Origin of the sequence: Kocuria rhizosphaericola (assembly GCF_044462205.1) — a bacterium.
In the GTDB taxonomy this organism is placed as follows: domain Bacteria; phylum Actinomycetota; class Actinomycetes; order Actinomycetales; family Micrococcaceae; genus Kocuria; species Kocuria rhizosphaericola.
The window spans coordinates 1-57671 of the sequence record NZ_JBISWK010000170.1; the positions used below are offsets into that span (position 1 = coordinate 1).

A 57671-nucleotide genomic window follows, 5' to 3' on the forward strand; every position below is an offset into this window, starting at 1 on the left:
GGCCGGCACCGGCTCAGCGCGGCCCCAGGCCCAGCGGGCGCCCGGCGAGCCCGCGCGGGCGGGCGCCCAGCGCGTCGGCGACCGAGCGGAGCGCGACCGCGGCGGGCGAGCCCGGCGCCGACCACACGACCGGACGGCCCGCGTCCCCGCCCTCGCGCAGGGCGACGTCGAGGGGCACGGCGCCGAGCAGCGGCACGTCGTACTCCAGCCGGCGGGTCAGGGAGTCCGAGATCCGGGTGCCTCCGCCGGCGCCGAAGAGCTCGAGCACGCTGCCGTCCGGCATCGGCATGCCCGCCATGTTCTCGACCACCCCGGCCACCTTCTGGCCGGTCTGCACCGCGAGGGCCCCGGAGCGCTCGGCGACCTCGACGGCCGCCTGCTGGGGCGTGGAGACCACGAGCACCTCCGCCGAGGGCAGCAGCTGCGCCACGGAGATCGCGATGTCGCCCGTGCCCGGCGGGAGGTCGAGGAACAGGTGGTCCAGGTCCCCGAAGTGCACGTCCGTGAGGAACTGCTCGACGGCGCGGTGGAGCATAGGCCCGCGCCATGCCACCGGCTGGTCCGGGTCCACGAACATCCCGATCGAGATGACCTTGATCACCCCGGCGCGCCCGGAGTCCTCCCGCGCCTCCTCGGGGACCTCCACGACGGGGGGCAGGATCATGTCCCCGACCTGGGTGGGCGCCCGGTCGATGCCGAGCAGCCCGGGGACGGAGAAGCCGTGGACGTCCGCGTCCACGATGCCCACCGACCGGCCCCGCGCGGCCAGCGCCGCGGCGAGGTTGACGGTGACCGTCGACTTGCCGACCCCGCCCTTGCCACTGGTCACGGCGTGCACCCGCGTCAGGGAGGACGGGTCGTTGAAGGGCACGGTCCGGGTGTGGCCCACCCGGTCCTTGAGGGCGGTGCGCTGCTCGGGGGTCATGACCCCGATCCGCACGTCCACGGAGCGCACCCCGTCCACGGTCCCCACGGCGTCCCGGACGTCCTGCTCGATGGTGGAACGGAGGGGGCAGCCGCTGATCGTGAGCAGCACGTGCACGGCGGCGTGGCCGGCGTCGTCGAGCGCGGCGGAGCGGATCATCCCCAGCTCGGTCACGGGCCGGCGCAGCTCGGGGTCGAGCACCCGGTCGAGCGCCGCGCGCAGCGCGGGGTCGAGTGCCTCGGGGGTCAGGACGTCGTCGGGGCGGGGCTCAGGCACGGGGGATCCCTCGGGTCTCGGAGGTGGCGGGGCGGTCGGGGTTCCTGCTCCTGCGGCGGGCGGCCCTCCTCGGCGGGGAGCCGGGCTCGTCGGTGTCCGGGGCGTCGTCCTGGGACTCCAGGATCTCCTCGAGCACCGAGCGCAGCTCCGAGCGCACGAAGTCGCGGGTGGCGACCTCGCGCAGCGCGATCCGCAGGGACGCGATCTCCCGGGTCAGGTACTCGGTGTCGGCGAGGTTCTGCTGCGCCCGGCGGCGGTCCTCCTCCTGGGTCACCCGGTCCCGGTCGTCCTGCCGGTTCTGCGCCAGCAGCAGCAGGGGCGCCGCGTACGAGGCCTGCAGCGAGAGCATCAGCGTGAGCAGCGTGAAGTTGAGGTCCTTGGAGTCGAACTGCAGCTCCCGCGGGGCGATGGTGTTCCAGCCCAGCCACAGGGCCACGAACACGGTCATCCACAGCAGGAACTGCGGGGTGCCCATGAAGCGGGCGAAGCCCTCGGTCATCCGCCCGAAGGCGTCGGGGTTCGGCCGGAACCGGTCCAGCAGCCCGGGCCGGTGCTCGCGTGGCTGGTCGAGGGCGTTGACGCGGGTGCTGACGCGGGTGCGCCGGGGCTCGCGCTCACTCATACCGCTTGCCCACCTTCCGGATCGGGGTGCCGTCGTCGGCGGTGCGCCAGTCGTCGGGCAGCAGGGCGTCGAGGACGTCGTCGATCGTGATCGCCCCGACCACCCGGTCGTGGTCGTTGACCACCGGGATGATGGTGAGGTCGTAGGTCGCGAGCTCGCGGGCGACGTCCTGCAGGGAGGCGAGGTCGGAGACCGGCTCGAGCGAGCGGTCGATGAGGTTGCCCACGGCCTCGGGCGGGGGATAGCGCAGGAGCTTCTGGGTGTGCACCATGCCCAGGTACTTGCCGGTGGGCGTCTCCAGCGGCGGGCGGGAGACGATCACGGCCGCCGCGACGGCGGGGCTGAGCTCCTCCTGGCGGATGTGCGCGAGCGCCTCGGCCACCGTGGCCTCCGGAGGCAGGATGATCGGCACGGGGGTCATGAGCGAGCCGGCCGTGCCCTCCTCGTACTCCAGCAGACGCCGGACGTCCTCGGCGTCCTCGGGCTGCATGAGCGCGAGCAGCCCCTCGGCCTGGGCGTCGGGCAGCTCGTTGAGCAGGTCGGCGGCGTCGTCGGGCTCCATCTCCTCGAGCACCGTGGCCGCGCGGTCCGGCTCCATGTTGGTGAGGATGTAGACCTGGTCCTCCTCCGGGAGCTCCTCGAGGACGTCGGCGAGCCGGTCGTCCTGGAGCTCGTGCGCGATCTCGAGCATGCGCTTGGCCGACATGTCGTGGAGCTCGTCGGCGAGGTCGGCGGGCTGCTGCTCCTCGTGGGAGGCGACCCACTGGGTGGCCGGCTGATGGCCCGCGGCGGAGGGGTCGCCCGCGTCCTCCCAGTCGATGATCAGCGTCTCGTTGCGCCGGCGCATCAGCCCCCCGCCCGTGCCGGTGCGGCGGACGAAGAGCTGGGTGATCAGCCAGTCCCCGGTGTTGCGCTTGCGCTCCATCGCCATGTCCTCGACCGTGGCCGAGCCGGAGCCGTCGCGCAGCACCACGGTGCGGTCGAAGACCTCGCCGACGGCCAGGGTCTCCGCTCCGCGCTGCTCGAAGCGGCGCAGGTTCACGAGACCCGTGCTGATGATCTTCTCCGCGTCGATGCTGGTCACCCGGGTCATGGGCACGAACACCCGCTTCTTGCCGAGGACCTCCACCACGAGGCCGACCACGAGGGGGCGCTGGGAGGAGCGCCCGTACCGTGAGCTGCCGCGCATGAGCACGACGACGTCGCGCAGCCGCCCCAGACGGTCCCCCAGGGGGTCGAACACGTCGAGGCCGATCAGGCGCGCGATGAAGATCTTGTCGATGTTGCTGCTCACCGTACAAGACTACCCACCGGGTCCACGGGGCCGGGCGCGGGGCCGGGGACCCGGTGCGGCGCGCGGAGGAGTGGACGGATGGGGGAGAATGGGGGCATGAGCTCGCCACGGTCCCTGCCCCCCGCCAGTCCCGCCGTCCGCGGTCTGCCCCGCGGGGAGGTGATCGGACGCTACGGCACGTACGCCGACGCGCAGAAGGCGGTGGACCACCTCGCCGACGAGCAGTTCGAGGTGGACCGGATCGCGATCGTGGGCAACGACCTGAAGTCCGTGGAGCAGGTGACCGGCCGGCTCAGCTACCCGAAGGTCGCAGGCCAGGGCGCGCTCAACGGCATGGTCTTCGGGGCCTTCCTCGGGATGATCCTGTCGCTGCTGGGCGGGGAGCAGTGGGTGTCCACGCTGCTGGTGTCGGTGCTGATGGGCGGGGCCTTCTGGATGCTGCTCGCCACCGTCACCTATGCCATGCAGCGCGGGAAGCGGGACTTCACCTCGACCAACCAGATCGTCGCCACCTCCTACGACGTCGTGGCCGCCCCCGAGGTGGCACAGCGCGCCCAGCAGGTGCTGCAGGGGCTGCACGGACTGCAGAGCCTGCCGCGGACGGCTCCCGGGTCGCGACCCGTTCCGCAGCAGGGCCCGCAGCACGGTCCGCAACAGGACCGGTCCCTGGGGCGGCCCCCGGCCGGCGCCCCGTGGCAGCGGCCCTCCTACGGCGCCCCCGGGGAGCGGGCACCGGGTCCGGCGGGCCCCGCTCCGGCGGCCCCGCCGGAGGGCCAGGGCGAGCGGGCCGCCGCGCCCGGCCCCTCCGCGACGTTCCAGGACCTGCCCGACGGCCGGCCCCAGTACGGCATCCGGCTCCCCGCAGGGGAGCCGGCCGGGGAGGCCGGCAGGCAGGAGCCTGCCGGGCAGGAGCCCGCCGGGCAGGGCACCCGCGACCCGGACGCAGGCTCGCAGGATCCTGCCGGGCGGGACACGCCCGCCGGCGGGAGCACGTCCGCCGACACCTCCCGCTGACGACCTCCCGCCGGGCGGGAGGCCGTCTGCGGACGACCTCTCGCCGGCGAGGCCGCTTGCGGACGACCGCGGGCGGAGGGCTCAGCTCGGGTCGACGCCCTCACGGGCGTGCCACAGCCCGGTCATCCACGCCTCGACCTCGTCCGGGGTGCGGGGCAGCCCGGAGGACAGGTTGACATTGCCGTCCTCGGTGATCAGGACGTCGTCCTCGATCCGCACGCCGATCCCGCGGTACTCCTCCGGCACCGCGAGGTCCTCCTCCTTGAAGTAGAGGCCGGGCTCGATGGTGAACACCATCCCGGGCTCGATGACCCCGTCCACGTAGAGCTCCCGCTTGGCCTGCGCGCAGTCGTGCACGTCGAGGCCCAGGTGGTGGCTCGTGCCGTGCGGCATCCACCGCCGGTGGTGCTGGCCCTCCGCGGAGAGCGAGACCTCGGCGGGCACAGGAAGCAGCCCCCAGCTCTCCAGCCGCCGGGCGAGGACCTCCATGGCCGCGGCGTGCACGTCCCGGAACCGGTTGCCGGGCACCGCGGCGTCGAACGCGGCGTCGGCGGCGTCGAGGACCGCCTCGTAGATCCGCCGCTGGACCTCGGTGTAGCGCCCGTTCACGGGCAGGGTGCGGGTGATGTCCGCGGTGTAGAGGGAGTCGGCCTCCACCCCCGCGTCCACGAGGATCAGCTCCCCGGGGATGACCCTCCCGGTGTTGCGGATCCAGTGCAGGACCGTGGCGTTGTTGCCGCACGCGGCGATGGTGTCGTAGCCCAAATCGTTGCCGTCCGTGCGGGCCCGGGCGAAGAAGGCCCCCTCGACCATCCGCTCGCCGCGGTGGCGGTGCCCCGCGGCCGCGGGCAGCACGTGCACGATGTCGGTGAAGCCGGCGATGGTCGCGTCCACGGCCTCGCGCAGCTGCCCGACCTCGTGGGCGTCCTTGACGAGCCGCAGCTCCGAGAGCGCCTCGGCGAGCTCGCCGTCGAGGGCGTCCGAGGACTCGAGGTCCACCCCGGTGTTGATCCGCGAGGTGTCGACCAGGGCGTCGACGTTCAGGTCCACCTCGCGCACGAGCCGGATCCGCACGCCGCCCAGCGCGGAGGGCCCGGCGTTCTTCGTGACCGCGTCCTCGAGGCCCCCGAGGTCGCGCGTCCGCAGCCCGTATGCGGTCCCCAGCTCCTCGAGGGTGGGGCGGGGCCCGACCCAGAACTCGCCGTTCTTGGCGTCGGCGTAGAACTCCTTCGAATCCCGGCCGGCCATGGGGTGGAAGTACAGGGTGGCCTCGTGGTGGCCCCCGTCGTCGCCCGCGCCCTCCTCGACGGGTTCGAGGACCAGCACGGCGTCGGGCTCGTGGTCCACGCCCAGCCCCGTGAGGTGCGCGAACGCGGAGTGCGGCCGGAAGCGGTAGTCGGTGTCGTTGGAACGGACCTTGAGCGGCCCGGCGGGGAGCACGAGCCGCTCGCCGGGGAACCGCTCGGAGATCCGCCTCCGCCGCTCGGCGGCGTAGTCCGCGACCGCGGCCCGCTCCACGTCGGCGGGCTCCGCCTCGGCCCACTGGGACGCCATGAACTGCTGGAACGCGGCGGAGTCGGGGCGCTGGGACCGGTTCTCGACCCGGTCCGAGAGCGGCTGCGCGGCGTCCTGGGGTGTGGTGCTGTGCTCTGTCATGATTCCTTTCCTCGCGTCGTCCGTCTCATCGTGCCACGGGAGGCGGCGGGCCGTCCGGCCCGGGCCGGTATCGTGGAGCGGGTGAAGATCGACCTGCACACCCACTCGTCCGACTCCGACGGCACGGAGAGCCCGGCGGACGTCGCCCGCGCGGCGCACGCGGCGGGCCTGGACGTGTTCGCCCTCACCGACCACGACACCACGTCCGGGTGGCGGGCGGCCGGGGACGCCGCCGTGGCGCTGGGGGTCGCCTTCGTCCCGGGCATGGAGATCTCCTGCACCACCGAGGACGGGATCTCGGTGCACCTGCTGAGCTACCTGCACGACCCGGAGGAGCCGGGGCTGCTCGCCGAGGTCGAGTCCTCCCGCTGCTCCCGGCGCACCCGCGCCGAGCGCATGGTCGAGCTGCTGTCCGCGGACTACCCGATCGACTGGGACGTGGTCCTGGACCACGTGCACGAGGGCGCGACCGTGGGCCGCCCGCACATCGCCGACGCGCTGGTCAGCGTCGGGGTCGTGGAGAACCGCACCGCGGCCTTCGCCTCGGTGCTGCACAGCCGCTCCCGCTACTACGTCCCCCACTACGCGCCCGACCCGGTGCACGCGGTGCGCCTCGTGCGGGCCGCCGGGGGCGTTCCCGTGTTCGCCCATCCCCTCGCCGCGGCCCGCGGGAGGGTGGTCGGCCCGGAGGTCTTCGAGGCCATGATCGACGCCGGCCTCGGCGGGCTCGAGGTCGCGCACCGGGACAACCCCGACGACGCCCGGGCCCGGCTGGTCCGGATGGCCTCCGAGCACGACCTCGTGGTCACGGGCTCGAGCGACTACCACGGGGCCGGCAAGCCCAACCGGCTGGGCGAGAACCTGACGTCCGTCCAGTCGCTCGTGCGGATCGAGGAGCAGGCCGCCTCCGGCGTCCCCGTGCGCTACCCCTGAGCGTTCCGCCGCCGCTCCTACCACCGCCCGCGCGGTCCACAGGACCGCCGCACCCCCGGGAACCGGTGAGATTGCTCACCCGCCGCACCGGCCCGGCGGGCCCGCTCCGCCCCGCCATGACGGGCTCCAGCGACCGATCGAGGGGTCGCGGGCGCCCCGAGCCGGTCCGCGACGGTGTGTTACGTTCGGCCCGGCCGCTCCCGGAGGTGCGTCGACGCAGCAGCGCCCCCGCGCGGCACCCTCCTGACCAGCCGGCGGCCGGTGCTTCGCGGTGTCCGCCGTCCCGACGAAAGGACCTGCATGCCGCCCGCCGACATCGATCCGCCCTTCGGCCTCATCCTCACCATCGGTCTCCTCGTCCTCTTCTACGGGGGGACCTTTCTCATGTCCGTGCGCATCGGGCACAAGAAGGAGAACGCGGACAGCTACATGACGGCCGGGCACGGGGTCGGCTTCGGCGTCTCCGCGGCGTCCATGACCGCGACCTGGATCTGGGCGTCCTCGATGTACGCCTCGGTCACCTCCGGCTACACCTACGGGATCTCCGGGCCCATCCACTACGGGCTCTGGGGCGCGCTGATGATCCTGTTCATCTACCCGTTCGGCCGGCGGATCCGCAGCGTCGCCCCGCACGCCCACACCCTGGCCGAGGTCATGTACGCCCGGCACGGCCGCTCGAGCCAGCTCATGCTGGCCGGCTCCAACGTGGTGGGCAGCGTCATCAGCCTGATGTCCAACTTCATCGCCGGCGGCGCGCTCATCTCGATGCTCTCTCCGTTCAGCTTCGTGCAGGGCGTCGTCGCCATCGCCGCCGGCGTGCTGCTGTACACCCTGTGGTCCGGGTTCCGGGCCTCGGTGCTGACCGACTTCGCCCAGGTCGTGGCCATGCTCGGCGCGGTCGTGGTCATCGTCCCGGCGCTCTTCTTCCTCCTGGGCGGGCCGTCGCTGTTCACCGAGGGCGCCCAGAACCTGACGCCCGAGCAGGGCAACTTCTTCTCCGGCGACGCGTTCCTCAACCAGGGCGCACCGTACATCGCGGCCGTGCTGGCCTACGCGATCGGCAACCAGACCATCGCCCAGCGTCTCTTCGCCGTGCGCGAGGACCTCATCAAGCCGACCTTCATCACCGCGACGATCGGCTACGGCGCGACCATCATCGGCATCGGCATGATCGGGGTGCTCGCCCTCTACGCCGGGATCGAGCCCGTCGGGGGAGACACCAACAACCTGCTCCCGCAGGTGGCCGCCGGCTACCTGCCGGGCGTCCTGCTGGCCGTGTTCTTCGTCATGATCATCGGCTCGCTCTCCTCGACCGCCGACTCGGACCTCTCCGCCCTCTCCTCGATCACCATGGCGGACGTCTACGGCCAGGGCGTGCGCAGCAGGGGCCGGAAGGCCGACCCGAGGACGATGCTGCTCGTCGGCCGGCTGACCATGCTGGTGGCCACCGCCGTGGCCGTCGTGTTCGCGAGCCTGCAGCTGAACATCCTCGACCTGCTCGTGTTCGTGGGGGCGCTCTGGGGCGCACTGGTGTTCCCCGTCATCGCGAGCTTCTACTGGGGCAAGGTCACCAACAGGGCGTTCACCGTCTCGGTGCTGGCGGCCCTCGCCGTGTTCCTGCCCGTGCGCTTCGGGGCCGTCCCGGCCACCGGGCCGCTGCCGCTGCTCGTGGAGGTCCTGGCCGTGGTCGGCGTGGGCGTGGTGCTGGGCCTCATGGTCTTCGGCTTCCTGGGCACCCGCCCCGCCCTGGTCGTCGGCCTGCTGGCGGCCCTCGCCTCGGCACCCTTCGTGCTGGGCTTCCTGCGCGACTACGAGGCGCTCACGGGCTCCCTCGTCGCCTACGCGGTGAGCACGGTGGTGTGCTGGGCGATGTCCGTGCGCCACCGTGACGACTTCGACTTCGACTCGATCCGGCGGCGCACCGGCGACTTCACCGACGAAGCCGCCGCCGGGACCCCCGCCGAGACCGCCCTCACCGGCGCCCGCGGCGCGCTCTGATCCCCGACGACCCCGAAAGGACCCCCATGTCCCCGCTCGCCCTCACCGTCTACGTCCTCGTCTGGCCTCTCCTGGTGGCCGGCACCCTGGCCGTGATCTGCACCGCCTTCGGCAAGGAGGCCGCCGAGGCCAGGCGCGACGGGCACGAGCTCATCTGAGCCGGTCCCCGCGCAGGACGACGTCAGGCCCGGACCGCCGCGGCGGTCCGGGCCTGACATCCATTCCCGGGAGGATCCCGCGCTCAGTCCCACACGGTAGCCCCCGGCAGGCGGGCGCGCATGACCTCGATCGCCTCCGGGTTGCGGTCCACGCACACGAACCGCCGCTCCAGCTGCCCGGCGGCGGCGCCGAGCGTCCCCGAGCCGGCGAAGAAGTCCAGCACCCAGTCCCCGCGGGCTGAGCTGGCGGCGACCATCCGCCGCACGAGACCCACGGGCTTCTGCGTGGGGTAGCCGGTCTTCTCGCGGCCGGTGGGGGAGACGATGGTGTGCCACCACACGTCCGTGGGCAGCTTGCCCAGCCGGACCTTCTCCGGGGTCACCAGGCCGGGGGCCATGTACGGCTCCCGGTCCACCTCCGCGCTGTCGAACAGGTAGCGCTCGGGGTCCTTGACGTACACCAGGACGTTGTCGTGCTTGGCGGGCCAGCGACGCCGGGAGCGCCCGCCGTAGTCGTAGGCCCAGATGATCTCGTTGAGGAAGCACTCCCGCCCGAAGATCGCGTCCAGCATGACCTTCGCGTAGTGCACCTCCCGGTAGTCCAGGTGCAGGTACAGCGTCCCGTCCTCGGCGAGCACCCGCCACGCCTCCCGCAGGCGCGGCTCCAGGAACCCCCAGTAGTCGGCGAACGCGTCGTCGTAGCTGCGCAGGGCCCCCAGCACGGTCGTGTAGGAGCGGCCGGCGAAGCCGGTGCGATCGCCCTCGCCGGCGGCGGCCGGGGTCACGGTGGACTCCCGCCGGCGCTGGGTGCGGCCCGTGTTGAAGGGCGGATCCACATAGATCATGCGGAAGGCCCCGTCGGGCAGCCGCCGCAGGAGATCCAGGTTCTCCGCGGCGACCACCGCGTCGGGGCCCTCGGCATCGAAGGCGAAGAGGCTCACTCGCCGGCGGTGCCGCTCTGCTCCTGCCGGGCTCCGCCGCCCTGCCCGCCGCCGCGGCGGCGCCGGCGACGCCGGGTGGTGCCGTCCGAGGATCGCTCCACCGAGGTCTCGCGGGTGGTCTCGCGGGCGGTCTCGCGGGGCGCCTCGCTCGGCGGGGCGGACGTGGCGGCGTCGTCGCGGCGGCCGCGGCCCTCGCCGCGGCCGGGACCGCGACCCTCTCCGCGACCTTCTCCGCGACGTTCGCCGCGTCCTTCACCGCGGCCGGCGCCGCGGCCCTCGCCGCGGCGGGAGTCGCCGCGCTCGCGCGAACGCCCGTCCCGGCCCTCGCCGCGCGGACCGCTCTTGCGCCCGCCGGGCTCGCCGAGGTCCTCGAGCACCTCGGCGCCGAGCCCCTCGTGCGTGCGCTTGGACCGGGGGAGACGGCCCCTGGTGCCCTTCGGGATGCTCAGCTCCTCGTACAGGTGCTCGGAGGACGAGTAGGTCTCGCGGGGCTCGGGGATGCCGAGCTCCAGGGCCTTGTCGATCAGCCGCCAGCGCGGGATGTCGTCCCAGTCCACGAAGGTCACGGCGGTGCCCTTGTTGCCGGCGCGGCCGGTGCGGCCGGTGCGGTGCAGGTAGGTCTTCTCGTCCTCGGGGCACTGGAAGTTGATGACGTGCGTGACGTCCTCCACGTCGATGCCGCGGGCGGCGACGTCCGTGGCCACGAGCACGTCGACCTTGTTGTTGCGGAACGCGCGCAGCGCCTGCTCGCGCGCGCCCTGGCCCAGGTCGCCGTGCAGCGGGGCGGCGGCGAAGCCGCGGGTGATCAGCTCGTCCGCGAGCTTTGCCGCGGCCCGCTTGGTCTTGGTGAACACGATCGTGCGCCCCCGGCCCTCCGCCTGCAGGATCCGCGCCACGACCTCGTCCTTGTCGAGGTGGTGCGCCCGGTAGACCACCTGACGGATGTCCTTCTTGGTGGCGCCCTCGTCCGGCGCGGCGGCCCGGATGTGCATGGGCTTGGTCATGTAGCGGCGGGCCATGGCCACCACGGGCCCGGGCATCGTCGCCGAGAAGAGCATGGTCTGGCGGACCTCGGGCACGGCCGAGAGCAGCTTCTCGACGTCGGGCAGGAACCCGAGGTCGAGCATCTCGTCGGCCTCGTCGAGCACCACGGCCCGCACCGCGGAGAGGTCGAGGTGGCGCTGCCGGTTGAGGTCGATGAGGCGGCCGGGGGTGCCGACCACGACCTCGACGCCCGCCTGCAGCTCCTCGATCTGGGGCTCGTAGGCGCGGCCGCCGTAGATGGTCGCCACCCGGGCGTTGCGGGTCCGCGCGGCGGTCGCCAGGTCGTGGCCGACCTGGACGGCGAGCTCGCGCGTGGGCACCACGATGAGCGCCTGCGGGGCACCGGACTTCTTCAGCTGGTCCCACCCCGCGTCGCCGCGGCCCACGACGCGCTGGACCACGGGGATGCCGAAGCCGAGGGTCTTGCCCGTGCCGGTCTTGGCCTGGCCGATGATGTCCTGACCGGACAGCGCCACCGGCAGGGTCATGGCCTGGATGGGGAAGGGGTGGACGATGCCCTCAGCCGCGAGGGAGTCCACGATGTCCTGGCGCACCCCGAACTCGGCGAAGTCCTGCGGCAGCGGCTCGGGGTGCTCGGTGGTCTCGACGACCACCTCGGGGGTGCCGTCGACGGCGGTCTCGTCGCCGGGCGCGGCGGCGTCCGGTGCGGTGTCGGTGATGTAGTCGGTCACGGTCGGGTTCCTTCGTTCGGGCACGCCCGCTGAAGGGAGGGGACCGGGGTCCGGCCTCCGGGCCGCCGTGCTGGCGGCCGCCGGGGGCGTGCGTTGGGTGGAAGCCGATCGTGAGCGTGCGCCGCCTCGACCGGGCGGGCCACGGGAGCGTGGCGCCCGGATCCGGTCCTGCGCGAGGCCGCCGTGCGGGGCCTGTTCGCGGGGAGCGGGGGCGAGTAGGTGTCTGTCGTTCGTGGGATCGCGGGTACGACCGGTCATCCAGTGCGCTTAACAGTGTAGCCCGACGACCGCGCACGTTCCGTGCGGTCGCCGGGCCGGGTCCGCCGTGGCCGGCGGAGGGGGGGTATCGGCCGGGGTCTCAGTCGTCCTTCGTGAAGGGCATGAAGCCCACGGGCCGCTTCTGCTCGGCGCCGACGGCGGCGTAGCCGATGACGCCGGCGGGGACGACCGTCACGTTGCCCTTGGTGTCGGTCAGGGTCAGCGGGGTCCCGGAGGTCATGGCGGTGGTGATCAGCTCCACGGCCTCCGGCGCCTCGAGGGCCGACTCGACGACGATCTCCCGGGCGACGTGCTGAACACCGATCTTGATTTCCATGGTTCCTCCTGGACAGGGCTGCGGGCTGCGTCCCGGTCAGTCTAGGAGGGAGCTACTGCCAGTCCTCGTCGATGATCGAGATTCCGCCCCAAGCTAAACGGAAGATCTGGCGCTGGGCCTCCGCCCGCCCGCCGGTGCCCGGGTTGCGGATCCAGTGCACCGCGGCGGTCTGCGCCATGCCGGTGAGGGAGCGGGAGACGAGCACGGCGTGCGCATGGCTCAGCCCCGCGTTGGGCCCGAGCACCCCGGCGATCGAGTCCGCCACGGCCAGGTGGAAGTTCTCGAAGCGCTCCGCGACCTCCGGGTCCGCCAGCAGGTCCGACTCGAAGATCAGCCGGTGGGCCTCCGGGTTGGCCTCCACGAAGCCGAAGTAGACGTCCAGCATGGACTCCACCCGTTCGCGGTTGACGTCGCTGCCCTGCAGGGCCGAGACGAGCCCGAGGGAGAGCTCCTGGAGGTAGTGGTCCACGAGGGCGAGGTAGAGCTCACGCTTGCCGGGGAAGTGCTGGTAGAGGACGGGCTTGCTCACCTGGGCGGCGTCGGCGATGTCGTCCATGGACGACCCGTGGTAGCCGTTCGAGGAGAACACGGTCAGCGCCGTCTCGAGCAGCTGCCGCCGGCGGGCCTCGCGCGGGAGGCGCGCGGGGCGGCCTCTCCTGGTCTCAGTCATGAACCGTTCCTCCTCAACCGGCCGGCGGTGCCGGCCGAACGAATGCCGCCCTACCCCGCTGCCTGGGGGCGGCGGGTGACCTCCGGCGGCGCCGCGGCCGCGGGAGGCGCGGTCCGCTCCGCGGCGGGCGCGGGGACCTCGATCCCGTACAGCGCCGCGAGGCCGGTGATGTACTCGTCCTGCCGGCCCTGCGCGGCGAGCTCGCGGGCGCGAACGGTGGGGGTGTGCAGGAGGGACCGCACCATGCGGCGCATCGCGAGCTCGATCTGCTCCTGCGCGGCGGTGCACCCGTGGTGGGAGGTGACCTTCTCGAGCTCGGCGTCCAGGACGGCCATGGTGTGCTTGCGCAGGGCCACGATGGCAGCGTCCATGTCGCGCGCGTCCTGGCTTGCCGCGAACTCCTGGGCGGCGCGCTCGACGATCCCGCTCGCGGCGTCGACGGACTCCCGGGTCTCGTCGGGGGCGGCCACGCGCACCGACTCCAGGGTGATGAGCTCCACGCCGGGCAGGTCCGCCACGGCGGGGTCGAAGTCCCGGGTGAGAGCGAGGTCGACCACGGTGCGGGGCCCGGCGGGGAGCGAGGCGGCGCCCATGGGGGCGGAGCCGCCGCTGCAGCCGATGACGACGTCGGCGCGCTCCAGGGCCGCGGCCAGCTCCTCGGCCCCCACCGGCGTGCCGCCGCGGTTCTCCGTGAACTGCCCGGCCCGGCCCGACGCCGAGTACACCTCGATGTCCGCGCAGCCACGGTCGCGGAGGGCGGCCATGGTCGCACCCGCGTAGGCGCCCGTGCCGAACACCAGGGCCCGGCGCGAGGGCCAGGTGCCGGTCGTGACGTCGTCGGCGAGGTCCAGGGCCACGGAGACGATGGAACGGCCCCGCTCGCCGAGGGCGGTCTGCGTGCCCACCTGGCGGGCGGTGCGGGCGGCGGCCTCGAACAGCCGCAGGAGCGTGCCGGAGACCGTCCCGGCCTGCTGGGCGTCGTTGAGGGCACGCCGGACCTGTCCGGTGATCTCGCGCTCGCCCACCACGGCGGACTCCAGGCCGGAGACCACGGTGAACAGGTGGCGCGCGGCGCCGGAGTCGGTGAAGGCCCGCAGGGAACCGGCCACGAACTCGGGGTCGAGCCCGGCACGCGAGCCGATCTGCTCGGCGAGCTCGGCCCGCAGCCGGTCCAGCGCCGCCCCGGAGGGGGCGCCCGGCACGTCCTCGAGCTCGCCGTAGATCTCGAGCCGGTTGCACGTCGAGAGGGTCACGGCGCCCCGGAGGGGGCCGCTGCGGACCATCTCCTCGGACAGCCCGAGCGCACCGGTGCTGAGACGCGCAACGGTGTTCAGATCGACGTTCTGGTGTGAGGCGACGAGTGCGAAGAGGACCACAGTGCATTCATACTAGACGGTCACCGCGGATCCGCGCCTCGGTGACGTCCGAGAGACCGCTCACGTCCGTCACCGTGGGCCGTGCCGGTCCGGGTGACGCTGCGTCGGTAAACGACGTCGGTGTTCCTTGGCACAATGGGAGCACTATGCCTACCACCCCTGAGACGGCGAGCACGCCGGACACGTCGACCGCAGCCGTTCCCGGGCACTCCACGGGCGGCACCCACCCCTCGGCGGCCTTCCGGCGCCTGACCGGATCGCTCGGGGCGCTGCCGCAGGGCCATCCGCTGCGCACCGCCGGCACCCTGGACGCCCCGCTGCTGCAGGCCCTCACGGGCCGCGCGCCCGACCGCCGCCCGGTGTGGTTCATGCGGCAGGCGGGGCGGTCGCTGCCGGAGTACCGGTCCCTGCGCCAGGGCACCGCGATGCTCGACGCCTGCCTGGACCCCGCGATGGCCGCCGAGATCACGCTCCAGCCGGTGCGCCGGCACGACGTCGACGCCGCCATCTTCTTCTCCGACATCGTGGTGCCCATGCGCGTGGCCGGGGTGGACGTCGAGATCGTCCCGGGCCGCGGGCCCGTGCTGGAGCGTCCCGTGCGCACGGCCGCCGACGTCGCCGCCCTCCCCGAGCTCGACGAGGCGGCCCTCGACCCCATCCGGGAGGCCGTCGCCCGCACCGTCGCGGAGCTCGGCACGACCCCGCTGGTCGGCTTCGCCGGGGCGCCGTTCACCGTGGCCGCCTACATGGTCGAGGGCGGGCCCTCCCGGGACCACCTGCTGCCGCGCACGATGATGCACGCCGATCCGGGCACGTGGCGGGCGCTCGCCGAGTGGGCGGCCCGGACGTCCGGCGCGTTCCTGCGCGCCCAGGTCGAGGCCGGGGCCTCGGCCGTGCAGCTCTTCGACTCCTGGGCGGGGTCCCTGTCCCTGGCCGACTACACCGGCCACGTCCTGGAGCACTCGGCGGCCGCGCTGCGCGCCGTCGAGGACCTCGCCGTGCCCCGCGTCCACTTCGGGACGGGCACGGGCGAGCTCCTCGTCGCGATGCGGGACGCCGGCGCGGACGCGGTGGGCGTGGACTACCGGATCCCCCTGGCCGAGGCCAACCGGCGGCTCGGCGGCTCCACCGTGCTGCAGGGCAACATCGACCCGGCCCTGCTCGCCGCGCCCTGGCCCGTGCTCGCCGAGCACGTGCGCGAGGTGCTGCGCGGCGGGGCCTCGGCCCCGGGGCACGTCGTCAACCTGGGCCACGGCGTCCCGCCGGGGACCGACCCGCAGGTGCTCACCGACCTCGTGTCCCTCGTCCACGGCCAGCCGCTGGAGCAGTCCCCGGGCGGTGGCCGGCCGTGAGCGCGGAGCCGGACGGCACGCCCGCCCGGCGGACCCCGCCCCGCTCCGCCCTCGTGGTGGGCGGAGGGGTCTCCGGGCTCGTGGCCGCGCGCGACCTGGCCGCCCGCGGTCTGCGCGTCACGCTGGTCGAGGCCGAGGACCACCTCGGCGGAGCCGTGGGCGCCCACCAGGTGGCGGGCCTCGTGCTGGACTCCGGCGCCGAGTCCTTCGCGACCCGCTCCCGCGCGGTCCCCGATCTGCTGGAGGAGCTCGGGCTCGGCGGGCGCGTGGTGCACCCCAACCGTTCCGGCTCGTGGCTGTTCCTGCCGGAGGGCGCCGTGCCCGCGCCCGACTCCGGGATCCTGGGCATCCCCGCGGACCCCACCGCCCCCCGGCTGCGCGCGGCCCTCGGCCGGGCCGGCATGCTGCGCGCCGGTCTCGACCGCAGGCTGCCGGCATTCGTCGGCATGACCGAGCGCTCCCTCGGCGGCCTCGTCCGGGCCCGGATGGGGGATCGGGTGGTCGACCGGCTCGTGGCGCCGTTCGCCACGGGCGTCCACTCCGCCCACCCCGACGACCTCGACGTCGACGCCGTGGCCCCCGGACTGCGCCGGGCCCTGCGCGAGCACGGCTCCCTCGGCGCCGCGGCGGGCGCGCTGCGCCGCGCCGCGCCCGCGGGGGCGAACGTGGCGGGGCTGCGCGGCGGCATGAACGCCCTGTCCGAGACGCTCGTGCACGACCTCGAGCGGGCGGGCGTGAAGCTCGTCACCGGCTACGACGTCATCGCCCTCGACCGCGACCCCCGGCGCGAGGGCTGGATGGTCATCCAGCGCCAGCCGCGCCACGGCCACAAGACCGCCGTGGCGCGGGGCGAGCTGCTCGTGATGGCCACCGACGGCACGACCGCGGTCCGTCTCCTCGCCGGCCACGAGGACGGGCTCCAGCGCTTCGCCCCCCAGGCCGGGCCGCAGGTGGCCCTGGCCACGCTCGTGGTCGAGGAACCGCGCCTCGACGGCGCACCCCGGGGCACCGGCCTGCTCGTGAGCGAGGACGCCCGCGGCGTGCGCGCCAAGGCCCTCACCCACGCCAGCGCCAAGTGGGACTGGGTGCGGGAGGCCGCCGGACCCGGACGGCACGTGCTGCGGCTCTCCTACGGCCGCGCCCAGACCGACGCCGACGCCGTCCCGCCGGAGGTGGCCCTGCCCGACGACCAGCTCATCCGCCTGGCGCTCTCCGACGCCTCGACCCTCATGGGGATGCCCCTGCGCCCCGGCCAGCTCGTCGGCGCGGACATCGTGCGCTGGCGCTCCGCGCTGCCCCGCGCCGGCGTCGGGCACGCCCGGCGCGTCGCCGACTTCCGGCGGGCGCTCGCCGTGCTGCCCGACGCCGTCGCCGTCGGCGGGTGGCTCGCGGGCACGGGCCTCGCCTCCGTCGTCGCCGACACCCGATCCCAGGTCCGCGCCCTGCTCGCCGAGGCGGGCGTCGCGGACCGCGCCGCGCCGGCCGCCCCCGGGCCGGTACGGACCCCACCGACCAGCACCCGACGAAAGGACTGACGCCTTGTCCCACGACACCAGCTCCCAGGAGAACGGCGGCCGGCCGGCCGCCGGCCCCGAGCCGACGGAGGACGGGGGCGCCGAGCAGCTGCACTGGGCCGTCTGGTCCGTGTTCGCCCGCCCCGCCGGCGGCGCCGAGGCCCGCACGGCCGGCGACGACGCCTCGGCGGCCGCCGAGTTCGACGGCGTGGTCGAGCAGCTCGCGGCCGAGGGCGTGACGCTGCGCGGCGTCTACGACGTCTCGGGGATGCGCGAGGACGCCGACGTCCTCACGTGGTTGCACGGCGACGACCCGCAGGTGCTCCAGTCCGCGGTCCGCCGGCTGCGCCGCACGGAGCTGCTGGCGGACACCGGGCAGGTCTGGAACGCGATGGGGGTCCACCGGGACGCCGAGTTCACCCGGAACCACTCGCCGTCCTTCGCCCGCGGCCTCGCGCCGGAGGACTGGGTCTGCGTCTACCCGTTCGTGCGCTCCTACGAGTGGTACTACATGAATCCCCAGCGCCGCGCCGAGATGCTGCGCAACCACGGCATGGCCGCGCGCGACTACCCGCAGGTCCTCGCCAACACCATCGCGTGCTTCGGGCTCAACGACTACGAGTGGCTGCTCGCGCTGGAGGCCCCCGAGCTGGTGGACCTCGTCGACGTCATGCGGGCCTTCCGCAACACGGAGGCCCGGCTGCACGTGCGCGAGGAGACGCCGTTCTACACGGGCCGCCGGATCGGCGCCGAGGAGCTCGCGGAGGTGCTCCGGTGAGCGGGGAGAACGCCCTGTCGCGGGCCCGGGCGCACGCCCCCGAGCACTACGACGCCGTCGTCCTCTCGTCCTTCGGAGGACCCGAGGGGCAGGACGACGTCCTGCCGTTCCTGCGCAACGTCACGCGGGGCCGCGGCATCCCCGACGAGCGGCTCGAGGAGGTCGCCACCCACTACCGGGCCAACGGCGGCGTGAGCCCCATCAACGCCCAGAACCGGGCGCTGCGCTCCGCCCTCGAGGCCGAGCTGCTCGGCCGGGGCCTGAGCGTGCCCGTGCTGTGGGCCAACCGCAACTGGGCGCCCTACGTGACGGACGTGCTGCGGGAGTGCCACGCCCGCGGGATGCGCAGGCTCCTGGTGCTCGCCACCAGCGCCTACTCCAGCTACTCCGGCTGCCGCCAGTACCGCGAGGACTACGGCGTGGCGCTCGAGGAGCTCGGCCTCACGGGCGAGATGCAGGTCGACAAGGTCCACCAGTACTACGACTCCGATGGCTTCGTGCAGCCCTTCGTCGAGGGCCTCCGGGAGGGCCTCGCGCAGGTGCGCGGGCGGCTCGGCGCCGACGGCGGCAGGATCGCGGTCCTGTTCTGCACCCACTCCATCCCCACGACCGACGCCGAGGCCTCCGGGCCGGCGCGGATGGACTTCGAGGAGAACTCCGCCTACGTCGCCCAGCACCTGGCCGTGGCGCGGACCGTGCTGGAGCGCGTGGGGCCCGAGGAGCTCGGGGACCACACCTGGGACCTCGTCTACCAGTCCCGCTCCGGACCCCCGCAGGTGCCGTGGCTCGAGCCCGACGTCAACGACGCGCTCGAGGAGGTCGCCGCGCGCGGCGTCGCCGGCGTGGTCCTCGTGCCGCTGGGCTTCGTCTCCGACCACATGGAGGTCAAGTGGGACCTCGACACCGAGGCCCTCGAGACCTGCGAGCGGCTCGGCCTGCCGGCCGTGCGAACCCCCACCGCCGGGACGCACCCGGAGTTCGTGACCGGGCTCGCGGACCTCGTGGAGCAGCGGATCGCCGGGCGCACCGCCCCACCCCGGGTCTCGGCCTGCGCCCAGGGCACGTGGTTCGACGACTGTGCCCCGGACTGCTGCGTCAAGGTGCTGCGCGGCGCCACCGGGCCCCGCCCGACGATCGCCCAGCGCCCGCACGGCGAGCCCCTCCCGGTCGACCTCGACGAGGCCGGGGAGGTGCGGTACGCGTGACGGCCACGAACGAGCCGGGGCTCCCGGCGTTCCGGGTCGGGACCCGCGGCTCCCGGCTCGCGCTCACCCAGACCACCACGGCGGCCCGAGCCGTCGCGGCGGCGTGCGGGCTGGAGCCGGAGCTCGTCACGATCCGCACCGAGGGCGACGTGCTCACCGGGCCCCTGTCCCAGATGGGAGGCACCGGGGTCTTCGCCACGGCGCTGCGGGCCGCGCTGCTGGCCGGCTCCGTGGACCTGGCCGTGCACTCCCTCAAGGATCTGCCCACCGCACCCGTGCCGGGCCTCGAGGTCGCCGCGGTGCCGGTGCGGGAGGACCCCCGGGACGCCCTGTGCGCCCGCGACGGGCTGACCCTGTCCGGGCTGCCCGCCGGGGCGAAGGTCGGCACCGGCTCCCCGCGCCGCGCGGCACAGCTGCGCGCGGCGCGCCCGGACCTGGGGATCGTCGACATCCGCGGCAACGTGGGCACCCGGCTGGGGCGGGTGGCCCCCGGCGACCTCGACGCCGTGGTGCTCGCCGCCTCCGGTCTCCGGCGGCTCGGGCTGGAGGACGCGATCACCGAGCTCATCGACCCGTCCGTCATGCTCCCCGCACCCGGCCAGGGCGCCCTGGCCCTGGAGTGCCGCACCGAGGACGCCTCCGGCGACGCCCCGCTCGCCGCCGGCCTCGCCGCGGTGGACCACGCCGAGACCCGCATGGCCGTGACCGCCGAGCGGGCGCTGCTGACCCGGCTCGAGGCCGGGTGCGCGGCGCCGGTGGGAACCTTCGGGCGGATCGAGGGCGGCGAGCTCGTGCTCGACGTCGTCGTGGCCGACCCGGACGGCAGCCGGCTCATGCGCCGCAGCGGACGCACCGCGGAGGGCGGCGCCGACGCCGCCCGAGGCCTCGGCTTCCGGCTGGGCGACGAGCTGCTCGCCGACGGCGCCGGCCGACTGGCCCGGTTGACGCTCTGAGCCCCGTGCCGCCCACCGGCCCCGCCGACCGCTCCGGCGACCCCGCCGCCGCCCTGCGCGGCGCCAGGGTCGTCGTCACCCGATCCGCGGACCGGGCCCGGGAACTCGTGGAGCTGCTGCGCGGGCACGGGGCGCGGGTCCGGCTCGCCCCGCTGCTCGCGGCCACCCTGCCCCGCGACACCGGCCCCGTGAGCGCCCTCCTGGACCGTGCTGCGGACCCGGGGTCCGCCGCACGGTCCTGGCTGGCGGTGACCTCGGTGAACACGGTCCGGGCGCTGCGAGCCGTGGCCGGGGACCCTGCCGGTGCCGCGCTCGGCGACCGGTTCGCGGCCGCACGGCGGGCCGGTCTGCGCGTCGCCGCGGTGGGGGACGCCACGGCCGCGGCGCTCGCGGCGGCCGGACTGGCGCCCGACCTGGTGCCCGGCAGCGCGCACTCGGCCGCCGGGCTGCTTGCCGACTGGCCGCCGGAGCGCGCGCCCGGCACGGTCCTGCTGCCGCTCTCCGCGCGGGCGCGGCCCGCCCTCGCGTCCGGCCTGACCGCCCGGGGGTACCGCGTCCTGACGGCCACGGCCTACGAGACCGTGCCCTGGCCGGCCCCCGCGCCCCTCGTGCGGCCGGCCCCGGACGACGACGTGGAGGAGCTCCACCGGACGGACCTGCTGACGGCCCTGGCCGCGGGCGAGGTCGACGCCGTGGTCCTCACGGCGCCGTCCCACCTCGCCGAGCTCGCCGGCGACGACCCCGCCGTCCTGGCGAGCACCGTCCTCGTGGCCATCGGCGAGCCGACGCGCCGCGCCGCCGCCGAGCGCGGCCTGCCGTCCGTGGCCGCGGCCCTGCCCACGCCGCAGGGGATCCGCGACGCCCTCGCCCGGGCCCTCGCGGATCAGGGCCCGGCGGCCAGCGCCGCTCCGGCGGAACCCGCGCCGACCGTGCCGGTCCCCACCTCACCGGCCGGGCCGAGCCCGGCCCCACCTGCACCGACGACACCGATCCCGACGACCGAGGAGACGAACTCCGTGACCCACCGACCCCCGCGCTACGACCTGGTCTCCCGCCCGCGCCGCCTGCGCACCACCCCGGCCGTGCGCCGTCTCGCCGCGCAGACCAGGGTCCACCCGTCCGACCTCATCCTGCCCGTGTTCGTCCGGGAGGGCCTCGCCGAGCCCGCCCCGCTCGGCTCCATGCCGGGGGTCGTCCAGCACTCCATGGACTCCCTCCGGCGCGCCGCCGCCGAGGCGGCGGCCAAGGGCCTCGGCGGCTTCATGGTCTTCGGCGTGCCCGCCGAGCGCGACCCCGAGGGAAGTGCCGGGTGCGACCCCGAGGGGATCCTGAACCGGGCGCTGCGCGCCGTCCGCGCCGAGGTCGGCGACGACCTCGTGGTCATGGCCGACCTGTGCCTGGACGAGTTCACCGACCACGGCCACTGCGGCGTCCTGGCGGACGACGGGACCGTGGACAACGACGCGACGCTGGAGATCTACGGCCGGATGGCCGTGGCCCAGGCCGAGGCGGGCGCCCACGTGCTCGGCCCCTCCGGCATGATGGACGGCCAGGTCGGCGTGATCCGCGCCGCCCTGGACGAGGCCGGGCACTCCGGCGTCGCCGTCCTGGCCTACTCCGCGAAGTACTCCTCCGCGTTCTACGGCCCGTTCCGGGAGGCCGTGGACTCCCAGCTCCAGGGCGACCGCCGCACCTACCAGATGGACCCCGCCAACCGCCGGGAGGCGCTGTACGAGCTGCAGCTGGACCTGGACGAGGGCGCCGACATGGTCATGGTCAAACCGGCCATGAGCTACCTCGACATCCTCCGCGACGTGGCCGAGGTCTCCCCGGTGCCCGTCTCCGCGTACCAGATCTCCGGCGAGTACGCCATGATCGAGGCCGCCGCCGCCAACGGCTGGATCGACCGGAAGGCCGCGGTCCAGGAGTCCGTGCTGTCCATCCGCCGCGCGGGCGCCGACTCCGTGCTCACCTACTTCGCCGTCGAGCTCGCGGACTGGTTCCGCGACGAGAACGGCCTCTCCTGACCCCCACCGTCCCCCGAGCCGGCACCCCCGGCGGAAGGAAGCAGACAGAACCCATGAGCGTTTCCCAGGAACTCTTCGACCGCGCGCGCAAGGTCATGCCCGGCGGGGTCAACTCCCCGGTGCGCGCCTTCGCGTCCGTGGGCGGCACCCCGCCCTTCATCACCGCGGCCAAGGGGCCGTACCTCACCGACGCCGACGGCCGCGAGTACGTCGACCTCGTCAGCTCGTGGGGGCCCGCCCTCGTCGGGCACTCCCACCCGGCCGTCATCGAGGCCGTGCACGAGGCCGTGGAGCGCGGCCTGTCCTTCGGGGCGACGACGCGCGGGGAGACCGAGCTGGCCGAGCTCGTGGTCGACCGGGTCGGCGCGATCGACGAGCTGCGCATGGTCTCGACCGGCACCGAGGCGGCCATGACCGCGATCCGCCTGGCGCGCGGCGTGACCGGCCGGGACCTCGTCGTGAAGTTCGCCGGGTGCTACCACGGGCACGTGGACTCCCTGCTGTCGGAGGCCGGCTCCGGCGTCGCGACCCTCGCCCTGCCCGGCTCCGCCGGGGTCACCGCGGCCACCGCGGCCGAGACCCTGGTGCTGCCCTACAACGACCTCGCCGCCGTGGAGGAGGCCTTCGCCGCCCACCCGGGCCGGATCGCGGCCGTCATCACCGAGGGCGCGCCCGCCAACATGGGCGTGGTCACCCCCGGCGAGGGCTTCAACGCGGGGCTGCGCCGGATCACCCGCGAGCACGGGGCCCTGATGGTCTTCGACGAGGTCCTGACCGGCTTCCGCGTGCACGAGGCCGGGTACTGGGGCCTCACGGCCGCCGGCGAGGACGGCTGGGAGCCCGACCTGTTCATGTTCGGCAAGGTCATCGGCGGCGGCCTGCCGGTCGCCGGCGTGGGCGGACGGGCCGAGGTCATGAACCACCTGGCGCCCCTGGGGCCCGTCTACCAGGCCGGGACCCTGTCGGGGAACCCGGTGGCGATGGCGGCGGGGGCGGCGACCCTGCGCACCGCGGACCGGATCGCCTACCAGACCGTCGACCGGCGCTCGGCGCAGCTCCAGGAGGCGGTGCGCGCCGCGCTCACGGAGGCCGGGGTCGACCACTCGATCCAGTCGGCCGGCAGCCTGTTCTCGGTGGCCTTCGGCACCTCCGCCACCGGTGTGCACGACTACGCGCAGGCGAAGGCGCAGGAGACGTTCCGCTACCCGGCGTTCTTCCACGCGATGCTCGACCAGGGCGTCTACCTGCCCCCGTCGGTGTTCGAGGCGTGGTTCCTCTCCGCCGCGCACGACGACGCCGCGATGGACCGGATCGTCTCCGCCCTGCCGGCCGCGGCCCGCGCGGCCGCCGAGGCCCGGCCGGCGGCCTGACCCCGGGCCGCACCGCCGTCCCGGGGAGCGCTCAGGCGTCCTCGGGGCGGCGGAGCGGCCAGGCGCCGTCGACCACGGCGTCCGGCCGGGTCCGGCGGAAGTACTCCTGGAGGCTCGCGGCCTGCTCGGCGGCCCACCCGATCTGGTCGGCGTGCAGCGCGGCGGCGGGGCGGACCAGCTCCGGGAAGCGGCGGGCCATCAGCACCGCGAGCCGTTCCGTGGCGACGGAGTCCGCCGCCGAGGTGTGCGCCGCGGTGAGCTCGACGCCGTACTCCTCGCACAGCGCCCCGAGGGTGCGCTTGCCGCGCCGGTACCGGTGCACCTGCTTGTTGAGCACGTAGGGGTCCAGCACCGGGAAGGGCTGCGGCACCTCGACCCCGTGGCGCCGGCCCTCGTGGGCGAGGACCGTGAAGTCGTAGGAGGCGTTGAACACCAGCACGGGCGTGCCCGCGGCGAAGAGGGCGTCCAGGACGCCGGCGATCTCCGCGACCACCTCCGCGGCGGGCCGTCCCTCGGCGCGGGCCCGGTCGGTGCTCACCCCGTGCACGGCGGCGGCCTCCTCGGGGATCTCGACCCCCGGGTCCGCCAGCCACTCCCACTCGTCCGTCACGGCGCCCGCGGCGTCGGTGCGCACCACGGAGGCCGTGACGATGCGGGCCGTGTGCGGGTCGCGGCCGGTCGTCTCGAGGTCGAACGAGGCGCGCGGACCCTCGGTCCACGCGGGACCCCCGTCCGGGACCTCGGAGGACTCCTCGAGGTCGAAGAGCACGTCCTGCGCCGCGGCGTCGTCCGGCGCGGGAGGACCGGTCCGCGGCGCGCGCAGCGGGGCGGCGTCGAACAGGGGCAGCTGGTCGGTGGGGCCGGCGGGGCCTGAGGGCGAGGACATGGCTCCCACCGTACCGGCCGCCTCCGACCCGGCACGCACGCCCGGTCCGCGTCCCCGGGACGCGGACCGGCACCGTGCGGGACGCACGGACGCGGAGGGCTTAGGCCGTCGGTGTCCCGTGATGTGATGAGACCCATGCGGCACTCCGAGGACAGCACCCCCGCCACGAGCTCCGTCGTGCCCGGGGCCGGACCGGTGCGCTGGAACCTCGTGCCCCCGCACGGCTCCGCGGCGGAGCGCACCGCGTGGCGGCCGAGCCCCGAGCAGGAGGAGATCGCCGGGCTCGCGGCCGGGTGCGGCCCCCGGCTCGTGCTGGGCGGACCCGGGACCGGGCGGACCCGGGTGCTCGTGGAGCTGGCGGCGCGCCGGATCGGCGGCGGCCTCGACCCGGACCGGCTGCTCGTGCTCACGCCGTCCCGGCTCTCGGCCGCCCGGCTGCGGGACGACCTCACGGCCGCGGTCGCGGCCACCATGAGCTCCCCGCCGGTGCGCGCCTGGCAGTCCTACGCCTTCGACCTCCTCCGGCGGGCCCAGAACGAGGGACTGCTCCCGGGGGTCGCGCACGGCCCCAAGCTGCTGTCCGGCCCGGAGCAGGACGTGCTCATCGGCGAGCTCATGGCCGGGCACGCCGCGGGGTTCGGAGCCGCCGTCGTGTGGCCGCCGGACCTCCGGGAGGCCCTGGGCACCCGTGGCTTCCGCCAGGAGGTGCGTGAGCTCTTCGACCGGATGTCCGAGTACGACCTCGCGCCCGAGGACCTCCGCGTCCTCGCCCGCCGCCTGGAGCGCCCGGACTGGGCGGCGGCCGCCACGGTGCGCGCCGAGTACCAGGCCGTGCGCCGGCTGCGGATGCCGGAGTCCTACGACCCCGCGGTCCTCGTGACCGAGGCCGCGCGGCTCCTCGAGGAGCAGCCCGAGTTCCTGCGGGCCGAGCAGGAGCGCCTCGACCTCGTGCTCGTGGACGACCTGCACGAGGCGACACCCTCGATCCACCGGCTGCTCGCCGTGCTGTGCCGGGGACGGGACACCGTGCTGACCGTCTGCACGGACACCGTGGTCCAGGGCTTCCGCGGGGCCCGGCCCGACCTGCTGCGCACCCTCGACGACCGGCTCGGCGAGCCCGCACGGCCCCTCCGGCGGCACCTGCTGGGCACGAGCCGGCGGATGCCCGCCGCCGTCGCGGAGGTGTGGCAGCGCGTGGCCGAGCGGATCCCCGCCGTCGCCGGGGCCCGGCACCCCCGCCGCCTCCTGTCCGCCGAGGACGCCGCGGTGGAGGGCGCGCCGGAGGGCGCGCCGGACGACGGTGCCGGAGACGGCGCGGCGACGGGGGAGGTCACCACCGTGGTGCTCTCGTCGCCCCTGCACGAGGCCCGCTGGATCGCCCACCAGGTCCTCGAGCGCCACCTGGTGCACGGTGTCCCGCTGGCGGACATGGCCGTGGTCGTGCGCAACGGCCGCTACCTGGAGGGCCTCGAGCGGCAGCTCTCCGCCCTGGGCGTGCCCGTCAGCACCTCCGCCGCGGAGACTCCGGTGCGGGACGAACCGGCGGTGCGCCCCCTGCTGGGCGCTCTGCGCATCGTGACCGAGGCGGCCGCGGCGTCCGGGGACGCGGGGGAGGACGGGCACTTCGGCTCCCTCACTGTCCAGGCGGCCGTCGACCTCCTGTCCTCGCGGGTCGGCAACGCCTCCCCGATGGACGTCCGCCGGCTGCGCCAGCGGCTCCGGGCGGAGGAGCTGGCCGCGGGCGGCCTCCGCACCAGCGACGACCTGCTCGTGGAGGCCCTCGTGGCCCCGGGGGCGCTCGACGCCGCCGGGGTGCGCTCCGTGCCGGCCCGCAGGATCGCCCGGATGCTCTCGGCCGGGACCCGTGCCCTCCGGGAGGAGGGCGCCACGGCCGAGACCGTCCTGTGGGCGCTGTGGGAGGCGGCTGGGGTCGCCGAGTCCTGGCGGCGCCGCGCGCTGGAGGGCGGCCCGGCGGGCGAGCGGGCCGACCGGGACCTCGACGCCGTGGTGGGCCTGTTCGAGTCGGCGGAGCGGTACGTCGACCACCTGCCCGGTGCGAGCCCCGCCCAGTTCCTGGACTACATCGACAACCAGGACCTGCCCATGGACACCCTGGCCGCCCGCGCCCCGACCGACGAGACGGTCGAGATCATGACGCCGGCCACGGCCGCGGGCCGGCAGTGGCCGGTGGTCTTCGTCGCCGGCGTGCAGGAGGGCGTGTGGCCCAACACCCGCCTGCGCGGGCAGCTGCTGGGCGCGGACCTGCTCACGGACGCGCTCGACCTCGGCGTCGAGCAGGCCGCACGGGTCACCCCGGTGACCCGGATGAGAGAGGTCCGCCACGACGAGCTGCGCTCCTTCTCCGCCGCGGTCTCCCGCAGCTGCGGGACGCTCGTGGTCACGGCGGCCTCCGGCGAGGACGAGCAGCCCTCGGAGTTCCTGGACCTCGTCGACCCCCCGGGGTCCCGCCCCGGGGACGGCGCCCGGGCCGTCGTGGACGCCCCGCGGCCCATGACGCTGCGCGCCCTCGTGGCCGAACTGCGGCAGTGGGTCCAGCTGCACGAGGAGGACCCGGTGCGCTCGGAGGCCGCGGCCCGGCTGCTCCACCGCATCGCGGCCTCCCCGCGCCCGGTGCCCGGGGCCCACCCCGACACCTGGTGGGGCGCGGCGGAGCTCTCGAGCACGGCGCCCGTCTTCGACGACGGTGTCCCCGTGCCCGTCTCCCCGTCCCGGATCGAGACCATCCACCGGTCCCCGCTCGACTGGTTCGTGTCCGCCTCGCGGGCCGAGGCCGCCACCGACCTCAGCCGCAGCCTCGGCTCGCTCGTGCACGCCATCGCCGAGGAGCTGCCGGAGGCGTCGGGCTCCGAGCTCGTCGCCGAGCTCGAGCGCCGCTGGCCCACGCTGGGGCTGCCGGACACCTGGGAGTCCGCGGTCCAGCTCGAGCGGGCCCGGCAGATGCTGCGCAAGTTCGCCCAGTACGTCCTGGACGCCCGCGGCAAGCACGGCCGCCGGCTGGCCTCCGTGGAGGGGGCCTTCAGCGTGCTCGTCCAGGGGCGGGCGCGCGACGCCCTGCTCCGGGGCCGCGTGGACCGCCTGGAGCTCGACGAACAGGGCCGCTACGTCGTCGTCGACCTCAAGACGGGACGGAACCAGCCGGCCGGGGCCAAGATCGCCGAGCACCCCCAGCTGGCGGCCTACCAGGTGGCGCTGACGGCGGGGGCGGGCACGGCCATGGTCGCGGGCGAGGACGAAGCCGTCCTCGAGCTGCCCGGCGGCACCGTGACGGAGCTCTCCGGCGGCGCCCTGCTCGTCCAGCTCGGCACCCGGGCCAAGTCCCCCTCCGTGCAGCAGCAGGACCCCCTCGACCCGGACGCCACCTGGGCCCGGGAGCTGATCACCCGGGCCGCGGAGCTCGTGGCCGGGGAACGGTTCACCGCCCGCCACGACCAGGCCGAGGGCGGCTTCAACGGGCACGGGTGCAAGCTGCCGCAGATCTGCCCGCTGTGCGCCGAGGGACGGCAGGTGAGCGAACCATGAGGACCGACCCCGCCCTCGTTCCCCCCGGACAGCAGGAGACGACACCGCCCATGACCGACGCCCCCCGCACCCCCGGCGACGGCGCCCGGCACGACCCGGCCGAGCACCCCTACGGCGGTGTCGAGCCCCGGTACAGCCCCGAGGAGCTCGCCGAGCTGCTCGGCGGCAACCGGCCCACGGCCCAGCAGGCCGCGGTGATCTCCGCCCCGCTCACGCCCCGGCTCGTCGTCGCGGGCGCGGGCTCGGGCAAGACCGCCACCATGGTCGACCGGGTGGTCTGGCTCGTGGCCAACGGCGTCGTCGCCCCGGACCAGGTCCTCGGCGTGACGTTCACCCGCAAGGCCGCCGGCGAACTGGGGGAGCGCATGCGCTCCCGGCTCGCCCGGCTGCGCGCCCAAGGGCTCGTCGCGCCCGTCGGCCCCGAGGAGGACGATCTCCCGGCCGCGCCCCAGGACCCCACCGTCAGCACCTACCACTCCTACGCCAACACGCTCGTGCGCAACTACGGGCTGCGGATCGGGATCGAGCCGGACACCACGCTGCTGGGCCAGGCCCGGACGTGGCAGATCGCCGCGCAGACCGTGGAGGCCTGGACCGGGGAGCTGCTCGAGACCATGCCCGCGAAGTCGACCATGGTCGGCGCGGTCCTCGACCTCGCCTCGGCGTGCGCGGAGCACCTCGTGGACCCGGCGGACGTGGAGCGCTTCGCGGCCCAGCTGCTCGGCGCGCTGGCCACGACACCCCCGGGGCGGCGGAAGAAGACCCTGGGCGCCCAGCTGAAGAAGGTCCAGGACAACCAGCGCACCGCGTGGGTCCTCGCCGAGCTCGTGGCCGACTTCGCCCGGCGCAAGCACGAGGCCCAGGCCATGGACTTCGGCGACCTCCTCTCCGCCGCGGCCCGGCTGGCGGAACAGGACCCGGCCGCCCGCCGGACCGAACGGGAACGGCACCGGGTGGTGCTGCTCGACGAGTTCCAGGACACCTCGCACGCGCAGCTGCGGCTCTTCGCCGCCCTCTTCGGGCACGGGCACTCCGTGATGGCCGTCGGCGACCCCCAGCAGTCGATCTACGGCTTCCGCGGAGCCTCGTCCGGCCAGCTGTTCGGCTTCTACGACTCCTTCCCGGTCGCCCCCGGCCAGGACGGGGAGCCCAGCTTCCTCACCACGGCGTGGCGCAACGACGCGAGCATCCTCGACGTCGCCAACACCATCGCCGCACCCCTGCGGACCCTCCCGGCGTGGGCGCGCAGCAGGTCCTCCCTCGCCGTCCCCGAGCTCACCCCGCGGCCCGGCGCGGGCACCGGCCGGGTGCGGATCAGCCGCTTCACGACGGACGTCGAGGAGGCCGTCGCGCTCGCGGAGCGGGTGCGGGCCCGCCGGGAGCAGCACCGCGGCGAGCCGGAGGAGCAGATGCCCACCATGGCGGTGCTCTGCCGCAAGCGCTCGCAGATCGAGCCCGTGCGCCGGGAGCTCGCCGCCCGGGGCATCCCCTACGAGGTCGTGGGCCTGGGCGGACTGCTCAGCACGCCGGAGGTCTCCGACGTCGTCGCGACCCTCCGGGTGCTGGACGACCCCGGCCGATCGGACGCCCTCGTGCGGCTGCTCGCGGGCGCCCGGTGGCGGATCGGGACCCGGGACCTCATGGCGCTCGCCGACTGGGCGTCGCACCTGGAACGCCGCCGCACGGAGGCCGCGCAGGCGGGCCGGGCCGAGGACCTCGAGAGCCCGGTGACCCCGGAAGAGGCCCAGGAGGACGCCCTCGTCGAACCCGATCTCTCCGACCACGCGTCACTGGTCGAGGCCCTCGAGACCCTCCCTCGGCCCGGCTGGTCCTCCGCGCACGCCCGCACCCTGTCCGAGACGGCGCGGGAGCGCCTGACCCGGCTGCGGGCGGAGCTGGACCACCTGCGCTCCTTCCTCTCCGACGACCTGCCGAGCCTGCTCCACGAGGTCGAGACGGTCCTCGGGCTCGACGTCGAGGTGGCCGCGCACCCCCACCGCCCCGTCCACCAGGCGCGGCGCAACCTGGACGCCTTCCACGAGGCCGCGCAGTCCTTCACCGCGTTCTCCGCGACGAGCGACGTCTCGGCCTTCCTCGCGTGGCTCGACGTCACGCTCGCCGAGGAGAACGGGCTCGAGCCCGGACCCGACCGCACGCGGCACGACGCCGTGCAGCTCGTCACGGTGCACGCCTCCAAGGGCCTCGAGTGGGACCACGTCTACGTCCCGGGCCTCAACGCCGGGAACTTCCCGACCGACAGGCCCTCCCGCTGGACCCTCGACACCGGCACCCTGGCCTGGCCGCTGCGCGGCGACGCCCGGTTCCTGCCGCAGTGGGCCGTGGACACGACCGACCTCAAGGCTCTCGAGGAGTCCCACGCGGAGTACCTGGAGCTCGCCGCCCAGCACGCCGAGGACGAGGAGCGCCGCCTCGCCTACGTGGCCGTGACCCGGGCCCGGGAGGTCCTGGAGCTGTCCTGCACCGCGTTCCGGGGCACGGCCGCGAAGGGCCAGGGGCCCTCCGCGTTCGTCTCGGAGCTGGCGCCGCTGATCGAGGGCCCCGAGCCGCCCGTCCGCCTCGGCCCCTGGGCCGAGGTGCCGGAAGGGGCACGCAACCCGGCCGCGGCCACCGTGCTGAGCGCGCCGTGGCCGTACGACCCGCTGGAGGGCCCCGAGGTCACCGAGACCGTGACGGACGAGGGCGGGCGGAGCGCCGTGCGCGTGAGCCCGCCCCCGCACCTCGGCCGCCGGGCCGTGCTCGAGCGCGCCGCCCGAGCGGTTCGGGAACGCGGGTTCGAGGACACCGCGGACCTCGACGTCGAGGACCTGCTCGGCGTCGCGGAGCGCGACGGGCTCGCGCCCGACCCGCGCCGGTGGTCCGAGGAGGCGAAGATCCTGCTGGCCCGGCACGAGGACGGCCGGACGGAGCGGACCGTCCCCATGCCGTCCCACGTCTCGGCGTCGACCCTCGTGGCGCTCGCGCGCGACCCCCTCGAGGTCGTGTCGGGCCTGCGCCGGCCCATGCCGCGCCGGCCGGGCACCGCGGCGCGGCGGGGCACCACCTTCCACGCCTGGATCGAGCAGTACTACGGCAGCTCGGCGATCTTCGACGTCGGGGAGCTGCCCGGGACCGCCGACGACTACGTCGACGCGGCCTACGACCTTCCCGAGCTCGCCGCGACGTTCCGGTCGAGCCCCTGGGCGGACCGCCAGCCGTACGCGGTGGAGTTCCCCCTCGAGACCCCGATCGCCGGGATCACGGTCCGGGGCCGGGTGGACGCCGTCTTCCGCAACGGCGACGGCACGTGGGAGCTGGTCGACTGGAAGACGGGGCGGGCGCCGTCCGGCCGGGAGCTGCAGCAGCGCTCGGCGCAGCTGGCCGTGTACCGGCTCGCGTGGTCCCGGTTGCGCACCGTACCGCTCGAGGAGGTCACCGCCGCCTTCTACTACGTGGCCGAGGACCGGGTGGTCCGCCCGCACGACCTCTCCGGGGCCGACGAGCTCGAGGCGGTGGTCCGGGACGCCTACGACGTGGTGCTGCGCCCCTGACGGGGCCGCACGGGGTGTCTAGGCGGGGTCCTCCGGCCCCGCCTGCGGCGTCCGGCCGGCGGGGCCCTCGGGGGCGCCGGCCGGATCCGGCCGCTCGGGGGCACCGGTCTGCACAGGGGGCTCCGGAGAGCCCTCCGGCACGGCGGCCCCCGGTGCCGCCCCGGGGCGAGGGGCGACGTCCTGCTCGAGCGTGGCGAGCATCTGTTCCGCGTCCGCCACCAGGTCCTGCGCGCCGCGGTCCACGCCGCGCACCAGCCACTGCGCCAGGGCGAGCTCCGCGTCCAGCCGGGCCCGGTCCAGCAGGTGCGGGTCCGGTTCCCGGTCGGGGGCCTGGAAGGACGTCCGGCGGCAGGCCGCGGCGTAGGCCTCGAGCACTCCCTCGGCGAGGCGCGCGTCGCGCGCCGCGAAGAGCCACGCGAAGTCCTCGGCGGGGTCGCCCACGTGCAGATCGGTCCACCCGGTCACCCCGCGGACCCGCCCGCGGGAGATCACGAGGTCGTCCTCCTGCAGGTCGCCGTGGACCACTCGCGGCTGGAACCGCCACACGGCACGGTCCGTCAGGACCCGCTCCCACCGGTGCAGCAGCGCGGCCGGCACGCGCTGGGTGTCGGCGGCGCGGCGCAGCTCCGTGAGCCGCCGCAGCCGGCACTGCTCGGCGGTGTAGCCGGGCAGATCGGCGTCCAGGACCAGGGCGGGCGGCAGCGCGTGGATCGCGGCCAGCAGCCGCCCGAGCTGCACGGCGAGCGTGGGGGGCGGATCGGCGCTCGGCACGTGCCGGTGGTGCTCCGGGTCCGGCTCCGCGGCCATGCGGGCGAGCGCATCGATGTCAAGCGGGGCGCCCTCGATGTGGGAGTGCACGAAGGCGTGCAGGTCCCCGTGCGCCACGCAGCCCGCGGCGGTGGGGACCAGGAACGGCAGACGGGACCGGACGGCGGGGGTGAAGGAACGGAGCACGAGGTGCTCCGTCTCCAGGCGCACGCTCGCCTCGGGGCTCAGCGGGGACCGCACCCGCCAGTGCCGGCCGGTGGCGTCGACGACCACGGCGGAGCGGAAGTCGGCGTCGTCGTCAGGGGAGGGCCCCACGGCCACGGGCGCGAGTCCGGGGACGCCTGCGGCGGCGACGGCGGCCAGGTGCTCGAGGGACGTGCTCACGGCGTCCACCCTACAAGAGGCCCGGCAGGGGACGCGGCCGCCGTCCCCGTCCCCACCCGCCCCGGCCGGGTCCGCCCGGGTCGCTACAGTGGAGGCGTGCCCGCCTCCTCCCTCCCCGAGCCCGTCCCCGGCTCCCGCCCCGCCCCCGAGCGTCTCGCTCCGGCCCGCCTGCCGTTCGCGGCGACGGCCTTCGACCGCGACGCCGTCGACCGTGAGCTCCAGGACGTCCGCGTGCTCGCCGCGCAGGACCCCGCCACGCTCGTGCTCGTGCTCGCCGGCGGGCTCGCCCCCGTGGCCGGCGACGCCCTCGTCCTGGTACCCTCGGCCGAGCTCCCGGCCGTCCCGCACGACCCCCGCCGCCCGGAGGTCTACCTGGGCCGGTTGCCCGGCGCCGACGGAGCCCGCGGCCCCCGGGTCCTGCTGCGCGCCGTCGCCACCCCCGAGCCCGGGGGGCAGGACGCCGCGGCGGAGCCCTTCGCGGTGCCCGAGCCCCTCGTGGCGGCGGTCACCGCGTTCGCCGCCGCCCGGGGCGGGGAGGAGCCGCGCTGGGCCGGCCTGCGGGAACTGGGCCCGGTGCTCCCCGCGGAGGACACCTCGCTGCTCGTCACCGCCCAGTCCGTGGGCCTCTGGCACCGGGACCACCCCCGGTGCCCGCAGTGCGGGGAGCCCACCGAGGTGATCCGCTCCGGGTGGGCCCGGCAGTGCCGCAACGACGACTCCCTGCACTTCCCGCGCACCGACCCCGCGATCATCGTGGCCGTGAGCGACGGCCACCCCGATCCCGCGCGGGAGCGGCTGCTGCTGGGGCGCTCCGCGCTCTGGAAGGGCAACCGGTTCTCGACCCTCGCCGGGTTCGTGGAGCCGGGGGAGTCCCTGGAGCAGGCCGTGGTCCGCGAGGTCGCCGAGGAGGCCGGCCTGACCGTGGGGGACGTGCAGTACCTGGGCTCCCAGCCCTGGCCGTTCCCGCGCTCCCTGATGCTCGGCTGCCGGGCCGTGGTGCACTCGGGGGCCGCCGTCCCGGACGGTCAGGAGATCCTGGAGCTGCGCTGGTTCACGCGGGCGCAGCTGCGGGAGGCGGCGCGCACCGGGGCGGTGACCCTCCCCGGACGCGTCTCCATCGCGCACGCGCTCATCGAGCACTGGCTCGGCGAGGACCTGCCGGAGACCGCGTGGTGACCGGTGGCGAGGCGGCCACGGACGTGGAGTCGACCCTGGAGGAGCGCATCCTCGCCGGCCTGGACCCCGAGCAGCGGGAGGTCGCGACCACGCTGCGCGGACCCGTGTGCGTGCTGGCGGGCGCCGGCACGGGCAAGACCCGGGCCATCACCCACCGGATCGCCTACGGCATCGCCACGGGCGTCTACACCCCGCAGAAGGTCCTGGCCCTGACCTTCACGGCCCGCGCCGCCAACGAGATGCGCAACCGGCTGCGCCGCCTCGGGGCCTCCGGGGTGCAGACCCGCACGTTCCACGCCGCCGCCCTGCGCCAGCTGCAGTACTTCTGGCCCCAGGCCGTGGGCGGGCCCCTCCCCGGGCTCGTGGAGCACAAGGCGCGGCTGATCACCGAGGCCGCGCAGAACATGCGCCTGTCCACGGACCGCGCGGCCGTGCGGGATCTCGCCGCCGAGATCGAGTGGGCCAAGGTCTCGATGCTCACCCCCGACACCTACCCGGCCCGGGCCGGGGAACGGGACATGCCGCTGAACTACGACGTGCGCACCGTCCAGCGCCTGTACCAGTCCTACGAGGAGCTCAAGACGGACCGGCACCTCATCGACTTCGAGGACGTCCTGCTGCTCACGGTGGCCGTGCTCGAGGAGGACGAGCGCGTCGCCGCGACCGTGCGGGAGCAGTACCGGCACTTCGTCGTCGACGAGTACCAGGACGTCTCCCCGCTCCAGCAGCGCCTCCTCGACGCGTGGCTCGGGGGCCGGGACGACGTCTGCGTGGTGGGCGACGCCTCCCAGACGATCTACTCCTTCACCGGTGCGACCTCCCGGCACCTGCTCGAGTTCCCGGCCCGGCACCCGAAGGCCCGGGTGATCGAGCTCGTGCGCGACTACCGCTCGACCCCGCAGGTCGTGGAGACCGCCAACCGCCTGCTCGCCGCCCGCCGGCCGGCGCGGGGGTCGACCCCCGGCGCCTGGGCCACCCCGCTGCGTCTCGTGGCGCAGCGCCCGGACGGGCCGCGCCCGTCCTGGAACGAGTACGCGGACGACGAGGCCGAGGCGGCGGGGACGGCGGCGCGCATCCAGGACCTGATCGACGACGGCGTGCCCGCGGCCGAGATCGCCGTCCTCTTCCGCACCAACGGACAGTCGCAGGCCTTCGAGACCGCGCTCGCGGAGGCGGGCATCGGCTTCCAGCTGCGCGGCACGGAACGGTTCTTCAACCGCCCGGAGGTCAAGCAGGCCGTGGTGCAGCTGCGCACCGCGGCGCGGGCGGCCGAGGCCACCGACGACCCCACGCGCCTGGTGCGCGACATCCTCTCCTCCCTGGGCTACTCCGACCGGGCACCACGGTCCACGGGTGCGGTGCGCGAGCGGTGGGAATCGCTGGCCGCGCTCGTCTCCCTCGCGGACCGGATGGCGGCGGAGGCCGCGGCCCGCGAGGAGCAGTTCGTCCTCCCCGACCTCGCCGCGGAGCTCGAGCGGCGCACGGCCCAGCAGGACGCCCCCGTGATGAACGGGGTGACCCTGGCGTCCCTGCACTCGGCCAAGGGCCTGGAGTGGGACGCCGTCTTCCTGGCGGGCCTCAGCGAGGGCCTGATGCCCATCGGCTTCGCCGAGACCGCGGACGAGATCGACGAGGAACGCCGGCTGCTCTACGTGGGCATCACGCGGGCCCGGGAGCACCTGGTGCTCTCCTGGACCCTGTCCCGCACCCCGGGAGGGCGGCCCACGCGCAGGCCCTCACGGTTCCTCGACGCCCTGCGTGAGACGGAGGGCCCCCGGCCGCCCCAGCGCGGGTCCCGCCCGCGGGGCGCCCGCGCTCACTCCTGATCGAGCCCGCACAGGCACCGGCTCCGGTCGAGCTCCGGCCAGGACACCGCGTCCGGCCACGGCGGGGCGAAGAGGGTCGCGTGCTCTGCACCGCTCCGCTCCCGGGCCGTGGGCCCCTGCCCGCGGCCGTTGCCGCTGCCCAGCGAGTCCAGGGCCACCGCGAGCACCTCGACGGCCAGCCGGGCCGCGACGGCCTCCCCGTGGGCCGGAGCCGCCCACGCCGCGAGGACGGCGGCCGGACCGCGCGGCGCCGTGCCGGGCTCCCGGCCCTCGAGCGTCGCCCGCACGCAGTCCGGGCAGGGCCGGTGCGCCCAGGGCACGGTGGGCCAGCGCAGCAGGACACCGCCGGCACGGTGCAGCGACACCAGCGGGTGCCGGGGATCGATCCCCGCCCACGAGTCCGGCTCCGCCGCTCCGGGCAGGGACCGGTCGGCCGGGGGAGCGGCAGGGTGCCCGAGGCTGTGCACCACGACGGTGCCCGGCAGCAGGGCACCGGGGAACAGCTCCGGCGCGCTGACGGGGACGCAGCGGGGATCGAGCTCGCGCAGCCTCCGGCGCAGGGCTGCCTCCCGGGGACGGCCGACGTCCGCGGGCCGGTACGCGCCGCCCCCGACGTCGGCGGCCGTCACGGGTGCGGCGTCGTTGACGTTGAGACCGAGCACGCCGCAGCGCAGCAGGCGCACGGCCAGCGCCGCCGCGAGGCCGTCCAGGCCCAGGAGCAGGACGTGCACCTCGTCCGGGCGGGGACGCTCGAGGCAGGACGGGGGCAGGACCGGGTCCTGCTGGTGGCCCCGACGGGGACCGGGGAACGGGGTGGTGGGCACGGGACGCCTTCCGGGACGCGCGGGCGGGACGCCGCCACTGTCACCCGGGCCGCGCCCGCGCCGCCCCCGGGGAGGGGCCGTCCACAGTCCACGTCCGGGGACCGTGCACACTGGCGGGCGGCGTTTCGCGGCCCGCGCCCGCGACGTGTTCAATGGCTCCATGCCCGTTCCGTCGCAGCCCGAGGTCGTCGTGCGCCGCTCCGCCCGCCGGCGCAAGACCGTGTCCGCCCACTGGAGCGAGGACACGGTGGTGCTCTCGGTCCCGCAGACGGCCACCCGGCGGGAGATCGAGCACTGGACCCGGGAGCTGGTGCCCCGGGTCGTGGAGCGCCGGCGCCGCGAGGCGGCCAAGGGCGCCGACCGGCGCTCCGGCGACCGTCTCCTGCGGCGCGCCCAGGAGCTGTCCCGGCGCCACCTCGACGGCCGCGCCCGACCCTCGGACGTGCGCTGGTCGGGGCGGCAGCACACCCGGTGGGGCTCCGCGACACCCGCCACCGGCGTCATCCGGATCTCGGCCCAGCTCCAGGAGGCTCCGGAGTGGGTCCTCGACTTCGTGCTGGTGCACGAGCTCGCGCACCTGCTCGAGGCCGACCACAGCCCCCGGTTCCGGGAGCTCGAAGCCCGCTATCCGCTCGCCGAGAAGGCCCGTGCCTTCCTCGACGGCGCGGCGTGGGCGCACCGGCAGGCGGACGGCGCCGCGGCGGATCAGCGGGAGCCGTCCCCGTCCTGAGGCCCCTCGCCCTCCGGACGCCCGGGATCGCCGTCCGGGCCAGGAGCACCCTCCGTGCCGGGCCCCTCGTAGCCGCCCGAGAGCAGCCGCTGGAGGGCGGCGTCGACCTCGTCCTCGGACGCGGTGAGCAGCCCGCGGCGCTCGGTGAAGCCCGCGGGGTCGTCCAGGTCCTGGTCGGTGGGCAGCAGCTCCGCGGCGTCCCACAGGCCGTCCCGGTCCTGCACGCCGCGGCGCTCGCCGACGTACTGCCAGAACTGCGCGGCCTCGCGCAGCCGGCGCGGGCGCAGCTCCAGCCCCACGAGGGAGCCGAACGCGTGCTCGGCGGGTCCCCCCGAGGCGCGGCGCCGCCGGACGGTCTCGGACAGGGCCTCCGCGGAGGGCAGGTTGGCGGTCGAGGCGACGGTGACCACGTGCACCCAGCCCTCCACGAGGGCCAGCACCGTCTCGAGCCGCTTGAGCGTGACCTCCTGGTCCGGGGTCTGCTGCGGGGCGAAGATCCCGGAGGACAGGGCCTCCTGCATGCTCGAGGGGTCCATCGGATCGATGTCCCGCGCGGCCTCCTCGATGCGGGCCATGTCGATGTGGATCCCCGCGGAGAAGCGCTTGACGAGGTCCAGGATGTGCTGGCGCAGCCAAGGGTTCGCCGCGAACAGGCGGACGTGGGCGGCCTCGCGCACGGCGACGTACAGCATGATCTCCTGCGCCGGGATGTCCAGGCCCTCGCCGAAGCCCTTGATGCTGGCGGGCAGCAGTCCCGACCGGCCCTCCGCGAGCGGCAGGCCGATGTCGGTGGAGCACAGCACCTCGCGGGACAGGCCGCCGATGGCCTGACCCAGCTGGATCCCGAACAGCATCCCGCCCGCGCCGGCGAGCATGCCCGAGGCCCCGCCCATCATGGCGGACAGCTCGGGGGGCAGCTGCTGGGTGAGGGCGTCCGTAAGGGCCTTCGTCACGGACTCCGCGACCGGGCCCGTCATGTCCTTCCAGGTCTCCTGGGTGGCCTCGATCCACTCCGCGCGGGACCACGCCTGGGGCCGGACCGAGGTCTGGCCGAACTCGGTGTGGTCGGCCAGCCACAGCTCGGCGAGGCGCATCGCGTCCTCGACCGCGCCGCGCTGGGCGGGGGTCACCGACGGGTCCCCGCCGTCGGCGGCGATCCGCCGGGCGTGGTCGTGGGCGAGCTTCCAGTTGACCGGCCCCTCGGACGCCCCGGCGCCCATCATGGACTGGATCTGCTGGAACATCATGGACATCGCCTGGGGATCCACCGGCATGCCCGCCCGCTGGAGGTCCTCGGGGCTCATCCCGCTCTGCCCCATGAGTCGCTCGAGCATCTCCTGGAAGGGGTCCTTGGGGCCGTCGCCGGAGTCGTCCCCGGGGTTGTTCCCGGTACGGTCGTTGGGAGGCTGAGGAGTCATGGGTCCACCGTTCTTCGGTCGGGTCGGGGGATCGGGCGGCACGGGCGCGCCCGACGTCTCTGCTCCCAGCGTAGCGAGCACCGGACGGGGCCGACCATGAGCCAACTCCCAGTTCGCTGGAAGCTCAGGGCAGGGTCCCGCGCGATAAGGTGGATCGTCCGGACCGGACGGCCTCACGGCCTCCGGTCCCACCGACGACGACCGCCGAGGACCGCCCGTGACCGCACCCCCCCGCCCGCGCCGTGCCCTGCGCCGCCGCGACCTCGAGTCATGGGCGCTGCTGGGGTCCGTCGGGCTGCTGCTGGCCGGGACGGTGCTGCCCGCGCCGTTCGTGATCGAGGCGCCCGGGCCCACGTTCAACACGGTGGGGGAGCACGACGGCCGGCAGCTGCTGGGGGTCTCCGGCGCCCCGACCTATCCGAGCGAGTCCGTCCTGGACCTGACCACGGTCTACGTCACCGGGGGGCCCGACAAGAACGTCAACGTGCTCACCGTCCTCGGGTCCTGGCTCGACCCGTCCGCCTCCGTCGTGCCGGCCGACGCCCTCTACCCCCGGGACCTCTCGGACGAGGAGGCCGCCGACTACAGCATGGCGGCCATGAGCACCTCGCAGGAGGACTCGATCGCCGCCGCCCTGACGCACCTGGGCAAGGACTTCAGCACACGGCTCTCGGTGCAGGGCACCGTCCCGGACGGCCCCGCGGAGGGGGTGCTCGAGCACGGCGACGTCCTGCGCGGTGTGGACGGGGAGCCCGTCTCCTCGCTGCCGTCCCTCAAGTCGGCCCTCGACGCGGCGGGGGAGCGGGGCGTCACCCTGCGGGTCGAGCGCTCCGGGACCCCGCGCGACGTCGAGGTGGACACCGTGCGCGACGAGGAGTCGGGGAACTGGCAGCTCGGCGTGTACCTCGTGCCCGCCTACGACTTCCCGATCGACGTGTCCTTCGAGCTCGACGAGGTCGGCGGGCCGAGCGCGGGACTGATGTTCGCCCTGGGCATCGTCGACGAGCTGACCCCGGGCTCGATCGCCGGGGACCGGCACGTGGCCGGGACCGGCACCATCACCCCGGAGGGGGAGGTGGGGCCCATCGGCGGCATCCGGCAGAAGCTCGAGGGCGCCGCGGCGGCCGGGGCGGAGGTCTTCCTCGCCCCGGAGGGCAACTGCGCCGAGGTGGAGGGGCACGTCCCCGAGGGGCTGACGGTGGTGTCCGTGCGCACCCTCGACGACGCCGCGGCCGCGGCCGAGGCGGTCGGGGCCGGCCGGGACCTCTCGGCGCTGCCGGCGTGCGCCCCCCGATGACGACCGCCGCGTGCACGATTGCACCCCCGAGAAGCCCGCGGGCAGAATGGACGGGGTGCCCCGGCGACCCGCCGGGGGCCCTCCTCCCCGACGCACACCGCACCCCACGACTCCACGCACCACACCTGACGAACGACGCCGATTGCAGAGGTAACCAGTGACCGCCGGACCAACAGCCCCCCGACCACCGAGGCAGCAGCCAGCAGGACAGCGGCGGAAACGGGGTGCGCTGTGGCCGACGGTCGTGGTCGTCCTGGTGCTCGTGGCCGCCTTCGTGGGACTGACGCAGCTCTACACGGACGTCCTGTGGTACGACCAGCTCGGCTACCTCAGCGTGTTCGTCACGGAGAACGTCACGAAGATCATCATCTTCGTGGTCGCCGCCGTGCTCGTGGCGGTGCTGATGTTCGCCAGCCTCTTCCTCGCCTACCGGAACCGGCCGATCACGGCCGAGTCCATCGTGGACGACAACCTGCGCCGCTACCAGGAGGCCCTGGAACCGGTCCGCAAGATCGTCATGGTGGTCGTTCCCGTGCTCTTCGGGCTCTTCGCGGCGAGCACGGCGATGACCCAGTGGGACACGGTCCTGCTGTTCCTCAATCAGGAGCCGTTCGGCCAGGAGGACCCGCAGTTCGGTCTCGACCTCGGCTTCTACGTCTTCACCCTCCCGTTCCTGCGCTTCCTCATCGGCTTCCTCGTCTCGGCGATCCTGCTGGCCGGTGTGGCGGGGATCCTGATGCACTACGTGTACGGCGGCATCCGGATCACCGAGCGGGGGCTCAGCACCACCCGGGCGTCGCGCGTCCACCTGGGGGTGCTGGCCGCGCTGTTCCTGCTGCTCCAGGCCGCGAACTTCTGGCTGGACCGGTACTCCACGCTGCAGTCCTCGTCCGGGTCGTGGACGGGAGCCCTGTACACCGACGTCAACGCCGTGATCCCCACCAAGGCGATCCTCGCGGTGGCCGCCCTGATCGTGGCGATCCTCTTCGTCGTGGCGTCCTTCATCGGCCGCTGGCGGCTGCCGCTCATCGGCACGGCGATGCTGCTCGTGGTCGCCGTGGTGGCCGGCGGGATCTACCCGTGGGGCGTCCAGCGCTTCCAGGTCACCCCGACGGAGCAGGCGCTGGAGAACGAGTACATCCAGCGCAACATCGAGCTCACCCGGATGGCCTACGAGCTGGACGAGACCGAGGTGATGTCCTACGACGCCACGACCGAGACCGAGCCGGGCGCACTGCGCCAGGACACCGAGACGACGTCGAACATCCGCCTGCTGGACCCCAACGTGGTCTCCGCCGCGTTCTCCCAGCTCCAGCAGTTCCGGCCCTACTACCAGTTCCCGGACACCCTCAACGTCGACCGCTACGAGATCGACGGCGAAGTGCAGGACACCGTGATCGCCGCGCGTGAGCTCAACCCGGAGCAGAACCAGGGCTGGTACAACCAGCACGTGGTCTACACCCACGGCTACGGTGTGGTCGCGGCCTACGGCAGCCGGGTCGAGGCGGACGGGAAGCCGCAGTTCATGCAGGCCGGCATCCCCTCCGACGGCGTGATCTCGGACGACTACGAGCCGCGCATCTACTTCGGCGAGAACTCGCCGAACTACTCGATCGTCGGCGGCGGCGAGGGGGACGAGCCGCTCGAGCTCGACCGCCCGCAGACGGCGGGCGACGAGGCCGGCGATGCCAAGACGACGTTCGCCGGCAACGGCGGACCCAGCATCGGCAACTTCTTCAACCGCCTGGCCTACTCGATCAAGTTCCAGTCCTCGGACCTGCTGCTCTCGGACGCCGTGCGCCCGGAGTCCCAGATCCTCTACGACCGGGACCCGCGCGAGCGCATCGAGAAGGTCGCCCCGTACCTGACGGTCGACGGCGCCCCGTACCCGGCCATCATCGACGGCCAGGTCCAGTGGATCGTGGACGCCTACACCACCTCGGACGCCTACCCGTACTCGACCCCCGCGGTGCTGCAGGAGGCGACCCAGGACACGCAGACCGCCCAGGGCGCCGCCGCGACCCTGCCGCCGGAGCGGGTCAACTACATCCGCAACTCGGTCAAGGCCACGGTGAACGCCTACGACGGTTCCGTGTCCCTCTACGCGTGGGACGAAGAGGACCCGGTGCTGAAGGCGTGGCAGAACGTCTTCCCGGACACGCTCCGGCCCTACTCGGAGATGTCCTCCGAGCTCATGGCGCACGTTCGGTACCCGCAGGACATGTTCAAGGTCCAGCGGGAGCTGCTCAACGAGTACCACGTCACGGAGGCGAACGACTTCTACAGCGAGAACGACGTGTGGTCCGTGCCCAACGACCCGACCCAGGACACCGACGTCGCCCTGCCCCCGTACTACCTCTCGATGCGCATGCCCGGCGAGGACGAGGCCAACTTCTCCCTCACCACGTCGTTCATCCCGCAGCAGTCCGAAACGGGCAACACCCGCAACGTGATGTACGGCTACCTCTCGGCCAACTCCGACGCCGGCACCGGCGAGGACGGGGTGAAGAGCGACGAGTACGGCACGCTGCGCCTGCTCGAGCTGCCGCGGTCCTCCGTGGTGCCCGGTCCCGGCCAGGCCCAGAACCTGTTCAACTCGGACACGGACGTCTCGACGGAGCTGAACCTGCTCCGGCAGGGCGCGTCCGAGGTGATCAACGGCAACCTGCTCACCCTGCCCGCGGGCGGCGGGATGCTCTACGTCCAGCCCGTCTACGTCCAGTCCTCGGGCGACGCCGCGTACCCGACCCTGCGCCGCGTGCTCGTCGGCTTCGGTGAGGAGGTGGGCTTCGCGCCCACCCTGGAGGAGGCGCTCGACGAGGTCTTCGGCGGCGACTCCGGGGCTCAGACCTCGGCCGGTGCGGGCGTCGAGGACGCCGAGGCCGGCACTCCGGACGCAGCCGGCGAGGACGGTGCGGACGCTCCGGCCGGCGGCGGCAGCCTCGAGGACGCCCTCAGCGACGCCAACCAGGCGGTGCAGGAGTCCCAGCAGGCGCTGCAGGACGGCGACTGGAACTCCTACGGGGAGGCCCAGGACCGGCTGCAGGACGCCATCGAGCGGGCGCTCGAGGCGGAGGGCGTTATTACCCCGGAGACCGAGGGCGCCCTGGCCCCCGAGGAACCGGCCGAGCAGCCCGCCGGGTAGCCGATTTGCGGGTCCACCCCGCGGCACGTATAGTCATACATGTCGCCGCGGGGTGGAGCAGTTCGGTAGCTCGCTGGGCTCATAACCCAGAGGTCGCAAGTTCAAATCTTGCCCCCGCAACTTCCAGAAGGCCTCCGGACCATCACGGTCCGGGGGCCTTCGTCGTGCACCGGGTCCGTCCGGGCAGACGGAAGGCCCCACGGCCGCGGCCGTGGGGCCTTCCCCGGTTCCCGGTGAGGGGATTCCGTCAGACCTCTTCGGAGGAGACGATGCGCTCGGCGTTCCTGGACTTCAGGGCCGCGAGGCGGGCCTCGATCTCGCTCTGCTGGCCGAGGGACTCGAGGGACTCGAACTGCGCGTCCAGGGAGGACGCGGCGAGCTCCTGCTGGCCCAGGACGCGGGCCTCCTCGCGGCGGATCTTGTCCTCGAACCGGGACACCTCGCTCGTCGGGTCGAGCACGTCGAAGGCCTTCAGCGCGTCCTGGACCTGCGCCTGCGCCTGCGCGGTCTTCTGCCGGGCGTTGAGCTCGTCCCGCTTGTTGGACAGCTCCTGGAGCTTGCCCCGCATCTTGTTGAGCCCGTCCTTGAGCTTCTCCACGACCTCGGTCTGGGACTGGATCTGCGGCTCGGCGCCGCGGGCCTCCGTCTCGTACTGGATCTGGCGCTGGAGGGCGACCTTGGCGAGGTTGTCGAACTTCTGGGCCTCGGAGGCCTTGCCGGCGCCGCTGTACTCCTCGGCCTTGTTCGAGGCGGCCAGGGCCTTGTTGCCCCACTCCTGGGCCTCGCGCACGTCCTCCGCGTGGTCCTGCTCGAGCAACCGCAGGCTGCCGATGGTCTGCGCGACGGCCGCCTCGGCCTCGCGGATGTTCTCGGTGTAGTCGCGCACCATCTGGTCCAGCATGAGCTGCGGGTCCTCGGCGGCGTCGATCATGGCGTTGATGTTGGCCTTCGCGAGCTGGGCGATGCGGCCGAAGATGGACTGCTTGATCATGGTTCCTTCTCTCCTCTGGTGCGTCCCGGGAGGGCCTCCCGGGATCGTGGGCCGGACAGGGATCGTGGGGTGGACAAGGTGGGGGAGGGGCGGGTGCCTGGGCCGTCCCGGCGCGGCGGGCGCCCGGCGAGCGGGATCAGAAGCTGCCCCCGATGCCGCCGCCGAAGCCTCCTCCTCCGCCGAAGCCCCCGCCGAAGCTGCCGCCGAAGCCGCCGCCTCCGCCGCCGAAGCCGCCGCCGCCGCCGAAGCCGCCGCCGCCGTTGAGGATCGAGCCGAGGAGGATGCCGCCCAGCATCGCGCCGCCCAGGCCGCTGTTGGAGCGGCCCCGGTGGCCGCCCATGCCCACGGGCGTGCCGAAGCCGCCGTAGGAGAAGGAGTCGACGTCCTGCTGGGCGATGTACTGGGCCTCGCCGGCGAGCCGGACGGCCTCGTTGGCGTAGGTCAGCGCCTCGGAGGGGTCCGACTTCCGGGACTGCTGGGCGGACTCGAGGTAGCGCTCGGCCTCCGCCAGGCGGGTGCGCGCCTCCGGGCCGACACCGCCGCGGCGGGCCCAGATGTACTCGCTCGCCGAGCTCAGCTGGGCCTGCGCGGAGACGAGGGTGTGGGCGAGGGTCTCGCGCGCGGAGCGGTCCCGGTCGTTCTGGGAGCGCACCGACGCGAGTCCCTTGTCGAGCTCGTCCTTGGCCACCGCCAGGCGCCGGCTCAGGCCGAGCGGATCGATCCGGCCCGCGCCCATCTGCTCCTCGACGGTCCCCAGGACGGCGCTGACCCCGGCGACCGCTCCCGCGAGCTCCGGGTTGGAGCCGCGGCGGACGAGGGCGTCCGCCTCGGCGACGTCCCGCTGGGCGATGGTCACGGCGTCCTTGAGGGACTCCTCGGCGTGGGCGAGCTCGGTGGCCGCGTGCTCCACGGCGTCGAGCAGACCGCCGGCCTGCCCCACGCCCTCCTCGGCGGCGCGGATGTCCAGCACGGCGTCGCTCGTGCGCCCCGCCGCGAGGTCGGTGCGGGCCTCCTCCACGGCGGTGTCCACGAAGTCGAGCCGGTCCCGGGCCTGGTCGATGTTGTCCTTGACGGGGGCGAGGGCGGTCTCGTTGTAGTGGGCGGTGAGCTCCCGCAGCCGGGCGTCGGCCGTGGCGAAGCGGGGGCGCACGGCCTCGGCCTGGCGCTGGACGTCCTCGAGGGCCTGCGGGGCGCGGGACTCCAGCCGGCGCAGCGCGCTGAAGGCCTCCTGGTGCTCCTGCAGCGGGCGCTGGGCGTCCTGGGAGCGGGCGATGATCTCCCCGAGCCACGCCCGCTGCTGCTCCTCGGTGTCGGGGATGTGGTCCTCGAGCTGCTGCTGGCGCGCGAACGAGGCCTGCATGTGCTTCTTGGCGTCCTGGATGGCGCGGCGGAACGGCTCGACCTGCTCGTCCCCGTACTGCAGCTGCGCGAAGGCCAGCTCCTGCTCGGAGTGCTGGATGGCGTTGTCGGTGGCCACGAGCAGCTCCCCGGCCCGCTTGCGCAGCTCCGGCACCGGGACGTCCTGGTGGGGGCCGCCGGGGCCCTGCGGACCGCCCCGGCCGCCCGGGACGCCCTGCGGGGCGGACTGCTGCTGCCGCCGCTTCTTGTTGCGGGAGGCCATGCCGTACACGGCGAGCCCGCCCAGGCCGAGCGCCCCGAGGCCGAGCAGGCCGAATCCCGCGCCGCCCCCGTCGGCGCTGTCCGCGGTCCCGGCGGCGGGCGCGCCGGAGAGCTCGGCCTCGATGCCCTCGACCGCGCCCTGGACCGCGCCGTCCCAGTCGTCGGCCGCGAGCGCCGGCGTGATGTACTGCCGGTTGATGCGCTCCTGCTGCTCGGTGCTCAGGGGCCCGGTCGAGTACGCGGAGAACCGCTGCTGCCGGTCCTCCGTGGCGACGACCAGCACCGCGTCCGAGCTGCCGAGATCGTTGACCTCGGCGAACTCCTGCAGCCACGCGTCGGGGTCCGACGGGTCGGTGAAGGAGTCGACGAAGACTGCCGTCAGGGTGATGCCCTCCTGGGTGGCGAGTTCGCGCACGTCCGCGGCCAGCGCCGAGGGGTCCTCCAGGACCCCGGCCTCGTCGACGATCCGCTCGCCCGGGGGCACGTCCACGGGTGGCTGGGCGACAGCCGCTCCCGCGGGAACGAGCAGGGCGAGCGTCAGACCGCAGCCGGCGACGGTCCGGCGGGCAATGGGGCGCCAGTGCATGATCTCCCTCACGTGGTCGGTGCTCCCGATTCTAGGACGGGGGTGCCACGGCGTGGCGATCGGCACCGGACCTACGCGCAGGGCGAAATCGCAAGGCGGCTGATGACCTGCCGGGGGGCATCCGGCGGATCCACGGCGTGCGTCCGGGTGGCGTCCGGGGCGCGGCCAGGACTCTCAGCGTCGTCTCAGTGCGGGTGTGGATACTTGGGGACAGAGCCGCCCGCGCCGCCCTGCACCACCGGGGCCGACCGGGCCTGTCCGTTCCCAGGAGGAGACCTCATGTCCGAGCCCCGCGACCCCCGTTCCGGTGCCGACCCGCAGCTCACGCAGCCCCTGCCCGCGGTCACCGGCCGTCCCGCCCACGACCCGTGGGCGTCCGGCGGCGAGCAGGACGTGCGCCCGGTCTACGGGGCGCGGCCGGGCGCCGGGCAGGACGCCGGAGCCTTCCACGGCGCGTGGCAGGGCGTCGGGGACCCCTCCGCCCGGCACCCGTGGGGCAACGGTGCCGGCAACGGCGCCGGGAACGGCGCCGGGGGCCGCCGGGAGCCGCGGCGCTTCTCGGGGAGCTCCCTCCTCACGGGCATGGTCCTGGCCGCACTGGTCGGTGCGGGGGCGGCCGTGGGGACGGACACCCTGCTGGACGGCGGTGGCCCGGCACCCGCCGCGGGCGGGTCGACGACCAGCTCGATCATCGTCAACGACCAGGACGAGGTGAACGCGGTCACGGCGGCGGCCGTGAAGGCGTCCCCGTCCGTGGTGACGATCTCCGCGTCCGGCGGGGGCCAGAACGGCTCCGGGTCGGGGGTGGTCATCGACGAGGTGGGGCACATCCTCACCAACACGCACGTGGTGACCCTCGACGGCACCACGAGCAGCCCCTCCCTCGAGGTGCAGCTCGACGACGGCCGGGTGCTCCCGGCCGAGGTGGTCGGCACCGACCCGCTGTCCGACCTCGCGGTCCTGAAGGTCGACGCCCCGGGGCTGACACCGGCGACCCTGGGCTCCCTGGACGAGGTGAACGTCGGCGACACGGCCATCGCCATCGGCGCCCCGCTGGGCCTCGCGGGCACGGTGACCGACGGGATCGTCTCCACCCTCAACCGCACCATCACGGTGGCCTCCTCCGCCGCCCCGAGCACGCCGTCGGAGGGCGAGAGCGAACAGCGGGGCAACGACTTCTTCTTCAACCTCCCCGACGAGGACGGCGGCCCCGGCGGCCGCTCGCAGGGCTCCTCGCCGTCGGTGTACCTCAACGTGATCCAGACCGACGCCGCCATCAACCCCGGCAACTCGGGCGGGCCGCTGATCGACACGGACGGCGAGGTGATCGGGATCAACGTGGCCATCGCCTCCGCCGGCTCCGGCACGGAGGCCGGCAACATCGGCGTGGGCTTCTCGATCCCGGTCGACACCGCGAAGCGGGTGGCCGAGGAGATCATCAACAACGGCCGGGCCACGCACGGCTACCTCGGCACGAGCGTGAGCGCCGCTCCGGGCGCGGACGGCCGGAGCCAGGCCTTCTCCGACGGCGCCGCGGTGCAGCAGGTGGTGCCCGGCTCACCGGCCGACGACGCCGGGCTGGAGGTGGACGACGTCATCACGGAGTTCAACGGCCACCGCATCCAGGACGCGAACTCCCTGACGGCGGCCGTGCGCGAACTGCCCGCCGGGGGCACCGGGACGATGACGTTCGTGCGGGACGGCAAGGAGCGCACCGTCGAGGTCACGGTCGGCGACGCCGACGAGCAGTAGCGAGCGCCCGGGCGGCGGTTCCCGTCCGGGCGCTCAGCGCCCGGCGCCCGCGAAGCCCAGCTGGCGCCAGGCCTCGTAGACGGCGATGGACGCCGAGTTCGCCAGGTTCAGCGAGCGGCGGGCCGGCAGCATGGGGATGCGGACCCGCGCGGTGACGTGCGGGTCCGCCTTCACCGCCGCGGGCAGGCCCACCGACTCGGGTCCGAACAAGAGCACGTCCCCGGGGCGGTAGGCCACGTCCGTGTGCCCGATCTCGCCGTCGGTGGTGAACGCCCAGACCCGTTCCGGTGCCAGGGCGGCCCAGGCCGCGTCCAGGTCCGGGTGGACGGTCAGCACCGCGAGGTCGTGGTAGTCGAGGCCGGCCCGGCGCAGGTGCGCGGAGCCGAAGTCGAAGCCCAGCGGCTCCACGAGGTGCAGCTCGGCCCCGGTGACCGCGGCGAGACGGATGGCGTTGCCGGTGTTGCCCGGGATCTCGGGGGTGTGGAAGAGGATGCGGAGCATGACCGCCAGTCTACGGACGCCGGGCGCGCGCCCAGGCCGGGCCCCTAGACTGGCGGGCGTGCTGCACGAGCCCGTCTACCTCGACCACGCCGCCACCGCGCCCCTCCGCCCGTCCGCGCTCGCCGCGGTCGCCGAGCAGCTGGCGCGCGGCGGCAACCCGTCCTCGCTGCATCGGCCCGGCCGCGCGGCGCGCGCCGTCGTGGAGCAGGCCCGCGACGAGGTCGCGGCGGCGCTGGGCGCGGACCCCGTCGAGGTGGTCTTCACCTCCGGGGGCACCGAGGCCGACAACCTGGCCGTCCAGGGCCTGTACCGGCACCGGCGCGGGCGGGACCCCCGCCGCCGGCGCGTCCTCGCCTCGGCGGTCGAGCACGCCGCGGTCGCGGACACCGTCGAGTGGCTGGCCGCCCACGAGGGCGCCGAGGCCGTCTGGCTGCCCGTCGACGCGGCGGGCCGGGTGGACCCGGCCGCGGTGCGGGAGGAACTGGCCCGGGACCCCGGCTCCACCGCGCTGCTGACCGTCATGTGGGCGAACAACGAGGTGGGCACCGTCCAACCCGTCGCCGAGCTCGCCGCGCTCGCGGAGGAGTTCGGGGTCCCCTTCCACTGCGACGCCGTGCAGGCCTTCGGCTCCCTGCCCGTCGACGCGCACCTGCCCGGGCTCACCACCCTCGCCGTCTCGGCCCACAAGCTGGGAGGTCCCGTGGGCGCCGGGGCCCTGGTGGCCGGGCGCACCGTGGGGCTGGCGCCCGTCCAGCACGGCGGCGGCCAGGAGCGCACGGTGCGCTCGGGCACCCTCGACGCCGCCGCGCTCGCCGGGTTCGGCGTGGCGGCCCGGGAGGCCGCCGCGGAGCGGGAGGCCGAGGCGGAGCGGCTCGCCGGGCTGCGCGACCGGCTGGTGGAGGGCGTGCGCCGGATCGTGCCGGACGCCGTCCTGCGGGGACCGGAGGACCGGGAGCACGCGGGCACCCGGCTGCCCGGCAACGCCCACTTCACCTTCCCCGGGTGCGAGGGGGACTCCCTGCTGTTCCTGCTGGACGGGGCCGGGATCGCCTCCTCCACCGGCTCGGCCTGCCACGCCGGGGTGCCCCGCGCGTCCTCCGTGCTGCTGGCCATGGGCCTGGACGAGGCCACCGCGCGCGGCGCGCAGCGCTTCAGCCTGGGCCGCACCAGCACCGGTGCCGACGTCGACGCCCTCCTCGCCGCGCTGCCGGAGGTCCACCGGCGCGCGCTGCGCGCCGGGCTCTCCGGGGCGGCGCCGGCCTGAGCCCCGACGCGCCCGGGCCGGCCGGCGGCGCCCTGACGCACCGGGGAATACCGGCCCGCCGCGCCCCGTTGACGACACGGACCACGAACCCCCGACCCCTGGAGACGATCTCACCGTGCGAGTACTGGCAGCCATGAGCGGCGGCGTCGACTCGGCCGTGGCGGCGGCCCGCGCCGTCGACGCCGGCCACGACGTGACGGGCGTCCACCTCGCGCTCTCGCGCACTCCCGGCACCCTGCGCACCGGCTCCCGGGGCTGCTGCACGATCGAGGACTCCCGGGACGCGTGGCGCGCCGCCGACGTCCTCGGCATCCCGTACTACGTGTGGGACTTCTCCGAGCGGTTCCAGGCCGACGTCGTCGACGACTTCGTGGCCGAGTACGCGGCCGGGCGCACCCCCAACCCGTGCCTGCGCTGCAACGAGAAGATCAAGTTCGCCGCCCTGCTCGAGAAGGCCCTCGCCCTGGGCTTCGACGCCGTGTGCACCGGCCACTACGCCAAGGTCGTCGAGGACCCCGACGGCCGGCGGGAGCTGCACCGGGCCGCGGACTGGGCCAAGGACCAGTCCTACGTCCTCGGCGTGCTCACGGCCGAGCAGCTCGAGCACGTGCTGCTCCCGCTGGCCGAGACCCCGTCCAAGGCCGAGGTGCGGGCCGAGGCGGCCCGCCGCGGGCTCTCGGTGGCGAGCAAGCCCGACTCCCACGACATCTGCTTCATCCCCGACGGCGACACCCGCGGCTGGCTCGCGGAGCGCATCGAGATGACCGAGGGGGAGATCAAGGACGTCGAGGGCAACGTGGTCGGCACCCACCCCGGGGCCAACGCGTTCACCGTGGGTCAGCGCAAGGGCCTGCGGATCGGCACCCCGGCCCCCGACGGCAAGCCGCGCTTCGTCCTGGAGATCCGGCCGAGGACCAACGAGGTCGTCGTGGGCCCGCAGGCGATGCTCGCCGTCGACGAGCTGCGCGGGATCCGCCCCTCCTGGGCCGGGGCGCCCGTGCCCGAGGCGGCACCGCTCCTGCGGCCCGGGGCCGCGACCGGGACGGCGTCGGCCCCGTTCCCCGTCCTCGCCCAGGTCCGGGCGCACGGGGACCCCGTCCCCGCCCGGGCCCGCCTCGAGCTCGTCGAGGGGCCCGGCGGCGACCCGGTCCCCGAGCTCGTGGTCCGCCTCGAGGAGCCGATGCGCGGCGTGGCCCCCGGCCAGTCGGTCGTGCTCTACCAGGGCACCCGCGTCCTCGGCCAGGCCACGGTCGACCGCGCCCACTCCCTGGACCGCCCCGACCTCGCCGGCCGGCGCGACCCCGCCCGATAGACTGGCCGGCATGAGCGCACCGCACCCCCACGCCTCCTCCGACGTCCGGGCCCACCAGGACTTCGACGCCGACGCGTCCTCGCTGCAGGGACAGGCCGACCCCCGCGTGCTCGCCGAGCTGCAGTCCATCCGCGGCACGATCGACAACATCGACGCGGCCCTGGTGCACCTGCTCGCCGAGCGCTTCAAGGCCACCCAGCGCGTCGGCGTCCTCAAGGCCACCCACGGCCTGCCCGCCGGGGACCCGGACCGCGAGTCGGCCCAGATCGGCCGCCTCCGGGCGCTCGCGGCCTCTGCTCAGCTCGACCCCGAGTTCGCGGAGAAGTTCCTGAACTTCATCATCAGCGAAGTCATCCGCCACCACGTGGCCCTCTCCGAGGACCACCGGCGGCAGGACGACGACCCCTCGTGACGCGCGACACCCCACCCGGTCCCCGGCGCACCGACCCCGACGTCCCCGGCGTCGTGGGCACGGCCCTCGGCGCGATGCCGGGCACGGACGTCGTCGAGTCGGTCACGCTGCTGCGGGGCGAGTTCGGCGCCCCGCACATCTCCTTCCTGCCCGTCCTGCCGGCCCGGGGTGCGGCCGCCGACCCCGTCGCCCGCACGGCCGCGGTGCTCGACGAGCTCCACGCGGACCAGCAGCCCCACGGGCTGCGCGTGTCCGGGGTACCCGGCAAGGACTCCCGGTCCGCCCGCGCCCTGCTGGCCGGGGACGTCAACGTCCTCGCCGACGTGATCGGCGCCGAGAGCGGCCCCGACGACGCGCCGGTCAAGACCCAGCTCATCGGCCCGCTCAGCCTGGCGGCCCGGCTCCACCTGCACGCGGGGGAGCGGGCGCTCAAGGACCACGGCGCCCGCCGCGACCTCGCGGATTCCCTGGCCTCCGGCGTCGCCGAGCACGTCCGGGCGGTGCGCGCCGCGGCGCCCGGCCGGGACGTCCTCGTCCAGCTGGACGAGCCCGAGCTCGCCCGGGTGCTCGCGGGCAGCCTGCCCACGATGAGCGGCTACCGGACCCTGCGCGCCGTCCCCGTGGCGGAGGCCCGGAGGTCGCTGGCGGCCGTCGTCGAGGCCTGCCGGCTGGCCGGCGCCGCCGCCGTCGCCCTGCGGCTGCCCCCCGAGGTCGATCCCCGGCTCGCCCGGGAGGCCGGGGCGGACGCCGTGCAGGTGCCGGCCCCCGCCGGTTCGGCGCACGGGTGGGAGCCGCTCGCCGCCCTCGTCGAGGACGGCCTGCAGCTGTGGCTGGGCGTCGTCCCGGTGCCCGCCGGACGGGCCGGGGACCGCGCCCTGGCCGCGGACGTGTGGTCCGTCTGGCGGGACCTCGGTCTGCCGGCCACCGCCCTCGACCAGGTGCGGATCACACCGCGCGGGGAGCTCGACGCCCTGGGTCCCGCCGAGCTGCGCGACGTCCTCGCGCGGGTCACCGGGACCGCCTCGGCGCTGGCCCGGACCGCCGCCGACGCCTGAGCCCGTGCCACCCGGCGGAGCGACACACTCCGCGCCGAGGTGCGGGGCGGGCCGCGATCGGCCACAATGCAGGTGGACCCCGGTCCACCACCACGCCCCGGAGCACACGGGGTCACGGCGATCCCCGCCCCTGCGGGTCCGCCCCACACAACCGGAGAGGCGATGAACGCGCGAATACTGGTCGTCGACGACGACGCCGCCCTGTCGGAGATGATCGGGATCGTCCTGACCGCGGAGGGCTTCGAGCCCGTCTTCTGCTACGACGGAGGCACCGCCGTGGACACCTTCCGGGCCGTGCGCCCGGACCTGCTGCTGCTCGACCTCATGCTTCCCGGCAAGGACGGCATCCAGGTCTGCCGCGAGATCCGCACGATCTCCGACGTCCCGGTCGTCATGCTCACCGCCAAGTCGGACACCGTCGACGTGGTCCGCGGACTCGAGGCCGGGGCCGACGACTACGTGCCCAAGCCGTTCAAGCCCGCCGAGCTCGTGGCCCGGGTCAAGGCCCGCCTGCGACCCGTCGAGCGCGCCGGCTCGCACGAGCTGCGGATCGGCGACCTGACCATCGACGTGAGCGGGCACAGCGTGCACCGGGGGGACCACGAGATCAGTCTCACCCCCCTCGAGTTCGACCTGCTGACCGCCCTGGCGCGCGCACCGCACCAGGTGTTCTCGCGGGAGATGCTGCTCCGCGACGTCTGGGGCTACCAGCACGCAGCCGACACGCGGCTCGTCAACGTCCACGTGCAGCGGCTGCGCTCCAAGATCGAGCGGGACCCGGAGAGCCCCGAGATCGTGGTCACCGTGCGCGGCGTCGGCTACAAGGCGGGCACGTCCGCCCGATGACCCCGCCGGACGTCGCCGCCTCCCCCCGGCGCCGTGGGCCGGCCGGCGCCGCGACCCGCCGGCTGCGGCTGGGCCGGCTCCTGCTGGCCCGCCGCTGGCGGCAGTCCCTGCAGTTCCGGGCCATCGCCGTGTCCCTGTCCCTGACGGCGCTGGCCTTCTTCGTCACGGGCAGCTTCCTCTCGCACCAGATCGCGGACCGGCTGTTCACCGAACGGCTGGACCAGGTCCTGGCCTCGGCCACCTCGGACTTCGAGCAGGTGCAGGACAGCTTCGACGCCTCGGACGCGTCCGACCGCGACGAGCTGCAGGCGCTCGTCGCCTCGACCCTCGGCGCGCTCTCGGTCGACGGCGCGGAGACGGAGCGCTGGATCCTGCTCCCGATGGACTTCACGAGCGGGCAGACCCTGATCCCCGCGCAGAGCCAGAGCCCGTGGATGACCTCGAGCACCGTGCCCGCGGAGCTCCAGGAACGGCTCGCCGAGCAGGACGGCGTGTTCTGGCAGCCCGCCTCGGTCCGGATGACGGAGAACGGGGAGGAGGCCCCCGTCATCGTCGTGGGCACCGTGGTGGACCTCTACCAGAACAGCCGCTACGGGCTCTACCTCGTCTACGACTTCTCCGAGCCGCAGCGCACCCTCGACGCGATGCACGCGGTGCTGCTGCTGTCGGTCGTCGTCCTGCTCCTGCTCGTGGGCGCGATCGTCTGGTACGTGACCCGCGAGGTCGTCCGTCCGGTCTCCAGCACCGCCCGCGTGGCCGAGCAGCTCGCCGACGGCGACCTGGGCGTGCGGATGCCCGTCAGCGGCTCGCACGAGGTGGCCCGCCTCGCCCGGTCCTTCAACCGGATGGCGGACAGCCTGCAGGAGCAGATCACCCAGCTCGAGCAGCTGTCCTCGATGCAGCAGACCTTCGTCTCGGACGTCTCCCACGAGCTGCGCACCCCGCTGACCACGGTGCGGATGGCGGCCGAGGTGCTCTTCAACGCCCGCGAGGACTTCGACCCCGTCAACCGACGCTCCGCCGAGCTGCTCTACCACCAGGTGGACCGCTTCGACTCCCTGCTGGCCGACCTGCTGGAGATCTCCCGCTTCGACGCGGGCGCCGCGCGGCTCGAGGTGGCCAACGTCGAGCTGTTCTCGGTGGTGCACGACGTCCTGGACGCCGCCGCCCCGCTCGCCGTCTCCTCCGGCTCCACGGTGCGGGTCCGCTCGGAGCTCTCCCGCTGCACCGTCCAAGGGGACCAGCGACGGATCGAGCGGATCCTGCGCAACCTCATGGTCAACGCCCTCGAGCACGGGGAGGGCCGGCCCATCGACGTCGTGGTCGGGGCCTCCGACGTGGCCGCGGCCGTGGCGGTGCGCGACCACGGCATCGGGATGACCGGGGAGGAGGCTGCCAAGGCCTTCAACCGCTTCTGGCGCGCGGACCCGGCCCGCGCCCGCACCACGGGCGGGACGGGGCTCGGCCTCGCGATCGCCACCGAGGACACGCGGCTGCACGGAGGCCGGCTCGACGTGTGGGGCGCGCCGGGGGAGGGCGCGTGCTTCCGGCTCACCCTGCCCCGGACCCGCGGGCGGCGGCTCGGGCCCGACGACGACAGCCCGCTCGGCCTGCCGCCCGACGCCGACGCCTACCCGGAGACTGCGGCGGTGACGAGGACGGGGTCCCTGGCCGTGGCGTCCGCGGCCCCGCCGGAGCAGGCGTCCCCCGCCGCGGCGGCGCAGCCGACCGACGTGGAGGAGGACCGGCCATGAGCAGGAACGGGAGACTGACCCGCACGGCCGCACTGGCCCTGGCCGCAGCCGTGGCGATCGGCGGGTGCGGGGCCATCCCCCGGACGGGACCCGTGCACCGGCACGCCGAGCCCACCCGGACCGCGGCCCAGCCCACCTACGACGTCGAGCCGGCCGGCCCCCGCGACGGGGCGACGCCGGAGCAGATCGTGCGGGGCTTCCTCGCGGCCGGGACCGGCGTGGCCGACGACTACTCGGTGGCCCGCGAGTACCTCACCCCGGAGCTCGCCGGCACCTGGCACCCGGACGCGCGCACCATCGTGCACCGCGGCGACGCCTCGCCGGTGCCCCGCCTCGAGGACAACGAGTACCGCGTGAACCTCGAGGTGGAGAGCGTGGTGGACGGCTCCGGCGTGATCGAGCGCAAGCCCGCGGGGGCCACCGAGGTGCTCGACTTCGACGTGGTCCAGGTGGACGGGCAGTGGCGGATCTCCGAGGCCCCCGACGCGACGGCGCTGACCGGGCCCGACTTCGAGGACATCTTCGAGCCCCACCACCTCTACTTCGCGGACGAGGACCTGTCCAACGTGGTGGTCGACCCCCGGTGGTTCCCGGACCGGGTGCCCGTGTCCACGTCGATCGTGCGTGCCCTGCTCGGCGGCCCCGCGCCCTACCTGCGGGGAGCCGTGACCTCGGCGTTCCCGCCGGGGACCACGCTCGCGGGCTCGGCGGTGCCCGTGCGGGAGGGCACCGCGACGGTGGAGCTGAGCGTGCCCGACTTCGACCCGGCGAACATCGAGATCAACCGCCGGATGCACGACCAGCTCTCGCTGAGCCTCAGGTCGCTCACCGCGGTGAACGACGTGGAGCTGCTCGTCGACGGGGCGCCGGTGGAGCTGGGCGCGGGGTGGACGGACACCGCGCCGGTCCAGGACGTCACCGTCCCGTCCCGCCAGGTGGGGCTGCGCGACGGCGAGCTCGTGTTCTACCAGGGCGGCCAGACCGAGGCCGTGGACGGGATCCCCCCGCTGGACGGCTACCACCCGTCCGGTCCCGCGATGGACGCCGCGGCCGAGCACTTCGCGTTCGTGGACACGGGCACGGGCTCCCTGGTGACCGTGGCCCGGGACGAGGCGCCCGTGGAGCGCTTCAGCGGGACCGGCCTGACCCGCCCGAGCTTCGACGAGCACGGGTGGGTGTGGACCGGGGACTCCGCCGGGACCGTCCGGGCCGTGCGCACCGGCCCGAGCGCGGGGGACCCGCTCCGCGTGGAGGCCTCGTGGCTGTCGGCGCGGAGCGTGTCCTCCCTGCGGATCTCGCGCGGGGGCACGCGAGCGCTCGTCGTCACCGAGGACGACGGGGTCTCCCAGATCTGGCTGGCCGGCGTGGTGCGCGAGCCCGACGGGACGCCGCGCCGGCTCAACGAGCCGTACCGGGTGGACGCCGACGTCGACGTGGACGCGGCCCTGTGGCTCAGCGACCGGGAGTTCGTCGCGGCCCCGCTCGGCGGCACCGGGTCCGTCCGGCCCCGCGTCTACGACGTGTCGGGCCGCTTCCGCGAGCTGCCCGGTCTCGTGGGCCTCACCGGGCTGAGCGGAGGCAACGGCACGTCCTCCGTCTACGCCGTGGCCGGCGGCACCCTGCACATGCTCACCGGCAACGCCTGGGCGCCGCAGAGCGAGGACGTGCTGGACACCGCGTTCGCCGGCTGACCACCCCGCCCGGCCCCGGTCCACAGCACCGGCAGTCCGGACGGGGCGCCGCTCCGGCCCGGGCCCTCGGACCCGGACCAGGATGGGCGCATGCCCGCGACCCCGCCCTCCGCCCGCGCCCTCGACCGGGCGGCCGCACGGGTGCTCGACCGTCTGGCCGAGGCCGCCGAGGTGCTCCTGCCCGTGGAGTGCGCCGTGTGCCGTGCCCCGGGGAGCGCGCTGTGCCGTGCCTGCCGCCTCCTGCTGCGCAGGTCCTGCGCCCGTCCCTTCGAGGCGTCCTCGGCCGCGCCGCTGCTCGATCCGGCGCTGCCCGTCGTCGCCGCCGGGCGCTACGCCCACGGACTCGCCACCTGCCTGCTCGCGCTCAAGAACACCGGCCGCACCGACCTGGTTCCCGTGCTCGCCGCCTGCCTGGCCACCGCCCTGCACTCCGCCGCACCGGACTGGCCGCCCGGGCCCGTCCTGCTCGTCCCGGTGCCGACGAGCCCGGCCGCCCTGCGGCGCCGCTGGTTCGACCCCGTGCGGGTGCTGCTGGACGACTGTGCGCGCCGCGGCGTGCTCCCCGCCGGCGCGGTCGTCAGCCGCGGGCTGCGGCACCGCGCGAGCGGGACCCTGCTGCCCGGGCCGGCGCAGAAGCGGCTGGGCACCGCGGGCCGGCGGGCCCGCCCGTCCGGGAGCATGCGGTGCGCCGCGGCCCCCGGTGCCCGGTGCGTCGTCGTCGACGACGTGCTGACCACGGGCGCGACCGTCGCGGAGGCCGCCCGCGCGCTGCGGGCCGGAGGGGCCGAGGTGGTCGGTGCGGTGGTGCTCGCGGCCGTGCGTCCCCCGGCGGTTCCGCTCACCGCTGATTCGGTCCCGGCCCGGCCGGGGCCTGGTGAATATCCCGTGTGATTCAACTAACGTTGAGTCACGGGACGCAACAATCCTCCCGGGTGGGCGGCCCCATCCGCCC

At 74.9% G+C, this 57671-nt stretch carries 43 protein-coding genes, 1 tRNA gene and 1 pseudogene; 29 read left to right on the top strand and 16 right to left on the bottom strand.

Translation table 11 applies throughout. The features are described 5' to 3' along the window. Nucleotides 1–13: 13 nt before the first annotated feature. The 3 genes from ACH9D2_RS17250 to ACH9D2_RS17260 are packed head-to-tail and all read right to left on the bottom strand — an operon-like array spanning nucleotide 14 to nucleotide 3117. A complete protein-coding gene (locus ACH9D2_RS17250; RefSeq protein ID WP_396364056.1) occupies nucleotides 14–1201 on the bottom strand; it encodes a P-loop NTPase in 1188 nt (395 codons plus the stop codon). Next, a complete protein-coding gene (locus ACH9D2_RS17255; RefSeq protein WP_396364057.1) occupies nucleotides 1194–1823 on the bottom strand; it encodes a DUF1003 domain-containing protein in 630 nt (209 codons plus the stop codon). The genes ACH9D2_RS17250 and ACH9D2_RS17255 overlap by 8 nt, the downstream gene beginning before the upstream one ends. After that, on the bottom strand, nucleotides 1816–3117 hold the full coding sequence (locus ACH9D2_RS17260) for a magnesium transporter MgtE N-terminal domain-containing protein (protein ID WP_396364058.1): 1302 nt from the start codon (nucleotides 3115–3117) through the stop codon (nucleotides 1816–1818). The genes ACH9D2_RS17255 and ACH9D2_RS17260 overlap by 8 nt, the downstream gene beginning before the upstream one ends. A gap of 96 nt (nucleotides 3118–3213) precedes the next feature. Between ACH9D2_RS17260 and ACH9D2_RS17265 the strand changes: the two genes are divergently transcribed. Then, the gene (locus ACH9D2_RS17265; RefSeq protein WP_396364059.1) at nucleotides 3214–4131 is read left to right on the top strand and encodes a general stress protein; all 918 of its coding nucleotides are present in this window, start codon (nucleotides 3214–3216) and stop codon (nucleotides 4129–4131) included. A gap of 81 nt (nucleotides 4132–4212) precedes the next feature. Here ACH9D2_RS17265 and ACH9D2_RS17270 read toward each other — a convergent pair whose 3' ends face one another. Then, nucleotides 4213–5787, bottom strand: coding sequence for an aminopeptidase P family protein (locus ACH9D2_RS17270; RefSeq protein ID WP_396364060.1), 1575 nt, complete (start codon nucleotides 5785–5787; stop codon nucleotides 4213–4215). 81 nt (nucleotides 5788–5868) lie between these two features. On the opposite strand from ACH9D2_RS17270, the gene ACH9D2_RS17275 reads away from it, so the two are divergent. From ACH9D2_RS17275 to ACH9D2_RS17285, 3 genes are all read left to right on the top strand, one after another. Beyond that, a complete protein-coding gene (locus tag ACH9D2_RS17275; protein WP_396364061.1) occupies nucleotides 5869–6720 on the top strand; it encodes a PHP domain-containing protein in 852 nt (283 codons plus the stop codon). A 300-nt stretch (nucleotides 6721–7020) separates the two neighbouring features. Beyond that, a complete protein-coding gene (locus ACH9D2_RS17280) occupies nucleotides 7021–8718 on the top strand; it encodes a sodium:solute symporter family transporter (protein ID WP_396364062.1) in 1698 nt (565 codons plus the stop codon). A 26-nt stretch (nucleotides 8719–8744) separates the two neighbouring features. Further along, nucleotides 8745–8876, top strand: coding sequence for a putative transporter small subunit (locus ACH9D2_RS17285; RefSeq protein WP_396364063.1), 132 nt, complete (start codon nucleotides 8745–8747; stop codon nucleotides 8874–8876). 83 nt (nucleotides 8877–8959) lie between these two features. Here the strand turns inward: ACH9D2_RS17285 and ACH9D2_RS17290 are convergent, their stop codons facing one another. From ACH9D2_RS17290 to ACH9D2_RS17310, 5 genes are all read right to left on the bottom strand, one after another. After that, nucleotides 8960–9817, bottom strand: coding sequence for a DNA-methyltransferase (locus ACH9D2_RS17290; protein ID WP_396364064.1), 858 nt, complete (start codon nucleotides 9815–9817; stop codon nucleotides 8960–8962). Then, nucleotides 9814–11553 carry a DEAD/DEAH box helicase gene (locus tag ACH9D2_RS17295; RefSeq protein ID WP_396364065.1) on the bottom strand — a complete coding sequence of 580 codons (1740 nt, stop codon included), beginning with the start codon at nucleotides 11551–11553 and terminating at the stop codon, nucleotides 9814–9816. Before ACH9D2_RS17295 ends, ACH9D2_RS17290 begins: the two co-directional genes overlap by 4 nt. Before the next feature lie 358 nt (nucleotides 11554–11911). Next, nucleotides 11912–12148, bottom strand: a complete 237-nt coding sequence (locus tag ACH9D2_RS17300) for a DUF3107 domain-containing protein (protein ID WP_396364066.1) — start codon at nucleotides 12146–12148, stop codon at nucleotides 11912–11914. Nucleotides 12149–12200: 52 nt separating this feature from the next. Further along, nucleotides 12201–12818 carry a TetR/AcrR family transcriptional regulator gene (locus ACH9D2_RS17305; protein WP_396364067.1) on the bottom strand — a complete coding sequence of 206 codons (618 nt, stop codon included), beginning with the start codon at nucleotides 12816–12818 and terminating at the stop codon, nucleotides 12201–12203. 50 nt (nucleotides 12819–12868) lie between these two features. After that, nucleotides 12869–14194: a glutamyl-tRNA reductase gene (locus ACH9D2_RS17310; RefSeq protein ID WP_396364068.1), complete on the bottom strand. Its 1326-nt coding sequence runs from the start codon at nucleotides 14192–14194 to the stop codon at nucleotides 12869–12871. Nucleotides 14195–14340: 146 nt separating this feature from the next. Between ACH9D2_RS17310 and hemE the strand changes: the two genes are divergently transcribed. The 8 genes and pseudogenes from hemE to hemL all read left to right on the top strand — a co-directional run bounded on the left by hemE (nucleotide 14341) and on the right by hemL (nucleotide 23393). Then, entirely contained in the window at nucleotides 14341–15546 is a 1206-nt protein-coding gene (gene hemE, locus ACH9D2_RS17315) for a uroporphyrinogen decarboxylase (RefSeq protein ID WP_396364069.1), read from the top strand. After that, the gene (gene hemG, locus ACH9D2_RS17320; RefSeq protein ID WP_396364070.1) at nucleotides 15543–17081 is read left to right on the top strand and encodes a protoporphyrinogen oxidase; all 1539 of its coding nucleotides are present in this window, start codon (nucleotides 15543–15545) and stop codon (nucleotides 17079–17081) included. Before hemE ends, hemG begins: the two co-directional genes overlap by 4 nt. A gap of 4 nt (nucleotides 17082–17085) precedes the next feature. Further along, a complete protein-coding gene (gene hemQ / locus ACH9D2_RS17325) occupies nucleotides 17086–17838 on the top strand; it encodes a hydrogen peroxide-dependent heme synthase (RefSeq protein WP_396364071.1) in 753 nt (250 codons plus the stop codon). Beyond that, nucleotides 17835–19043, top strand: coding sequence for a ferrochelatase (locus ACH9D2_RS17330; RefSeq protein ID WP_396364072.1), 1209 nt, complete (start codon nucleotides 17835–17837; stop codon nucleotides 19041–19043). Before hemQ ends, ACH9D2_RS17330 begins: the two co-directional genes overlap by 4 nt. Further along, nucleotides 19040–19996: a hydroxymethylbilane synthase gene (hemC, locus tag ACH9D2_RS17335; RefSeq protein WP_396364073.1), complete on the top strand. Its 957-nt coding sequence runs from the start codon at nucleotides 19040–19042 to the stop codon at nucleotides 19994–19996. The genes ACH9D2_RS17330 and hemC overlap by 4 nt, the downstream gene beginning before the upstream one ends. 107 nt (nucleotides 19997–20103) lie before the next feature. Further along, a pseudogene (locus tag ACH9D2_RS17340) lies at nucleotides 20104–20835 on the top strand (uroporphyrinogen-III synthase); the annotation flags it as partial. Between the two features lie 177 nt (nucleotides 20836–21012). After that, the gene (gene hemB, locus ACH9D2_RS17345; protein ID WP_396364102.1) at nucleotides 21013–22023 is read left to right on the top strand and encodes a porphobilinogen synthase; all 1011 of its coding nucleotides are present in this window, start codon (nucleotides 21013–21015) and stop codon (nucleotides 22021–22023) included. Between the two features lie 53 nt (nucleotides 22024–22076). Continuing rightward, the gene (hemL, locus tag ACH9D2_RS17350; RefSeq protein WP_396364074.1) at nucleotides 22077–23393 is read left to right on the top strand and encodes a glutamate-1-semialdehyde 2,1-aminomutase; all 1317 of its coding nucleotides are present in this window, start codon (nucleotides 22077–22079) and stop codon (nucleotides 23391–23393) included. Between the two features lie 31 nt (nucleotides 23394–23424). On the opposite strand, the gene ACH9D2_RS17355 is transcribed toward hemL, so the two are convergent. Then, nucleotides 23425–24279, bottom strand: a complete 855-nt coding sequence (locus ACH9D2_RS17355; protein WP_396364075.1) for a 3'-5' exonuclease — start codon at nucleotides 24277–24279, stop codon at nucleotides 23425–23427. Nucleotides 24280–24414: 135 nt separating this feature from the next. Here ACH9D2_RS17355 and ACH9D2_RS17360 point away from each other — a divergent pair, with 135 nt between their 5' ends. Then, nucleotides 24415–27819, top strand: a complete 3405-nt coding sequence (locus tag ACH9D2_RS17360) for a PD-(D/E)XK nuclease family protein (protein ID WP_396364076.1) — start codon at nucleotides 24415–24417, stop codon at nucleotides 27817–27819. 50 nt (nucleotides 27820–27869) lie between these two features. Further along, nucleotides 27870–31367: a UvrD-helicase domain-containing protein gene (locus tag ACH9D2_RS17365; RefSeq protein ID WP_396364077.1), complete on the top strand. Its 3498-nt coding sequence runs from the start codon at nucleotides 27870–27872 to the stop codon at nucleotides 31365–31367. Between the two features lie 18 nt (nucleotides 31368–31385). Here ACH9D2_RS17365 and ACH9D2_RS17370 read toward each other — a convergent pair whose 3' ends face one another. After that, entirely contained in the window at nucleotides 31386–32519 is a 1134-nt protein-coding gene (locus ACH9D2_RS17370; RefSeq protein ID WP_396364078.1) for a phosphotransferase, read from the bottom strand. A 96-nt stretch (nucleotides 32520–32615) separates the two neighbouring features. Between ACH9D2_RS17370 and nudC the strand changes: the two genes are divergently transcribed. Both nudC and ACH9D2_RS17380 read left to right on the top strand, forming a co-directional pair. Next, nucleotides 32616–33695 (top strand): NAD(+) diphosphatase, encoded by a 1080-nt coding sequence (gene nudC / locus ACH9D2_RS17375; protein ID WP_396364079.1) that lies wholly within the window; start codon nucleotides 32616–32618, stop codon nucleotides 33693–33695. Further along, nucleotides 33689–35521, top strand: a complete 1833-nt coding sequence (locus tag ACH9D2_RS17380; protein ID WP_396364080.1) for a UvrD-helicase domain-containing protein — start codon at nucleotides 33689–33691, stop codon at nucleotides 35519–35521. The genes nudC and ACH9D2_RS17380 overlap by 7 nt, the downstream gene beginning before the upstream one ends. On the opposite strand, the gene ACH9D2_RS17385 is transcribed toward ACH9D2_RS17380, so the two are convergent. Next, nucleotides 35512–36345, bottom strand: a complete 834-nt coding sequence (locus ACH9D2_RS17385) for a hypothetical protein (protein ID WP_396364081.1) — start codon at nucleotides 36343–36345, stop codon at nucleotides 35512–35514. The two genes, ACH9D2_RS17380 and ACH9D2_RS17385, sit on opposite strands and share 10 nt — an antisense overlap. A gap of 160 nt (nucleotides 36346–36505) precedes the next feature. Here ACH9D2_RS17385 and ACH9D2_RS17390 point away from each other — a divergent pair, with 160 nt between their 5' ends. Beyond that, nucleotides 36506–37075, top strand: coding sequence for a M48 metallopeptidase family protein (locus ACH9D2_RS17390; protein WP_396364082.1), 570 nt, complete (start codon nucleotides 36506–36508; stop codon nucleotides 37073–37075). Here the strand turns inward: ACH9D2_RS17390 and ACH9D2_RS17395 are convergent. Further along, nucleotides 37051–38493 carry a zinc-dependent metalloprotease gene (locus ACH9D2_RS17395; protein ID WP_396364083.1) on the bottom strand — a complete coding sequence of 481 codons (1443 nt, stop codon included), beginning with the start codon at nucleotides 38491–38493 and terminating at the stop codon, nucleotides 37051–37053. The genes ACH9D2_RS17390 and ACH9D2_RS17395 overlap by 25 nt on opposite strands. A gap of 217 nt (nucleotides 38494–38710) precedes the next feature. Here ACH9D2_RS17395 and ACH9D2_RS17400 point away from each other — a divergent pair, with 217 nt between their 5' ends. From ACH9D2_RS17400 to ACH9D2_RS17410, 3 genes are all read left to right on the top strand, one after another. Further along, the gene (locus tag ACH9D2_RS17400; protein ID WP_396364084.1) at nucleotides 38711–39790 is read left to right on the top strand and encodes a YlbL family protein; all 1080 of its coding nucleotides are present in this window, start codon (nucleotides 38711–38713) and stop codon (nucleotides 39788–39790) included. A gap of 157 nt (nucleotides 39791–39947) precedes the next feature. Further along, nucleotides 39948–42935 (top strand): UPF0182 family membrane protein, encoded by a 2988-nt coding sequence (locus ACH9D2_RS17405; protein WP_396364085.1) that lies wholly within the window; start codon nucleotides 39948–39950, stop codon nucleotides 42933–42935. 46 nt (nucleotides 42936–42981) lie between these two features. Then, a tRNA-Met gene (locus ACH9D2_RS17410) sits at nucleotides 42982–43055 on the top strand. Between the two features lie 127 nt (nucleotides 43056–43182). Here the strand turns inward: ACH9D2_RS17410 and ACH9D2_RS17415 are convergent. Together ACH9D2_RS17415 and ACH9D2_RS17420 are read right to left on the bottom strand one after the other, a co-directional pair. After that, nucleotides 43183–43926 carry a PspA/IM30 family protein gene (locus ACH9D2_RS17415; RefSeq protein WP_396364086.1) on the bottom strand — a complete coding sequence of 248 codons (744 nt, stop codon included), beginning with the start codon at nucleotides 43924–43926 and terminating at the stop codon, nucleotides 43183–43185. A 136-nt stretch (nucleotides 43927–44062) separates the two neighbouring features. Then, a complete protein-coding gene (locus ACH9D2_RS17420; protein ID WP_396364087.1) occupies nucleotides 44063–46132 on the bottom strand; it encodes a TPM domain-containing protein in 2070 nt (689 codons plus the stop codon). A 279-nt stretch (nucleotides 46133–46411) separates the two neighbouring features. Between ACH9D2_RS17420 and ACH9D2_RS17425 the strand changes: the two genes are divergently transcribed. Then, nucleotides 46412–47884, top strand: a complete 1473-nt coding sequence (locus ACH9D2_RS17425) for a trypsin-like peptidase domain-containing protein (RefSeq protein ID WP_396364088.1) — start codon at nucleotides 46412–46414, stop codon at nucleotides 47882–47884. A 33-nt stretch (nucleotides 47885–47917) separates the two neighbouring features. Here the strand turns inward: ACH9D2_RS17425 and ACH9D2_RS17430 are convergent, their stop codons facing one another. After that, nucleotides 47918–48385: a TrmH family RNA methyltransferase gene (locus ACH9D2_RS17430; RefSeq protein WP_396364089.1), complete on the bottom strand. Its 468-nt coding sequence runs from the start codon at nucleotides 48383–48385 to the stop codon at nucleotides 47918–47920. 58 nt (nucleotides 48386–48443) lie between these two features. Here ACH9D2_RS17430 and ACH9D2_RS17435 point away from each other — a divergent pair, with 58 nt between their 5' ends. The 8 genes from ACH9D2_RS17435 to ACH9D2_RS17470 all read left to right on the top strand — a co-directional run bounded on the left by ACH9D2_RS17435 (nucleotide 48444) and on the right by ACH9D2_RS17470 (nucleotide 57610). After that, nucleotides 48444–49649 (top strand): cysteine desulfurase family protein, encoded by a 1206-nt coding sequence (locus tag ACH9D2_RS17435; RefSeq protein ID WP_396364090.1) that lies wholly within the window; start codon nucleotides 48444–48446, stop codon nucleotides 49647–49649. 115 nt (nucleotides 49650–49764) lie between these two features. Next, the gene (gene mnmA, locus ACH9D2_RS17440; protein ID WP_396364091.1) at nucleotides 49765–50961 is read left to right on the top strand and encodes a tRNA 2-thiouridine(34) synthase MnmA; all 1197 of its coding nucleotides are present in this window, start codon (nucleotides 49765–49767) and stop codon (nucleotides 50959–50961) included. A gap of 10 nt (nucleotides 50962–50971) precedes the next feature. Next, nucleotides 50972–51373, top strand: a complete 402-nt coding sequence (locus tag ACH9D2_RS17445; protein WP_396364092.1) for a chorismate mutase — start codon at nucleotides 50972–50974, stop codon at nucleotides 51371–51373. After that, complete coding sequence (locus ACH9D2_RS17450; RefSeq protein WP_396364093.1) at nucleotides 51370–52428, top strand: hypothetical protein; 1059 nt, start codon at nucleotides 51370–51372, stop codon at nucleotides 52426–52428. The genes ACH9D2_RS17445 and ACH9D2_RS17450 overlap by 4 nt, the downstream gene beginning before the upstream one ends. Before the next feature lie 162 nt (nucleotides 52429–52590). Further along, a complete protein-coding gene (mtrA, locus tag ACH9D2_RS17455) occupies nucleotides 52591–53274 on the top strand; it encodes an MtrAB system response regulator MtrA (RefSeq protein WP_396364094.1) in 684 nt (227 codons plus the stop codon). Next, nucleotides 53271–55028 carry an MtrAB system histidine kinase MtrB gene (gene mtrB, locus ACH9D2_RS17460; RefSeq protein WP_396364095.1) on the top strand — a complete coding sequence of 586 codons (1758 nt, stop codon included), beginning with the start codon at nucleotides 53271–53273 and terminating at the stop codon, nucleotides 55026–55028. The genes mtrA and mtrB overlap by 4 nt, the downstream gene beginning before the upstream one ends. After that, on the top strand, nucleotides 55025–56719 hold the full coding sequence (locus tag ACH9D2_RS17465; RefSeq protein WP_396364096.1) for an LpqB family beta-propeller domain-containing protein: 1695 nt from the start codon (nucleotides 55025–55027) through the stop codon (nucleotides 56717–56719). The genes mtrB and ACH9D2_RS17465 overlap by 4 nt, the downstream gene beginning before the upstream one ends. 90 nt (nucleotides 56720–56809) lie before the next feature. Continuing rightward, nucleotides 56810–57610: a phosphoribosyltransferase family protein gene (locus ACH9D2_RS17470; protein ID WP_396364097.1), complete on the top strand. Its 801-nt coding sequence runs from the start codon at nucleotides 56810–56812 to the stop codon at nucleotides 57608–57610. Nucleotides 57611–57671 lie beyond the last annotated feature (61 nt).

Coding starts and splice junctions, on each gene's coding strand:
- ACH9D2_RS17255 (WP_396364057.1), bottom strand. CDS start 1,823: ATGAGTGAGCGCGAGCCCCGGCGCACCCGCGTCAGCACCCGCGTCAAC.
- ACH9D2_RS17265 (WP_396364059.1), top strand. CDS start 3,214: ATGAGCTCGCCACGGTCCCTGCCCCCCGCCAGTCCCGCCGTCCGCGGT.
- ACH9D2_RS17270 (WP_396364060.1), bottom strand. CDS start 5,787: ATGACAGAGCACAGCACCACACCCCAGGACGCCGCGCAGCCGCTCTCG.
- ACH9D2_RS17280 (WP_396364062.1), top strand. CDS start 7,021: ATGCCGCCCGCCGACATCGATCCGCCCTTCGGCCTCATCCTCACCATC.
- ACH9D2_RS17285 (WP_396364063.1), top strand. CDS start 8,745: ATGTCCCCGCTCGCCCTCACCGTCTACGTCCTCGTCTGGCCTCTCCTG.
- ACH9D2_RS17300 (WP_396364066.1), bottom strand. CDS start 12,148: ATGGAAATCAAGATCGGTGTTCAGCACGTCGCCCGGGAGATCGTCGTC.
- ACH9D2_RS17305 (WP_396364067.1), bottom strand. CDS start 12,818: ATGACTGAGACCAGGAGAGGCCGCCCCGCGCGCCTCCCGCGCGAGGCC.
- hemE (WP_396364069.1), top strand. CDS start 14,341: ATGCCTACCACCCCTGAGACGGCGAGCACGCCGGACACGTCGACCGCA.
- hemL (WP_396364074.1), top strand. CDS start 22,077: ATGAGCGTTTCCCAGGAACTCTTCGACCGCGCGCGCAAGGTCATGCCC.
- ACH9D2_RS17355 (WP_396364075.1), bottom strand. CDS start 24,279: ATGTCCTCGCCCTCAGGCCCCGCCGGCCCCACCGACCAGCTGCCCCTG.
- ACH9D2_RS17360 (WP_396364076.1), top strand. CDS start 24,415: ATGCGGCACTCCGAGGACAGCACCCCCGCCACGAGCTCCGTCGTGCCC.
- ACH9D2_RS17365 (WP_396364077.1), top strand. CDS start 27,870: ATGACCGACGCCCCCCGCACCCCCGGCGACGGCGCCCGGCACGACCCG.
- ACH9D2_RS17390 (WP_396364082.1), top strand. CDS start 36,506: ATGCCCGTTCCGTCGCAGCCCGAGGTCGTCGTGCGCCGCTCCGCCCGC.
- ACH9D2_RS17395 (WP_396364083.1), bottom strand. CDS start 38,493: ATGACTCCTCAGCCTCCCAACGACCGTACCGGGAACAACCCCGGGGAC.
- ACH9D2_RS17415 (WP_396364086.1), bottom strand. CDS start 43,926: ATGATCAAGCAGTCCATCTTCGGCCGCATCGCCCAGCTCGCGAAGGCC.
- ACH9D2_RS17420 (WP_396364087.1), bottom strand. CDS start 46,132: ATGCACTGGCGCCCCATTGCCCGCCGGACCGTCGCCGGCTGCGGTCTG.
- ACH9D2_RS17425 (WP_396364088.1), top strand. CDS start 46,412: ATGTCCGAGCCCCGCGACCCCCGTTCCGGTGCCGACCCGCAGCTCACG.
- ACH9D2_RS17430 (WP_396364089.1), bottom strand. CDS start 48,385: ATGCTCCGCATCCTCTTCCACACCCCCGAGATCCCGGGCAACACCGGC.
- ACH9D2_RS17445 (WP_396364092.1), top strand. CDS start 50,972: ATGAGCGCACCGCACCCCCACGCCTCCTCCGACGTCCGGGCCCACCAG.
- mtrA (WP_396364094.1), top strand. CDS start 52,591: ATGAACGCGCGAATACTGGTCGTCGACGACGACGCCGCCCTGTCGGAG.
- mtrB (WP_396364095.1), top strand. CDS start 53,271: ATGACCCCGCCGGACGTCGCCGCCTCCCCCCGGCGCCGTGGGCCGGCC.
- ACH9D2_RS17465 (WP_396364096.1), top strand. CDS start 55,025: ATGAGCAGGAACGGGAGACTGACCCGCACGGCCGCACTGGCCCTGGCC.
- ACH9D2_RS17470 (WP_396364097.1), top strand. CDS start 56,810: ATGCCCGCGACCCCGCCCTCCGCCCGCGCCCTCGACCGGGCGGCCGCA.